This window comes from Pseudomonas sp. AIG (assembly GCF_977020205.1).
This window is the reverse complement of record NZ_CDROCK010000030.1, coordinates 1-56,691: the sequence shown is the minus strand read 5'-3', so window position 1 is coordinate 56,691 and position 56,691 is coordinate 1. Positions and strand designations below refer to the sequence as shown.

At 60.5% G+C, this 56,691-nt stretch carries 52 protein-coding genes (1 of these 52 only partly in view); 25 read left to right on the top strand and 27 right to left on the bottom strand.

Features of this window, described 5'->3' with window-relative positions; all coding sequences use genetic code 11:
• Window positions 1-176 carry the start of a cell division ATP-binding protein FtsE gene (ftsE, locus tag ACWR1S_RS17920; protein ID WP_008065082.1) on the bottom strand. 496 nt of this gene lie to the left of the window's left edge, so only the first 176 of its 672 coding nucleotides appear in the window; it begins with the start codon at window positions 174-176; its stop codon lies off the left edge, out of view.
• Window positions 173-1,693, bottom strand: coding sequence for a signal recognition particle-docking protein FtsY (gene ftsY, locus ACWR1S_RS17915; protein WP_454564425.1), 1,521 nt, complete (start codon window positions 1,691-1,693; stop codon window positions 173-175). Before ftsY ends, ftsE begins: the two co-directional genes overlap by 4 nt.
• Between ftsY and ACWR1S_RS17910 the strand changes: the two genes are divergently transcribed.
• From ACWR1S_RS17910 to ACWR1S_RS17885, 6 genes are all read left to right on the top strand, one after another.
• Window positions 1,692-1,886 carry a hypothetical protein gene (locus ACWR1S_RS17910; protein ID WP_454564424.1) on the top strand — a complete coding sequence of 65 codons (195 nt, stop codon included), beginning with the start codon at window positions 1,692-1,694 and terminating at the stop codon, window positions 1,884-1,886. The genes ftsY and ACWR1S_RS17910 overlap by 2 nt on opposite strands.
• Window positions 1,887-2,038: 152 nt before the next feature.
• Window positions 2,039-3,394, top strand: coding sequence for a M16 family metallopeptidase (locus ACWR1S_RS17905; protein ID WP_007913612.1), 1,356 nt, complete (start codon window positions 2,039-2,041; stop codon window positions 3,392-3,394).
• Complete coding sequence (locus tag ACWR1S_RS17900) at window positions 3,387-4,874, top strand: M16 family metallopeptidase (protein WP_454564423.1); 1,488 nt, start codon at window positions 3,387-3,389, stop codon at window positions 4,872-4,874. Before ACWR1S_RS17905 ends, ACWR1S_RS17900 begins: the two co-directional genes overlap by 8 nt.
• Window positions 4,874-5,488: a 16S rRNA (guanine(966)-N(2))-methyltransferase RsmD gene (rsmD, locus tag ACWR1S_RS17895; RefSeq protein ID WP_454564422.1), complete on the top strand. Its 615-nt coding sequence runs from the start codon at window positions 4,874-4,876 to the stop codon at window positions 5,486-5,488. Before ACWR1S_RS17900 ends, rsmD begins: the two co-directional genes overlap by 1 nt.
• Before the next feature lie 63 nt (window positions 5,489-5,551).
• Window positions 5,552-6,547, top strand: a complete 996-nt coding sequence (locus tag ACWR1S_RS17890) for a hydrolase (protein ID WP_454564421.1) — start codon at window positions 5,552-5,554, stop codon at window positions 6,545-6,547.
• Entirely contained in the window at window positions 6,544-7,374 is an 831-nt protein-coding gene (locus ACWR1S_RS17885) for an AraC family ligand binding domain-containing protein (protein WP_454564420.1), read from the top strand. The genes ACWR1S_RS17890 and ACWR1S_RS17885 overlap by 4 nt, the downstream gene beginning before the upstream one ends.
• A gap of 78 nt (window positions 7,375-7,452) precedes the next feature.
• Here ACWR1S_RS17885 and ACWR1S_RS17880 read toward each other — a convergent pair whose 3' ends face one another.
• On the bottom strand, window positions 7,453-8,307 hold the full coding sequence (locus ACWR1S_RS17880; protein ID WP_454564419.1) for a sulfurtransferase: 855 nt from the start codon (window positions 8,305-8,307) through the stop codon (window positions 7,453-7,455).
• Window positions 8,308-8,339: 32 nt separating this feature from the next.
• A complete protein-coding gene (locus ACWR1S_RS17875; protein ID WP_007913599.1) occupies window positions 8,340-9,011 on the bottom strand; it encodes a TetR/AcrR family transcriptional regulator in 672 nt (223 codons plus the stop codon).
• Between the two features lie 128 nt (window positions 9,012-9,139).
• On the opposite strand from ACWR1S_RS17875, the gene ACWR1S_RS17870 reads away from it, so the two are divergent.
• The 5 genes from ACWR1S_RS17870 to ACWR1S_RS17850 all read left to right on the top strand — a co-directional run bounded on the left by ACWR1S_RS17870 (window position 9,140) and on the right by ACWR1S_RS17850 (window position 13,847).
• Window positions 9,140-10,588, top strand: a complete 1,449-nt coding sequence (locus ACWR1S_RS17870) for a coniferyl aldehyde dehydrogenase (protein WP_454564438.1) — start codon at window positions 9,140-9,142, stop codon at window positions 10,586-10,588.
• A gap of 29 nt (window positions 10,589-10,617) precedes the next feature.
• Entirely contained in the window at window positions 10,618-11,163 is a 546-nt protein-coding gene (locus ACWR1S_RS17865) for a twin-arginine translocation pathway signal protein (protein WP_454564418.1), read from the top strand.
• A 90-nt stretch (window positions 11,164-11,253) separates the two neighbouring features.
• Window positions 11,254-12,849 carry a GMC family oxidoreductase N-terminal domain-containing protein gene (locus ACWR1S_RS17860; RefSeq protein WP_454564417.1) on the top strand — a complete coding sequence of 532 codons (1,596 nt, stop codon included), beginning with the start codon at window positions 11,254-11,256 and terminating at the stop codon, window positions 12,847-12,849.
• A gap of 115 nt (window positions 12,850-12,964) precedes the next feature.
• Entirely contained in the window at window positions 12,965-13,444 is a 480-nt protein-coding gene (gene coaD, locus ACWR1S_RS17855) for a pantetheine-phosphate adenylyltransferase (RefSeq protein WP_003229157.1), read from the top strand.
• A 151-nt stretch (window positions 13,445-13,595) separates the two neighbouring features.
• Entirely contained in the window at window positions 13,596-13,847 is a 252-nt protein-coding gene (locus ACWR1S_RS17850; RefSeq protein ID WP_038358877.1) for a YfhL family 4Fe-4S dicluster ferredoxin, read from the top strand.
• 133 nt (window positions 13,848-13,980) lie between these two features.
• On the opposite strand, the gene ACWR1S_RS17845 is transcribed toward ACWR1S_RS17850, so the two are convergent.
• The 3 genes from ACWR1S_RS17845 to ACWR1S_RS17835 all read right to left on the bottom strand — a co-directional run bounded on the left by ACWR1S_RS17845 (window position 13,981) and on the right by ACWR1S_RS17835 (window position 16,011).
• Window positions 13,981-14,304: a multidrug transporter gene (locus ACWR1S_RS17845; RefSeq protein WP_454564416.1), complete on the bottom strand. Its 324-nt coding sequence runs from the start codon at window positions 14,302-14,304 to the stop codon at window positions 13,981-13,983.
• Window positions 14,305-14,373: 69 nt separating this feature from the next.
• On the bottom strand, window positions 14,374-15,186 hold the full coding sequence (mutM, locus tag ACWR1S_RS17840; protein WP_007913582.1) for a bifunctional DNA-formamidopyrimidine glycosylase/DNA-(apurinic or apyrimidinic site) lyase: 813 nt from the start codon (window positions 15,184-15,186) through the stop codon (window positions 14,374-14,376).
• A 12-nt stretch (window positions 15,187-15,198) separates the two neighbouring features.
• Entirely contained in the window at window positions 15,199-16,011 is an 813-nt protein-coding gene (locus ACWR1S_RS17835) for an HDOD domain-containing protein (protein ID WP_177412531.1), read from the bottom strand.
• A gap of 228 nt (window positions 16,012-16,239) precedes the next feature.
• Here ACWR1S_RS17835 and ACWR1S_RS17830 point away from each other — a divergent pair, with 228 nt between their 5' ends.
• From ACWR1S_RS17830 to ilvD, 6 genes are all read left to right on the top strand, one after another.
• The gene (locus tag ACWR1S_RS17830) at window positions 16,240-16,779 is read left to right on the top strand and encodes a type 1 glutamine amidotransferase domain-containing protein (RefSeq protein WP_454564415.1); all 540 of its coding nucleotides are present in this window, start codon (window positions 16,240-16,242) and stop codon (window positions 16,777-16,779) included.
• Between the two features lie 161 nt (window positions 16,780-16,940).
• Window positions 16,941-18,137 (top strand): class I SAM-dependent rRNA methyltransferase, encoded by a 1,197-nt coding sequence (locus tag ACWR1S_RS17825; protein ID WP_454564414.1) that lies wholly within the window; start codon window positions 16,941-16,943, stop codon window positions 18,135-18,137.
• Window positions 18,138-18,574: 437 nt separating this feature from the next.
• Entirely contained in the window at window positions 18,575-19,648 is a 1,074-nt protein-coding gene (locus ACWR1S_RS17820; RefSeq protein WP_454564413.1) for a SagB family peptide dehydrogenase, read from the top strand.
• A complete protein-coding gene (locus tag ACWR1S_RS17815; RefSeq protein WP_454564412.1) occupies window positions 19,645-20,622 on the top strand; it encodes a diiron oxygenase in 978 nt (325 codons plus the stop codon). Before ACWR1S_RS17820 ends, ACWR1S_RS17815 begins: the two co-directional genes overlap by 4 nt.
• Window positions 20,615-21,847, top strand: coding sequence for an MFS transporter (locus tag ACWR1S_RS17810; protein WP_454564411.1), 1,233 nt, complete (start codon window positions 20,615-20,617; stop codon window positions 21,845-21,847). The genes ACWR1S_RS17815 and ACWR1S_RS17810 overlap by 8 nt, the downstream gene beginning before the upstream one ends.
• Before the next feature lie 268 nt (window positions 21,848-22,115).
• Entirely contained in the window at window positions 22,116-23,957 is a 1,842-nt protein-coding gene (gene ilvD / locus ACWR1S_RS17805) for a dihydroxy-acid dehydratase (RefSeq protein ID WP_454564410.1), read from the top strand.
• A 207-nt stretch (window positions 23,958-24,164) separates the two neighbouring features.
• On the opposite strand, the gene ACWR1S_RS17800 is transcribed toward ilvD, so the two are convergent.
• Window positions 24,165-25,226, bottom strand: coding sequence for a haloacid dehalogenase-like hydrolase (locus ACWR1S_RS17800; protein WP_454564409.1), 1,062 nt, complete (start codon window positions 25,224-25,226; stop codon window positions 24,165-24,167).
• A gap of 241 nt (window positions 25,227-25,467) precedes the next feature.
• Here ACWR1S_RS17800 and ACWR1S_RS17795 point away from each other — a divergent pair, with 241 nt between their 5' ends.
• Window positions 25,468-26,859 (top strand): L-cystine transporter, encoded by a 1,392-nt coding sequence (locus ACWR1S_RS17795; RefSeq protein WP_454564408.1) that lies wholly within the window; start codon window positions 25,468-25,470, stop codon window positions 26,857-26,859.
• 110 nt (window positions 26,860-26,969) lie between these two features.
• Here the strand turns inward: ACWR1S_RS17795 and ACWR1S_RS17790 are convergent, their stop codons facing one another.
• Window positions 26,970-27,482 carry a dihydrofolate reductase gene (locus tag ACWR1S_RS17790; protein ID WP_454564407.1) on the bottom strand — a complete coding sequence of 171 codons (513 nt, stop codon included), beginning with the start codon at window positions 27,480-27,482 and terminating at the stop codon, window positions 26,970-26,972.
• Between the two features lie 85 nt (window positions 27,483-27,567).
• Between ACWR1S_RS17790 and ACWR1S_RS17785 the strand changes: the two genes are divergently transcribed.
• Together ACWR1S_RS17785 and ACWR1S_RS17780 are read left to right on the top strand one after the other, a co-directional pair.
• Window positions 27,568-28,947: a DUF2868 domain-containing protein gene (locus ACWR1S_RS17785; RefSeq protein WP_454564406.1), complete on the top strand. Its 1,380-nt coding sequence runs from the start codon at window positions 27,568-27,570 to the stop codon at window positions 28,945-28,947.
• On the top strand, window positions 28,940-30,325 hold the full coding sequence (locus ACWR1S_RS17780; protein WP_454564405.1) for a GTPase/DUF3482 domain-containing protein: 1,386 nt from the start codon (window positions 28,940-28,942) through the stop codon (window positions 30,323-30,325). The genes ACWR1S_RS17785 and ACWR1S_RS17780 overlap by 8 nt, the downstream gene beginning before the upstream one ends.
• Window positions 30,326-30,484: 159 nt before the next feature.
• Here the strand turns inward: ACWR1S_RS17780 and ACWR1S_RS17775 are convergent, their stop codons facing one another.
• The 7 genes from ACWR1S_RS17775 to ACWR1S_RS17745 form a co-directional block, all read right to left on the bottom strand.
• Window positions 30,485-31,045 carry a phosphonate degradation HD-domain oxygenase gene (locus tag ACWR1S_RS17775; protein ID WP_454564404.1) on the bottom strand — a complete coding sequence of 187 codons (561 nt, stop codon included), beginning with the start codon at window positions 31,043-31,045 and terminating at the stop codon, window positions 30,485-30,487.
• Entirely contained in the window at window positions 31,045-32,178 is a 1,134-nt protein-coding gene (locus ACWR1S_RS17770) for a TIGR03364 family FAD-dependent oxidoreductase (RefSeq protein ID WP_454564403.1), read from the bottom strand. Before ACWR1S_RS17770 ends, ACWR1S_RS17775 begins: the two co-directional genes overlap by 1 nt.
• 117 nt (window positions 32,179-32,295) lie before the next feature.
• On the bottom strand, window positions 32,296-33,321 hold the full coding sequence (locus tag ACWR1S_RS17765; RefSeq protein WP_053124777.1) for a putative 2-aminoethylphosphonate ABC transporter substrate-binding protein: 1,026 nt from the start codon (window positions 33,319-33,321) through the stop codon (window positions 32,296-32,298).
• A 35-nt stretch (window positions 33,322-33,356) separates the two neighbouring features.
• On the bottom strand, window positions 33,357-35,081 hold the full coding sequence (locus tag ACWR1S_RS17760) for a putative 2-aminoethylphosphonate ABC transporter permease subunit (RefSeq protein ID WP_454564402.1): 1,725 nt from the start codon (window positions 35,079-35,081) through the stop codon (window positions 33,357-33,359).
• Window positions 35,081-36,157, bottom strand: a complete 1,077-nt coding sequence (locus tag ACWR1S_RS17755) for a putative 2-aminoethylphosphonate ABC transporter ATP-binding protein (protein ID WP_454564401.1) — start codon at window positions 36,155-36,157, stop codon at window positions 35,081-35,083. The genes ACWR1S_RS17760 and ACWR1S_RS17755 overlap by 1 nt, the downstream gene beginning before the upstream one ends.
• A 221-nt stretch (window positions 36,158-36,378) precedes the next feature.
• Window positions 36,379-37,242 (bottom strand): LysR family transcriptional regulator, encoded by an 864-nt coding sequence (locus ACWR1S_RS17750; protein WP_064388038.1) that lies wholly within the window; start codon window positions 37,240-37,242, stop codon window positions 36,379-36,381.
• Window positions 37,243-37,256: 14 nt separating this feature from the next.
• Window positions 37,257-39,566 carry a heavy metal translocating P-type ATPase gene (locus ACWR1S_RS17745; RefSeq protein WP_454564400.1) on the bottom strand — a complete coding sequence of 770 codons (2,310 nt, stop codon included), beginning with the start codon at window positions 39,564-39,566 and terminating at the stop codon, window positions 37,257-37,259.
• Between the two features lie 84 nt (window positions 39,567-39,650).
• On the opposite strand from ACWR1S_RS17745, the gene cadR reads away from it, so the two are divergent.
• Window positions 39,651-40,100: a Cd(II)/Pb(II)-responsive transcriptional regulator gene (gene cadR / locus ACWR1S_RS17740; protein WP_454564399.1), complete on the top strand. Its 450-nt coding sequence runs from the start codon at window positions 39,651-39,653 to the stop codon at window positions 40,098-40,100.
• Between the two features lie 118 nt (window positions 40,101-40,218).
• On the opposite strand, the gene ACWR1S_RS17735 is transcribed toward cadR, so the two are convergent.
• From ACWR1S_RS17735 to ACWR1S_RS17725, 3 genes are all read right to left on the bottom strand, one after another.
• Entirely contained in the window at window positions 40,219-41,190 is a 972-nt protein-coding gene (locus tag ACWR1S_RS17735; protein ID WP_400755319.1) for a thymidylate synthase, read from the bottom strand.
• Window positions 41,191-41,240: 50 nt separating this feature from the next.
• Window positions 41,241-42,056: a prolipoprotein diacylglyceryl transferase gene (gene lgt, locus ACWR1S_RS17730; protein WP_150706345.1), complete on the bottom strand. Its 816-nt coding sequence runs from the start codon at window positions 42,054-42,056 to the stop codon at window positions 41,241-41,243.
• 79 nt (window positions 42,057-42,135) lie between these two features.
• Window positions 42,136-42,918 (bottom strand): sulfite exporter TauE/SafE family protein, encoded by a 783-nt coding sequence (locus ACWR1S_RS17725; protein ID WP_160042245.1) that lies wholly within the window; start codon window positions 42,916-42,918, stop codon window positions 42,136-42,138.
• Between the two features lie 132 nt (window positions 42,919-43,050).
• Between ACWR1S_RS17725 and ACWR1S_RS17720 the strand changes: the two genes are divergently transcribed.
• Complete coding sequence (locus tag ACWR1S_RS17720; protein WP_454564398.1) at window positions 43,051-43,797, top strand: NRDE family protein; 747 nt, start codon at window positions 43,051-43,053, stop codon at window positions 43,795-43,797.
• A gap of 250 nt (window positions 43,798-44,047) precedes the next feature.
• Here ACWR1S_RS17720 and ptsP read toward each other — a convergent pair whose 3' ends face one another.
• Both ptsP and ACWR1S_RS17710 read right to left on the bottom strand, forming a co-directional pair.
• Complete coding sequence (gene ptsP / locus ACWR1S_RS17715) at window positions 44,048-46,327, bottom strand: phosphoenolpyruvate--protein phosphotransferase (protein ID WP_454564397.1); 2,280 nt, start codon at window positions 46,325-46,327, stop codon at window positions 44,048-44,050.
• 22 nt (window positions 46,328-46,349) lie between these two features.
• The gene (locus ACWR1S_RS17710; protein WP_003229203.1) at window positions 46,350-46,829 is read right to left on the bottom strand and encodes an RNA pyrophosphohydrolase; all 480 of its coding nucleotides are present in this window, start codon (window positions 46,827-46,829) and stop codon (window positions 46,350-46,352) included.
• A 143-nt stretch (window positions 46,830-46,972) separates the two neighbouring features.
• Between ACWR1S_RS17710 and ACWR1S_RS17705 the strand changes: the two genes are divergently transcribed.
• Window positions 46,973-47,629, top strand: a complete 657-nt coding sequence (locus ACWR1S_RS17705) for a histidinol-phosphatase (RefSeq protein ID WP_454564396.1) — start codon at window positions 46,973-46,975, stop codon at window positions 47,627-47,629.
• A 93-nt stretch (window positions 47,630-47,722) separates the two neighbouring features.
• Here the strand turns inward: ACWR1S_RS17705 and ACWR1S_RS17700 are convergent, their stop codons facing one another.
• Together ACWR1S_RS17700 and ilvA are read right to left on the bottom strand one after the other, a co-directional pair.
• A complete protein-coding gene (locus ACWR1S_RS17700; RefSeq protein ID WP_454564395.1) occupies window positions 47,723-48,136 on the bottom strand; it encodes a DUF2269 family protein in 414 nt (137 codons plus the stop codon).
• Between the two features lie 40 nt (window positions 48,137-48,176).
• On the bottom strand, window positions 48,177-49,691 hold the full coding sequence (gene ilvA / locus ACWR1S_RS17695; RefSeq protein WP_454564394.1) for a threonine ammonia-lyase, biosynthetic: 1,515 nt from the start codon (window positions 49,689-49,691) through the stop codon (window positions 48,177-48,179).
• Window positions 49,692-49,838: 147 nt separating this feature from the next.
• Between ilvA and rpiA the strand changes: the two genes are divergently transcribed.
• Window positions 49,839-50,513, top strand: a complete 675-nt coding sequence (gene rpiA, locus ACWR1S_RS17690; RefSeq protein ID WP_454564393.1) for a ribose-5-phosphate isomerase RpiA — start codon at window positions 49,839-49,841, stop codon at window positions 50,511-50,513.
• 147 nt (window positions 50,514-50,660) lie between these two features.
• On the opposite strand, the gene ACWR1S_RS17685 is transcribed toward rpiA, so the two are convergent.
• The 4 genes from ACWR1S_RS17685 to ACWR1S_RS17670 all read right to left on the bottom strand — a co-directional run bounded on the left by ACWR1S_RS17685 (window position 50,661) and on the right by ACWR1S_RS17670 (window position 55,093).
• Window positions 50,661-51,578, bottom strand: a complete 918-nt coding sequence (locus ACWR1S_RS17685; RefSeq protein ID WP_454564392.1) for an SdiA-regulated domain-containing protein — start codon at window positions 51,576-51,578, stop codon at window positions 50,661-50,663.
• Between the two features lie 231 nt (window positions 51,579-51,809).
• Window positions 51,810-52,733 carry an SdiA-regulated domain-containing protein gene (locus tag ACWR1S_RS17680; RefSeq protein WP_454564391.1) on the bottom strand — a complete coding sequence of 308 codons (924 nt, stop codon included), beginning with the start codon at window positions 52,731-52,733 and terminating at the stop codon, window positions 51,810-51,812.
• Between the two features lie 258 nt (window positions 52,734-52,991).
• Complete coding sequence (locus ACWR1S_RS17675; RefSeq protein ID WP_008085293.1) at window positions 52,992-53,657, bottom strand: fumarylacetoacetate hydrolase family protein; 666 nt, start codon at window positions 53,655-53,657, stop codon at window positions 52,992-52,994.
• A gap of 41 nt (window positions 53,658-53,698) precedes the next feature.
• A complete protein-coding gene (locus tag ACWR1S_RS17670) occupies window positions 53,699-55,093 on the bottom strand; it encodes an FAD-binding oxidoreductase (RefSeq protein ID WP_454564390.1) in 1,395 nt (464 codons plus the stop codon).
• Between the two features lie 206 nt (window positions 55,094-55,299).
• Here ACWR1S_RS17670 and serA point away from each other — a divergent pair, with 206 nt between their 5' ends.
• Window positions 55,300-56,529: a phosphoglycerate dehydrogenase gene (gene serA, locus ACWR1S_RS17665; protein ID WP_008085296.1), complete on the top strand. Its 1,230-nt coding sequence runs from the start codon at window positions 55,300-55,302 to the stop codon at window positions 56,527-56,529.
• The last annotated feature ends 162 nt before the right edge of the window (window positions 56,530-56,691 follow it).

Genomic DNA, 56,691 nt, shown 5'->3' with positions numbered 1-56,691 from the left:
AGTTTGCCGCTGGTTGGACGTTCCATCGCCAGCAACAGGCGTAACAAGGTGGATTTACCGGCACCGGAGTGGCCGGTGACAAACAAGAACTCGCCACGACGGACTCGAAAGCTCAGCTCATGCAAGCCGACGTGACCGTTCGGGTAGCGTTTACCGACCTGTTCGAAACGAATCATGAACGCTCCCGCTCGGCAAACAGTGCCTGGACAAAGGGTTCGGCTTCAAAGGTACGCAAATCGTCGATGCCTTCACCGACGCCGATGTAGCGGATCGGCAGGCCGAACTGCTTGGCCAGGGCGAAAATCACCCCGCCCTTGGCGGTACCGTCGAGTTTGGTCAGCGCCAGGCCGGTCAGTTCGACGGTCTGGTTGAATTGCTTGGCCTGGTTGATGGCGTTCTGGCCAGTACCGGCGTCGAGCACCAGCAGCACTTCGTGCGGTGCGTCGGCGTCGAGCTTGCCGATGACCCGGCGAACCTTTTTCAGTTCTTCCATCAGGTTGTCTTTGGTGTGCAGACGACCGGCGGTGTCAGCGATCAATACATCGATACCACGGGCCTTGGCGGCCTGCACGGCGTCGAAGATCACCGAAGCCGAGTCGGCGCCGGTGTGCTGAGCGATCACCGGGATCTTGTTGCGCTCGCCCCAGACCTGCAATTGCTCCACGGCAGCAGCGCGGAAGGTGTCACCGGCGGCGAGCATGACTTTCTTGCCTTCCAGTTGCAGCTTCTTCGCCAGTTTGCCGATGGTGGTGGTTTTGCCGGCGCCGTTGACGCCAACTACCAGAATCACGAATGGCTTGTTCTGCGAGGCGATTTTCAGCGGTTGTTCGACCGGTTTGAGCATCGCGGCCAGTTCGGCCTGCAGGGATTTGTACAGCGCGTCGGCATCGGCCAGCTCTTTGCGGGCGACCTTCTGGGTCAGGCGCTGAATGATCTGCGTGGTGGCTTCGACACCCACGTCGGCGGTGAGCAGACGGGTTTCGAGGTCATCGAGCAAATCGTCGTCGATGGTTTTACGGCCGAGGAACAGGCTGGCCATGCCCTCGCCGATGCTGGCGCTGGTTTTCGACAGGCCTTGCTTGAGGCGGGCGAAGAAGCCGGCTTTGGATTCTTCGGTGCGCGGGGCTTCGACTGGGGCTTCGGCTACCACTTCGACCGGCATCACCGGAGCAGCAATAACGGGTTCAGGTGCAGGCTCTGGCTGATGAATGACCGGCGCTACCGGAGCAACAACGACCGGGGCAACCGGTTCAGCGACAACAGTCTCGACGACAACCGGTGCAGGCTCGACAACCGGCTCAACCACAGGCGCCGGCACCACTTCAGGCACAAATGCAGGCGCAGGAATCACCGGAGTGATATGCGGCGCAGCCTCTTCAACCAATGCCACCGGCTCTTCCGCCACCGGCAAGGTCAGCCAAGGCTCAGCCGCCGGAGTCAGCGGCAGTTCAGCCGCCTCAGGCGCTTCTGGCTCAGGCTCTGGCTCAACCGGTTGCAGCACCGGCTCGGCAATCGGCAGAACAATCGGTGCCGGCTCTTCTTCTATGACTGGAGCTGGCGCAGGGGCTGGCTCAGGAATCACCGGCGGCTGTTCGACGACGGGTTCCTGCGGTTTCTTACGCAGCCATCCGAACAGGCTTTTCTTCTCGCCAGCCGCAGCTGGGGTCTTCTTGTCGTCGTTGGAACCAAACATGGAGGACGGCTATCTCACGGTAGCGACGCGCCATAAGGGCGCCCCGGCAAATAAATATTCGATGCAGAACAGACTGTGTTTCACCCAGCTTGTTCACGCGCAACATTTTGTCGAGGCGCCACAGGCACCTCAAAGGTCGATTAATACGAAGGACTGGAACGGCATCGTCGGCGAAAACGCAGAGTTTAGCTGACAAACTCAAAGCTTCTGCCGGGAACCCATACAACCTATCGACCGATCAGTGGCTTGATAGGCGTGGCCGCCAGTAAAACGGATCAGTATCCTAGCACCCTCTCGCCCGCCGACGCTAAGACCAAGCGGGCAGCCCAACAGGTTAAAAAACGAATGAATGCTCTAGCCCGCCGCGCCGCAGGCCTGCTGCTCAGCACAGTCTGCCTGCCCCTTTCGGCCTTGGCGGCCGACCCGCAACCGACCCACGAATTCACCCTCGACAACGGCCTCAAGGTCGTCGTGCGCGAAGACCATCGCGCGCCCGTGGTGGTCTCGCAGGTCTGGTACAAGGTCGGTTCCAGCTACGAAACCCCGGGCCAGACCGGTCTGTCCCACGCGCTTGAGCACATGATGTTCAAGGGCAGCGAGAAAGTCGGCCCCGGCGAAGCGTCGCTGATCCTTCGCGACTTGGGCGCCGAAGAGAACGCCTTCACCAGTGACGACTTCACCGCTTACTACCAAGTGCTGGCCCGCGACCGTCTGGGCGTTGCCTTTGAACTGGAAGCCGACCGCATGGCCAATCTGCGCCTGCCGGCCGACGAGTTCGCCAAGGAGATCGAAGTCATCAAGGAAGAGCGCCGCTTGCGCACCGATGACAAGCCGATGTCCAAGGCCTACGAGCGCTACAAGGCCATGGCCTACCCGGCCAGCGGCTACCACACACCGACCATCGGCTGGATGGCCGACCTCGACCGCATGAAGGTCGAAGAACTGCGCCACTGGTACCAGTCCTGGTATGTGCCAAACAACGCCACGCTGGTGGTAGTCGGTGACGTTACTCCGGACGAAGTGAAAACCCTCGCCCAACGCTATTTCGGCCCGATCGCCAAGCGCGACGTGCCACCGGCGAAAAAGCCGCTGGAACTGGCCGAACCCGGCGAACGCCAGATCACCCTGCATGTGCAAACGCAGCTGCCTAGCTTGATGCTCGGTTTCAACGTACCCAGCATTGCCACGGCTGAAGACAAGCGCTCGGTCAACGCCTTGCGCCTGATCTCGGCGTTGCTCGACGGCGGTTACAGCGGGCGCATCCCGACGCAACTGGAGCGCGGCGAAGAGCTGGTTTCCGGTGGTTCGTCGAGCTACGACGCTTACACGCGAGGCGACAGCCTGTTCACCCTGTCGGCAACCCCGAACACGCAGAAGAAAAAGACCATCGCGCAAGCCGAGGCCGGTCTGTGGAAGCTGTTGGAACAGCTGAAAACCACCGCGCCGTCCGCTGAAGAACTGGAGCGCGTGCGAGCACAAGTGATTGCCGGTCTGGTCTTCGAACGTGATTCGATCACCAGCCAGGCCACGGCGATTGGCCAACTGGAAACCGTCGGCCTGTCGTGGAAACTGATGGACACCGAACTCGCCGATCTGGAAAGCGTGACCCCGCAAGACATCCAGAACGCCGCCAAGCTGTATTTCACCCGCGAACGTCTCAGCGTCGCCCACGTCCTGCCACTGGAGACGACTCATGAGTAAGCGCAAATCCCCACGCCTGCTGCTCGGCCTGATCGCCGTGGCAGTGATCGGCTCTGCCGCGCTGTACCTGTCGCCAGGCGCTCACAGTAATGCCAGCGAAGCCTTGGACAACGCCAAGACCAGCCAGAAGCTGCAATCACTGACCGAACTCGACGGCAAGGCCCCGGCCAGCCGCACACTCGACGTGCAAACCTGGAACACCGCCGAAGGCGCCAAAGTATTGTTCGTCGAAGCCCACGAGCTGCCGATGTTCGATATGCGCCTGATCTTTGCCGCCGGCAGCAGCCAGGACGGCAACGCGTCGGGCCTGGCGGTGCTGACCAATGCGATGCTCAATGAAGGTGTCGCCGGCAAAGACGTCGGCGCCATCGCTCAGGGCTTTGAAGGCTTGGGTGCGGATTTCGGCAACGGTGCGTTCAAGGACATGGCGCTGGCCTCGCTGCGCAGCCTGAGTGCTGCCGACAAGCGCGAGCCTGCTTTGAAGCTGTTCTCGGAAGTCATCGGCAAACCGACCTTCCCGGCCGATTCCTTCGCGCGCATCAAGAACCAGATGCTCGCCGGTTTCGAATACCAGAAACAGAACCCCGGCAAACTCGCCAGCCTTGAGCTGATGAAGCGTCTGTATGGCGATCATCCGTACGCGCATTCGAGCGATGGCAACCCGCAAAGCGTGCCGAAGATTACCCTCGCGCAACTGCGTGAGTTCCACGCCAAGGCCTACGCCGCTGGCAACGTGGTGATCGCACTGGTCGGCGATTTGTCTCGCGCAGAAGCCGAGGCGATTGCCAATCAGGTCTCTTCTGCCCTGCCGAAAGGCCCGGCGCTGGCGAAGATCGCGCAACCGCAGGAACCGAAGGCCAGCACAGGCCATATCGAGTTCCCGTCGAAGCAGACCAATCTGATGATCGCGCAACTGGGTATCGACCGTGACGATCCGGATTACGCCGCGCTGTCGATGGGCAACCAGATCCTCGGTGGCGGCGGCTTCGGCACGCGCCTGATGAGCGAAGTGCGCGAGAAGCGTGGCCTGACCTACGGCGTGTACTCGGCGTTCAGCCCGATGCAGGCACGTGGCCCGTTCATGATCAACCTGCAGACCCGCGCAGAAATGAGCGAAGGCACCCTGAAACTGGTGCAGGACGTGCTCGCTGACTACCTGAAAACCGGGCCGACGCAGAAAGAACTCGACGACGCCAAACGCGAACTGGCCGGCAGCTTCCCGCTGTCCACCGCGAGCAATGCCGATATCGTCGGCCAACTCGGCGCGATGGGCTTCTATAATCTGCCGCTGAGCTACCTGGACGACTTCATGCGTCAGTCGCAGAGCCTGACCGTCGAGCAAGTCCGCGAGGCGCTGAACAAACACCTGAGCACGGACAAAATGGTCATCGTCACCGCTGGCCCGACCGTGCCGCAAAAGCCGTTACCGGCCCCATCTGATAAACCTGCCGAGCAACCGCTCGGGGTTCCGGAGCATTAATGGCGACTCGAGCACCCAAAAAACCTGCGCATAACGTCCACAACGGTGTGAATCAGTTGCGCATCATTGGCGGCCAATGGCGCAGCCGCAAGCTGAGCTTCCCCGACGCGCCGGGCCTGCGCCCGACGCCGGATCGCGTGCGTGAAACCTTGTTCAACTGGCTCGCGCCGTACGTTGAAGGGGCCAAGGTACTCGACCCGTTCGCCGGCAGCGGCGCGCTGTTTCTCGAAGCACTGTCGCGTGGCGCAGCCATGGGTCAGGCGCTGGATGCCAGCAACATTGCCGTCTCCAGCCTGAAGGAACACCTCGGCACCCTGCGCTGCACCAACGGCCAGGTGCAGACCGCCGATGCGCTGCGTTATCTGGAAACCCAGACCGCCAGTGCATTCGATCTGGTATTCCTCGACCCGCCGTTCAACCAGAACCTGCTGCCAGCCGTTTGCACCTTGCTCGAAGAGCGTCAGTGGCTGGCGCCCGACTCGTGGATCTACACTGAAAGCGAAACGGCGCCATCGACGCTGGGCCTGCCGGGCAACTGGCGCCTGCACCGCGAACAGAAATCCGGCCGGGTTTACTACGCGCTGTGGCAACGTACGGCAGAGATCGCCGGTTAACCGACCGGCCTGAATCAGCGGCGCCCCTTCCAACAGGGTCGCCGCTCTGCATCGAGAACCATCGTGTCCGCCTCTTCAGAACGCTTCAACCCCGCCTTCGGCCTCGGCAATCCGCACCTGCAAACCTTGTGGGGGCCGCTGTGGCGCAAAACTGTGCATATCGAGCGTGAACGCGAACGCCTGTGGCTTGAGGATGGCGACTTCCTCGATCTCGACTGGCATGGCCCGCACACAGCGGATGCGCCGTTGGTGCTGGTGCTGCACGGGCTGACCGGCTCCTCCAATTCGCCTTATGTGGCCGGCATCCAGAAGGCCTTGGCCGATCAAGGCTGGGCCAGTGTCGCGTTGAACTGGCGCGGCTGCTCGGGCGAGCCGAATCTGCTGCCGCGCAGCTATCACTCCGGCGCCAGCGAAGACCTCGCCGAAACCATCAGGCACCTGCGCGCCAAACGACCACTGGCACCGTTGTATGCCGTCGGCTACTCCCTCGGCGGTAACGTGCTGCTCAAACATCTTGGGGAAACCGGCAGCGCCAGTGGCGTACTCGGCGCGGTGGCAGTGTCGGTGCCGTTTCGCCTTGATCAATGCGCCGACCGCATCGGCCAGGGTTTTTCCAAGGTCTATCAAGCGCACTTCATGCGCGAGATGGTCGCCTATATCAAGAACAAGCAACGGCAGTTTCAGCATGACGGTCGCGAAGACGGATTCGCCGCGCTGGCAGCCCTTGGCTCGCTGGAAAACATGCGCACGTTCTGGGATTTTGATGGCCGGGTAACCGCGCCATTGCACGGTTTCAATGATGCCGAGGATTACTATCGCCGCGCGTCGAGCCGCTATTTCCTCGGCGAAATCCGCACGCCGACCCTGATCATTCAGGCGGCGGACGATCCGTTCGTGTTCCCGCACAGTTTGCCGCAGGCCAGCGAGCTGTCGGCCTCGACTGCATTTGAATTGCAGGCACGCGGCGGGCACGTCGGCTTTGTCGACGGCTCGCTACGTCAGCCTGGTTACTACCTGGAACGACGCATCCCGCAGTGGCTGGCCAGCGTGCCCGCATGAGCGATCAGGGCGAGTCGATCCGCTTCTGGCAAACCGCGCCGCTGGCCGGGGTCGAATTGCTGTCGGCACGCTACATCGAGCAGCGTTTCGCCCCGCATGTGCACGACGGCTTCGTGATCGGCATGATCATGGCCGGTGCCCAGCGTTATCGCTATCGCGGCGCCGAGCATCTGGCCGGCAGCGGCACGCTGGTGTTGATCAATCCGGACGAACTGCACACCGGACACAAGGGCACTGAGGACGGCTGGCTGTATCGGGCGTTTTATCCCGATACCGCGCAAATCGTTTCGCTGCTGGATGAGCTGGAGCTGTCCACTACAAGTCTGCCGGCGTTCGGCGCCACGCTGTATCGCGATGCGGATCTGGTCAACGGCTTTGCGCAGTTGCACCGCTTGCTCGAAAGCCCCGCCACCGCGCTGCAACAGCAAACGGTGTGGCGCGAGATGATGCTGTTGCTGTTGCAGCGTCACGCGGCGGTGCGAGAAGTCGGCAACCCCGGCAAAGAGCACCGCGCGGTGCTGATCGCCAAGGACCTGCTACATACGCACCTTGCGGCGCCGCCATCGCTGGAAGAACTCGCAGCGGCGGTCAATCTGTCGCCATTCCACTTCGCCCGCGTGTTCCGTCGCGCGACCGGCATGCCGCCACACACTTGGCTGATGCAGCAACGCATCGCCCAGGCGCGGGCACTTCTGCAACACGGCTGCTTGCCGCTGGAGGTTGCCACGCAACTAGGGTTTGCCGACCAGAGCCATTTGAGCCGGCAGTTCAAGCAGGCTTATGGCGTCGGGCCGGCCGCGTATCGCAGCGCCCGGATGGAAAGCTAAAAGATCGCAGCCTTCGGCAGCTCCTACAGCGAAATGCATTCCAATGCAGGAGCTGCCGAAGGCTGCGATCTTTTGATCTTATTCGCCGGTGGCGATACCGCGCGAAGGCTCGTTGATCCACTCGCTCCACGACCCGGCATACAACGAACCCAGCGGATAACCCGCCAGGCACAGCGCAAACAGGTTATGACACGCCGTCACCCCGGAGCCGCAATACGCCACCAGATCTGCCGGTGAGCGCTCGGCAAGTTTCTCCGCAAAACGCTGCTTGAGCTGATCGGCCGGCAGGAATCGCCCGTCACTGCGCAGATTGTCGGTGAACGCTGCGCATTGTGCGCCCGGAATATGCCCGGCCACCGGATCAATCGGTTCCACTTCACCCTTGAAGCGCGGCAACGCGCGGGCATCGATCAGCGTCAGCGCCGGCTGGCCGAGGCGCTGCTGCAATTGCTCGGCACTGAGCAGCAGGCTCATATCTGCCTGGCCATTGAAGTTGCCCGGGATAATCGTCGGCGCATCCAGACTCAGCGGCAGACCCGCCGCGTGCCAGGCCTTAAGCCCACCATCCAGAATAAACACCCCGTCGCGCTTGCCCAGCCACGCCAGCAACCACCACGCCCGCGCCGCGTAGGCACCGGAACCGTCGTCGTACAAAACCACGTCGCTGTCATTGTTGATGCCCCACGCCTGCAGACGCTCGATCAGCGCCGCCGGCTCGGGCAATGGATGACGACCGGTCACGCCTTTGACCACGGTGCCGCTGAGGTCACACACAAGGTCGGCGAAGCTCGCCCCGTCAATGTGCCCCTCGGCATAGCTGCGCTGACCGTAGTCCGGGTCTTCGAGGGCAAAACGACAATCGAGAATCACCAGCCCCGGCTGCGCCTTGCGGGCATCCAGTGCTTCGGGGCTGATCAGTTGCGCAATCGGCATAACGGGCTCCTGAGGGACTTCAACAGAACGGTTTATTTCACGTCTTCGAGGGCCTGGGCCAGCGGCACGTAGAACTCCTCGAACAACGCATTGACCTCGTCTCGCGCCTGCTCGGTGACAAACCCGGCTTCCAGCACCAGCACCTGATACACGCCACGTTTAATGGCTTGCTCACTGAGGTGGTTGGAGTTTTCGCGGGTGGTGCACAGGAAGCGCACCCACGACGTCAGGATGATCCAGGCATTGAGGGTCAGGGATTCGATCTGCACGCGATCCATGTCGAGGATCCCGGCAGCGACGAAACCTTCGTATATCGCCGCACCCTGAATCACGCAACGCTGGGAGAAGCGCCGATAGCGGGCGGCCAACTCCGGGTCGCTGTCGAGCAGATGCTCCAGATCGCGGTGCAGAAAGCGGTAGCGCCACATCGCCGAGAGCAATTCCTTGAGATAGAAACGCTTGTCCTCGACCGTCGCCGCACGCCCCTGCGGCGGGCGCAGAAAGCTATCCACAAGGCTTTCGTACTCACTGAACAACACGGCGATGATCGCCTGCTTGTTGGGGAAGTGGTAGTACAGGTTGCCCGGAGAAATCTCCATATGGGCGGCAATGTGATTGGTGCTGATGCTGCGCTCGCCTTGCTGATTGAACAGCTCAAGGCTGTTCAGCACGATACGCTCGCTGGTTTTTATTCGTGGGGCCATGGCTTGAGCTTTAATTCAGAGTGCGTTGGGGGGCATCTTACGACCTAACCGGAAATGGATAAAACAATGCTGTGCAAGGAAGTCATTTGACTTTCTAGAGCATAGACTCTAAAAAGTTCATCACTACAATAAATCCGGAGCAGACCATGACTGCCGACATTGCTTACCTGCAAACGCTGCAACAACCCCTGGCGGAGCTGGACCGGTTGTTCGAGGCGCGGCGGGCCGCGTATGCCGCCAATCCGATGCCGCCCGCCGCTCAACGCCAGCAATGGCTCAAAGCGCTGAGCGATTTGCTGAGCAATGAACGTCAGGCCTTGATCGAAGCGATCAGCGCCGATTTCAGCCATCGCAGCGCCGATGAAACCCTGCTCGCCGAGCTGATGCCAAGCCTGCACGGCATTCATTACGCCAGCCGTCATCTCAAAGGCTGGATGAAAGCCTCGCGGCGCAAGGTCGGCATGGCATTCCAGCCGGCGTCAGCGAAAGTCGTGTATCAGCCCTTGGGCGTGGTCGGCGTCATCGTGCCGTGGAATTACCCGTTGTATCTGGCCGTCGGGCCGCTGGTCGGCGCCTTGGCGGCGGGCAACCGGGTGATGCTCAAGCTCAGCGAATCGACCCCGGCCACCGGCTTGTTGATGAAAGAGTTACTGGCGCGAATTTTCCCCGAAGACCTGGTCTGCGTGGTGCTCGGTGAGGCCGACATCGGCGTGGCGTTTTCCCGCCTGCGCTTCGATCATTTGCTGTTCACCGGGGCCACCAGCATCGGCAAACACGTGATGCGCGCCGCCGCCGAAAACCTGACTCCGGTGACGCTGGAACTCGGCGGCAAGTCGCCGGCCATCGTCTCCCGCGACGTACCGCTCAAGGACGCCGCCGAACGCATCGCCTTCGGCAAAACCCTCAACGCCGGGCAGACCTGCGTCGCGCCGGATTACGTGCTGGTCCCGGAAGAGCGGGTTGGCGCTTTCGTCGAAGCCTATCGCCAGGCCGTGCAGGGTTTTTATCCGACACTCACCGACAATCCGGACTACACGGCGATCATCAACGAACGGCAATTGGCGCGGCTCAACGGCTACGTCAGCGACGCCACCAGCAAGGGCGCGCTGTTGATTCCGCTGTTCGAGCAGGGTCAGGGCCGGCGCATGCCGCACAGCGTGCTGCTGAATGTCAGCGACGAGATGACGGTGATGCAGGACGAAATCTTCGGCCCGCTGCTGCCGATCGTGCCGTATCAGGATCTGGAGCAGGCATTTGCTTACATCAATCAGCGGCCACGACCTCTGGCTCTTTACTACTTCGGCTACAACAAACGCGAACAGAGCCGTGTGCTGCACGAAACCCATTCCGGCGGCGTGTGCCTGAACGACACGTTGCTGCACGTGGCTCAGGACGATATGCCGTTCGGCGGTATCGGCGCTTCGGGCATGGGCCACTACCACGGTCACGAAGGCTTCCTGACCTTCAGCAAAGCCAAGGGCGTGCTGATTAAACAGCGCTTCAACGCAGCCCGACTGATTTACCCGCCCTACGGCACATCGATTCAGAAGCTGATCCAGAAGCTGTTCATTCGCTAAACCTTCGTCACCGCCGGGTAATAAAAATAATGCACCCAAGCCTGACCGAAACACCTGCACTGTCCCGCCGCGGCCTGCTGAAATTCAGCCTCGGCGCCACCGCGTTTCTCGCCACCGCCGGACTCGGCGCCAGCCTCAGCGGTTGTTCGTCGAGCGTCGCGGCCAACGGTTTTGTCTCGTTGCGTGACGGCGACCTGCTGTTTTTGCGCGCACTGATCCCGGTGATGCTCGACGGCGCCGTGGCGGCCGAGAAGATGCCGAGCGCAGTTGATGGCACGCTCAAATCACTGGACTACAGCCTCGATCACCTGTCGCCTGAGATGCTCAAACTGACCCGGCAACTGTTCGACGTCCTCGGTATGGCCGTGACGCGCGGGCCACTCACCGGGATCTGGGGCAGTTGGGAAAATGCCAGTGCCGAAGCGATGCGGCATTTTCTTGATCGCTGGGAAAACAGCTCGCTGAGCCTGCTGCGCATGGGGCATAGCTCGCTGCAGCAGATGGTGATGATGGCCTGGTACACCCGCGCGGAGTCGTGGGCGCATTGCGGTTATCCCGGCCCGCCTGCCGTTTGAGATCGGCGTCGCGACCTTCGCGAGCAGGCTCGCTCCCACAGGGGCCAGTCGCCATACCTTGCATCCAAAATAATAAAGAGAACCTGATCGATGCCCGTACCCGACCCGTTCCGCGAAGGCCTCGCCCGAGGCTGGAAAACCTACAACGGCGCACAACTGAGCGATGACCTGACCCTGGAAGCCGACGTAGCAATCATCGGCAGCGGCGCCGGTGGCGGCACCACGGCGGAAATTCTCAGCGCTGCCGGCTACAAAGTCCTGCTGATCGAAGAAGGCCCGCTGAAAACCAGCTCGGATTTCAAAATGCTTGAAGACCAGGCCTACAGCAGCCTCTATCAGGAAGGCATCGGCCGCATGAGCAAGGACGGCGCGATTACCATCCTCCAGGGTCGCGCGGTCGGCGGCACCACGCTGATCAACTGGACCTCGAGTTTTCGCACCCCGCAACCGACCCTGGAACACTGGGCCAAAGAACACAACGTCAAAGGCCACAGCCCCGCCGAGATGGCGCCGTGGTTCGAGAAAATGGAACAGCGCCTCGGCGTTGCGCCATGGATGGTCCCGCCCAACGCCAACAACGATGTGATCCGTAAAGGCTGCGAACAACTCGGTTACAGCTGGCATGTGATTCCGCGCAACGTGCGCGGCTGCTGGAACCTCGGCTATTGCGGCATGGGCTGCCCGACCAACGCCAAGCAATCGATGATGGTCACGACCATTCCCGCAACACTCGAAAAGGGTGGTGAGCTGCTTTATCTGGCCCGCGCGGAGAAACTGCTGATCAGCGGCGACAGCGTCACTGGCCTGCAATGCGTGGCGATGGATGAGCGCTGCGTCGAACCGACCGGGCGCAAGATCAACGTCAAGGCGAAGCACTACGTATTGGCCGGCGGCGGTATCAACAGCCCGGCGCTGTTGCTGCGCTCGGACGCTGCGGACCCGCATAAGAACCTGGGAAAACGCACCTTCCTGCACCCGGTGAACATGTCCGCCGCGCGCTTCGATGAAGTCATCAACCCGTTCTACGGAGCGCCGCAGTCAATCTATTCCGACCATTTCCAGTGGAAGGACGGCACCACCGGGCCGATGGCCTTCAAACTAGAAGTACCGCCGCTGCACCCGGCACTGGCGGCCACGCTGCTCGGCGGCTTTGGCGAGGAAAGCGCGCAACACATGGCTGACCTGCCACACACCCACGCCATGCTGGCCTTGCTGCGCGACGGTTTTCATCCTGACAGCACGGGCGGTGCAGTTGAATTGCGGGGCGATGGTTCGCCGGTGCTCGACTACCAGGTTTCAGCCTACGCCTGGGAAGGCCTGCGTCGGGCCTTTCATGTCATGGCCGAAATCCAGTTCGCCGGCGGCGCAAAATCGGTGATGCCGATGCACGCCGACGCCCGTTACGTGAACACCCTGGCCGAAGCGCGCACGCTGATCGATGGTTTGAGCCTCGAGTTGTATCGCACGCGACTCGGCAGCGCTCACGTCATGGGCGGTTGCGCGATGGGAGAAGACCCGAAAAGCGCAGTCACCGACAGTCTCGGCCGGCATCATCAACTGGCTAATCTGTCGATCCATGACGGCTCACTGTTCCCCACCAGCATTGGCGCCAACCCGCAGCTGTCGGTGTATGGCCTGACCGCGCAACTGGCGACATCCCTCGCCGATCGGCTGAGAAACCCGTGAAAAAACCGATTATTGCCGTCGTCTATAGTGCTTTCTTACCCAACAGGCGACTTGGCCGACCGAGGCGGCTGCGATACCATCCGACTCCCCAACGGACTCCCGCCAGGACGACGCGATGAACCGAGTGTTGTACCCAGGTACCTTCGACCCTATTACCAAGGGCCATGGCGATCTGGTCGAACGCGCCTCGCGCCTGTTCGATCACGTGATCATTGCGGTCGCTGCCAGCCCGAAAAAGAACCCGCTGTTCCCGCTGGAACAACGGGTCGAACTGGCTCGCGAGGTCACCAAACACCTGCCGAACGTGGAAGTGGTCGGTTTCTCGACGCTGCTCGCGCATTTCGCCAAAGAGCAGAACGCCAATGTGTTCCTGCGTGGTCTGCGCGCGGTGTCGGACTTCGAATACGAGTTTCAGCTGGCCAACATGAATCGACAATTGGCCCCGGATGTGGAGAGTCTGTTTCTCACCCCGTCCGAGCGTTATTCGTTCATTTCTTCGACTTTGGTGCGGGAAATTGCCGCGCTGGGCGGCGATATCAGCAAATTCGTCCACCCGGCCGTGGCTGACGCGCTGACCCTACGCTTTAAAAAGTAGGAGCTGCCGAAGGCTCGGGCTGCGATCTTTGTTTTTTGATCGCAGCTCTCAGTGCCCTTGATCGCACCCGCGTGCACTGCGCTCGCCAATGCGGCACAATTGCGCGCATTGATTTATAGCGCCCGGGCCTGCCGCCCCGGCTGGAGTTAGCATGTCCCTGATCATCACCGACGATTGCATCAACTGCGACGTCTGCGAACCCGAGTGCCCGAACGCCGCCATCTCCCAAGGCGAAGAGATCTACGTGATCGACCCGAACCTGTGCACCCAGTGCGTCGGCCACTACGACGAACCGCAATGCCAACAGGTTTGCCCGGTGGATTGCATTCCGCTGGACGAGGCTCATCCGGAGACTGAAGAGCAGTTGATGGAGAAGTACCGCATCATCACCGGCAAGGCCTGATCCGCCGGATTTGTAGCGCTTTCTCGGGCCTCTTCGCGAGCAGGCTCGCTCCCACATTGGAATGCATTTCAAATTGTGGGAGCGAGCCTGCTCGCGAAAGGGCAATCAGCAGCACCGCAAAACCCTGATCAGCTCACTCACGCTGCTCAAACCCCTCCCCGATACAACCCAGACACCGAACAAACGCCGCTTTCGCCGGATCCACCACCAACGCCTGCCCCGCATCGCCCACTCCGCCGCCCAGCGCGGTAAACGGCAACGACACGATAAACGCCCCCGCACCGATCACCGTCGCCACGACTAATAAAGGTCGGGCAATCAGCAAATCGCCGAGCATGGCGTAGGCCGGGGGATTCTGGATGGTGTAGCGCGGGTCACCGCTGCCGTTTTCCGTGGCCTGAACAGCCAGACTGGAACACAGCAGCAGCGTAACAAAGAGGACTTGCAAGGATTTCATGGCACGATCCTTCGGGCTTAACAGTGAGACACCTCACTATAGACCGTAGGACTTTTTCAGCTTTTTGCCTCAGCTCTGGCAGCGCGGGCAGAACACACTGGCACGCTGGCCAAGCTTCACTTCACGCAAACCGGTACCACAGACCTTGCAGTGTTCACCGCCACGGCCGTAGACAAACAGCTCCTGCTGGAAATACCCCGGCTGCCCGTCACCGCCAATGAAATCACGCAACGTCGTACCGCCACGCTCGATAGCGGCGGCCAGAATGCGTTTGATCTCGATCGCCAGTTTCAGATAGCGCCCCCGAGAAATCCCCCCGGCCTCACGGCGCGGATCAATCCCGGCAGCAAACAGCGCTTCGGTCGCATAAATATTGCCAACCCCGACCACCACTGCGTTGTCCATGATGAACGGTTTGACCGCCATCGAACGCCCGCGTGACAACTGGAACAGCCGCTCGCCATCGAACAGATCGGTCAGCGGCTCCGGGCCAAGGCGAATCAGCAGTTCATGATTGAGTGGATCATTGCTCCACAACATCGCGCCGAACCGTCGCGGATCGGTGTAGCGCAGCGCCAGCCCCGACTCCAGTTCGATATCGACGTGTTCATGCTTGAGCGCCGGCAGACCGACTTCGACCAGACGCAAATTGCCCGACATGCCCAAATGGCTGATCAACGTGCCGACCTCCGCGTTGATCAGCAGGTACTTGGCGCGGCGCTCGACCAGCACGATGCGCTGCCCCGACAGGCGCACATCGAGGTCTTCCGGAATCGGCCAGCGCAACCGCCGGTCACGCACGATCACCCGACTGACACGCTGGCCTTCCAGGTGCGGGGCAATCCCGCGACGAGTTGTTTCGACTTCCGGCAGTTCAGGCATGGCGTTCTCGAATCAATGCGCGCCGAGGTCGCGGATCGTTTGTTTGAGGGTTTCGAAGTCGTAGTCCGACAGCCCTACATAGTCGAGTACCAGCGGGCCGACGGCGTTCCATTCGAAATCTTCGGTCTGGTTGCCCAGCACGCGATACGAAGCGCAAATGTGTTCGGCCATTTTCAGGATCGCCAGCAGGTTTTTCATCTGGCTGTTGCGCGAAGACTCATCGCTGAAAATTGCCAGGGCGTTGTGGTGATTGGCGATCGCCGCACTGACGTGTTCCGGCAAGCGCCAGGACTTGGCGGTGTAGTAGCCGACCACGGCGTGGTTGGTGTTGAACTCGCTGTTCTCAGTGTCCACTACGCGACATTCGGCGCCGGCATTGGCGTAGGCCTTTTCCAGAACCGTCATGTAATTGGGGAACCGCTGCAACATCAACGGCACGCCGCAATCGTGGAACAGACCCAAGGCGTAAGCCTCGTCACCGGCTTGAGTACCGATACGTTTGGCCAGCGTCAGGCAGGTCATCGCCACGTCCTGGGCGGTGTCCCAGAAACGGTTGAGGGTGACGATGGTGTCGTCGTTCATCTCGCCCTTGATCGACTGCGCGTTGATCAGGTTGATGATCGATCGGCTGCCCAGCAGGTTCACTGCGCGCTGAATCGAGGTGATCTTGTTGCTCAGACCGTAATACGGCGAGTTGACGATTTTCAGCAGCGAGCCGGACAACCCTGGATCCTGGGCGATCAGTTTGGCGATCACCTCCAGGTCGGGGTCGGGCATGTACTGCTCCATTTGCAGATCCACCATGATCTGCGGTTGCGCAGGCACACTGATGCCTTGCAGCGATTGTTGAATCTGTTCGGTGGTCAGCTCTTGGGACATAAGTACACACTCTGGGACAGGCGGCGATTCTAACCTCTAAAAACCGCGAGACGACACACCAGTGGGCAATTGTCAGGAACTTTCATTCAGGCCACGGCTTCGGAATCTGTAATGCCCAACGGATCACTCCGATCCCTTGCGGCGGCAAACTCCCACAGACTCAGGAGCTTATCGATGGCCACTTCCCTCAACGGCAAACGCGTCGCCTTTTTGGTAACAGACGGTTTCGAGCAGGTCGAACTGACCGGTCCCAAGCAAGCGTTGGAGCAAGCCGGCGCCCAGGTCGACATCCTTTCCACCGAGGCCGGCAAGGTCAAAGGCTGGAATCACGACCAACCGGCGGACGACTTCAAGGTCGATCAGACCTTCCAGAGCGCCAGCAGCGAGCAGTACGACGCGATCGTCTTGCCGGGCGGCGTGCAGAACTCCGACACCATTCGCATCGATCAGGACGCCCAGCATCTGGTCAAGACTGGCGCGTCTGCCGGCAAACCGATTGCGGTGATCTGCCATGGCGGCTGGTTGCTGATCTCGGCGGGGCTGGTCAACGGCAAGACCATGACCAGTTACAAGACGCTCAAGGACGACCTGGTCAATGCCGGGGCCAATTGGGTCGATAAAGAAGTGGTCAAGGATGGTCACCTGATCAGCAGCCGTCAGCCGGATGATATTCCGGCGTTCAGTCGGGCGTTGATCGACGCACTGTCGGCGTAGCATTGGGGACCGCATTCGCGAGCAGGCTCGCTCACATTTGGAATACGTTCCCCTGTGGGAGCGAGCCTGCTCGCGAAGAGGCCATCAGCGTTTCATCGCTCATCAAACCCGGCACAAGTCGCAACACGCTATACTCCCGCTCTTTTTTCCGGAGCGACGTCATGTCCCTGCCTAGCTTGCGCCTCAAAGCCAACGCCGACCGTCGCCTGCGCGCCGGTCACCTGTGGGTCTACAGCAACGAAATCGATGTAGCCGCCACCCCGCTGCACGGCTTTAATGCCGGCGATCAAGCCATCCTCGAAGCCGCCGGCGGCAAGCCGCTGGGCATCGTGGCGATGAGCCCGAACAACCTGATCTGCGCCCGCCTGCTGTCGCGCGACATTAAAGTTGCGCTGGACAAATCGCTGCTGGTGCACCGCCTGAACGTGGCCCTGTCGCTGCGCGAGCGCCTGTTCGACAAACCGTTCTATCGTCTGGTCTACGGTGATTCCGACCTGCTGCCAGGCCTGGTCGTCGACCGTTTCGGCGACATCCTCGTCGTACAGATCGCTTCGGCGACCATGGAAGCGCATAAAGATGAGGTGATCGCGGCGCTGACCCAAGTGCTCAAACCAAGCGGCATCCTGTTCAAGAACGACTCCGCCGCCCGTGACGCCGAAGGCCTCAACCGCTACGTCGAAACCGTGTTCGGCCTGGTGCCGGAGTGGGTTGCGCTGGAAGAGAACGGCGTGAAGTTCGAAGCCCCGGTCATTCAGGGCCAGAAAACCGGCTGGTTCTACGACCACCGCATGAACCGCGCACGCCTGGCCCCTTACGCCAAAGGCAAACGCGTCCTCGACCTCTATAGCTACATTGGTGGCTGGGGCGTGCAGGCTGCCGCGTTCGGCGCCAGCGAAGTGTTCTGCGTCGACGCCTCGGCTTTCGCCCTCGACGGCGTTGAGCGCAATGCGGCGCTGAACGGTTTCGCCGACAAGATGACCTGCATCGAAGGCGACGTTTTCGAAGCTCTGAAAGAACTGAAAGCCAGCGAAGAACGCTTCGACGTGATCGTTGCCGACCCGCCGGCGTTCATCAAACGCAAGAAAGACATGAAAAACGGCGAAGGCGCCTACCGCCGCCTGAACGAACAAGCCATGCGCCTGCTCAACAAGGACGGCATCCTGGTCAGCGCGTCGTGCTCGATGCACCTGCCGGAAGACGATCTGCAGAACATCCTGCTGACCAGCGCCCGCCACCTGGATCGCAACATCCAACTGCTGGAGCGCGGCGGTCAGGGCCCGGATCACCCGGTACACCCGGCCATCGCCGAAACGCGCTACATCAAGAGCATCACCTGCCGCCTGCTGCCCAACAGCTGATTCATGCGGATAACGGGGAGCCAGCAGGCTCCCCTTTTTTTTGCGTGCTTCCCTTCCTCCTCGCTGTCTCCCAACACTTCCTACAATTATTTTCTCGCCGACGCGCAGGATATTTCCTTACATCTTTTAATTATTGAAACTTACCCTACAAGTTTATTTCCGGCTAAAGACTACTCCGACAAAATTACTGGAAATTTCCTACCTAATATCCTCTTGCCAATAATCCATTACAAACTATTATGAAGTTGTCACCACGAGGTGACTTCAACTATCAATGAACAAGGAGTTCACATCATGAAACGTATTTCTCTGGAAAGTAAAAAAATCGCAAACCTGGCTTTTCTGGTTGCCCCTAAAGCCCGCTAAGTAAGTCAGGACGCTGGGAAGTGCCGGCAATCCGGCGTCCTTTTGACTTTTTCCAGAGTGAATCGACAGACATGCACATCAACCCTTACTTATTTATATTGCCGCGCTCACCCGGGCAAATCGTGTGGAACTATAAAAACCACACACAACATGAACTTGATCTGAATGATGCCAATCGTCTTGCGCAACTAATACACAACCCGGAACTTTTCGACGCCCACAACATAATAGACACACAACTATTAAGCGCGGGCATTCTAACCGTTTCAAAAATAGACAGTCCGCAATGGGGTTGGGATGAGCTGTCGAAGATTTATCACATCGGCACGCAAAATATTCCCTGCGAACATACTCCACAGAATATTCACGAGTGGTCCAGACAATATCTGGCGCACTGCAACGAAGTACTGGCCACCCCACAGCCCGCTACAGACCGCCCGACGCCAGCACAAGAGCAGCGCATCGCCCTGCCTGCGCCGTGCGCTCTGAATGACGACCGTCTGGGAAATGTTCTGCTCCAGCGCAAAACGTGCCGATCCTATACAGGTGCAGCGATAACGCTGAAGGACGTCGGTACCCTGCTCTATCTTGCCCTCGGCTATCTCCAGGAACGTGACAATGACCGCGACGACAGCATCGCCCAAGGGCTCAGCGCACGTCGAAGCAGCCCTTCCGCGGGTGGTCTGAACGCTTGTGAAGGCTTTCTGCTGGTCCAGAACGTCGAGGGACTGGAGCCCGGCATCTACGCGTATCATCCCGCCGACCACACCTTGAGCCGGGTCAATCCGTTACCTCAACCTGCACTCGGCCAATTGCTCGGCGGTCAGCATTTCATCAACAACCTGCCGTTGGGGTTGTTCATCACCGCACGTTTTGACCGGCTCTGGTGGAAATACGAACACTCGCGGGCCTATCGCATGGCCTTCGTCGAGGCCGGTCACCTGTCGCAGACCTTTCAACTGGTCGCCACGGCACTGGGCCTCAATACCTGGCTGACCGGCGCGTTTGCCGACCAGCAGGTTGAAACGCTGCTCAACCTCGAAAGTAGCGCTGAACAGCCGTTGTTCTTCGTGGGTTGTGGGCAAAGCGATGGGCAAGTGATGTGCCAGGAAATGCGCGATCTGTTGCGTGAGGGGCACGCATGACCCTGTCGATTGCCACCCCGGATGAAGCGCCGGTGTCCTGGGCGCTCAAATTCACGCTGGGAGACTGGGACAGCCGTGCCTCCGTGCGCACCAGTACCCATGACTATCAATTGCCCGACGACGTGCCGCTGCAACTGCAAACCCGGCACTGGTTTCCACCGGCGTTTCTGCCTTATCTGGCACACCCGGCCATTCAGGCGGCGGGGCGTGATGTGTTGCACCGGCTGTCAGCCAGCCATCTGGTGCACTTTCTCGATTACACCACCCTGCTCGAACATCGCATCGTCAATCGTGCCGTGGAAGCCATCGTGCACCGCGAACTGCCCATTTACGTGCCTCTGCCGATGAAGCACGCGGCGCTGCAGCTCTACACCGACGAGGGTTATCACGCGCTGTTCTCCAATCGCCTCGCAGAACAGATCGCCGCTTTCTACGGGTTCACCGGACGCCCGGTGATTCCGAAGCGCATCTCCCGCATGAATGCTCTGATCGCCCGCACCCCGGAAAAAAACCGGGCACTGGCATGGTTTCTGCTCGGCTTCGTCTCGGAAACCGTCATTGCCCGGGAGCTGCTGGACGTCTGCCGCGACAGCCTGGTGTCCAGTGTCAACGACATGCTGCGTGACCATTTGGCGGACGAAGCCCGCCACAGTCGATACTTCGCCGAAGCGTTCCATTACTTCTGGCTGTCGATGAACAGCCGCCAGCGCACGTTTGCGAGCAGAACACTGCTGGAAATCATCGGGATTTTTTTCGAGGCGGACGAAGGCTGGCTGCAACAGAGCCTGCGAGGAGCCGGCATCGCCGACAGTGACGTGATGGACATCGTCGGCGGCATGGCCACGGTGCAGGCCAATCGTGCGCGTGCACGATCAGGTTCCATCGCTACGCTTGATGCACTGCGCAAGGCCGGTTTTTTCGCACTTCCTCATAACCAGAAACTTTTTGCCAAGGCAGGTCTGATCGATGGATAAAGGAAAATCCGAGGCAACCACCCGGCAGCGCCGCGCTGCTGTCAGCCTGTTGTTGGCCATGGTGCTGCTGGGCGTGTTTCCACTGGATGTTCTGCTGCCTTCATTTCCAGCACTCGCGGCGCATTTTCGCAGAACACCGGCAGACATCGCACTGTCCATCAGCCTGTTTGCTGTGGGGATCGCGTTTGCTCAGGTCATGATCGGCCCCCTCTCGGACGTGATCGGGCGCAAAGGCTTGTTACTCGCCGGCATGAGCGTATCGATGCTCGGTGCGCTCGGCTGCGTGATGACCGCCGATTACACGCTATTCCTCATATTCCGGGTGATGCAGGCCCTGGGCTGTGGATGTTTCGTGCTGTCCCAGGCGCTGGTACAGGATTTGTTCGAAGGTGAGGAACGCGACCGCTTGCGTATCCTGATGGTCACAGCCACCGGAATTTTCATCTCGGTATCGCCGCTGGCCGGCACCTTTCTCCAGACCACACTCGGTTGGCGCGGCAGCTTCTGGGTATTTACCGCGCTGTCCGCCATGGTGCTGATCAAGGCCTGGCTGTTTTTACCGAACAACCGCCCGGCCTACAGTGGCATACAGCTCGGTTTCATTCAGTCCTACCGCCGCGTGCTGGGGGATTTCGAATTTGTCGGCTACTGGCTGATTTCAGCGTTTGCTTTCGCCTGCCATTTCTCGTTCATCGTGATTTCGCCGTTGATTTTCATGGATCAACTGCAACTCGCACCTTATGATTTTTCACTGATCCTGCTGGTTTACGGTGCTGCCTATATCGTCGGTGGCATCCTCGCCGCCGTACTCAATCGACGCATCACGCCGGTTCAACAAATCTTCACCGGGCTGAGCCTGATACTGCTGTCGGGACTGGCAATGCTGTACCTGGCGGCCAATCATGCGCTGGCGCCGGCCACGGTGTTGATTCCGATGCTGATCTGCACGGCGGGCACCACCATTGCCCGCCCCGCCGCCACCTCCAGGGCCATGAGCCTGTTTCCTGAGAATGCCGGTACTTCGGCCTCGGCGGGCAGTACGATCATCTTTATTTGTGGTGGGCTTATCAGCGCGTTGATCAGCCTCAGCCCGGCCAATCTGCAATCGACACTGGGCTACAGCTTTGTGCTGCTGAGCGCGATAGCGCTGGTACTCAACAACCGACTCAGCCGTCGCGCGCGAAACCTGGAAGGCAATGTCATGGTGCAGACCGGCGGTGATTAAAACCCCCGGTCGTCATTCCATACACGCCGTCTGCACTGGAACAACGCTTTGCGCCATTCCCTCCAGACGCCAGCGGTGTAGAATCGGCTGATTCATCGCCATTCATCCCCCGGCGGGTTTATGAGCTCAGGCTGAGACCAGCGGCGATCCCGCAACGTCATCGGCAACTTCACGGACACACGGCCATTTCTGAGTGTTCCAGACGTCAATAGAAGCTCACTCCCCTTTTGCACCTGATTAGTAAGTGATTAGCCGCCCGGAGTGTTCCATGCCAGATTACCGTTCGAAAACATCCACCCACGGCCGCAACATGGCCGGCGCCCGCGCACTGTGGCGCGCCACCGGGATGAAAGATGACGACTTCAAAAAACCGATCATCGCCATTGCCAACTCGTTCACCCAGTTCGTACCGGGCCACGTGCATCTGAAGGATCTGGGCCAACTGGTCGCCCGTGAAATCGAACGCGCCGGCGGTGTAGCGAAAGAATTCAACACCATCGCCGTGGATGACGGCATCGCCATGGGTCACGACGGCATGCTGTATTCGCTGCCGAGCCGCGAGATCATCGCCGACTCCGTCGAATACATGGTCAACGCCCACTGCGCTGACGCTATCGTGTGCATTTCCAACTGCGACAAGATCACCCCGGGCATGTTGATGGCTGCCTTGCGCCTGAACATTCCGGTGATCTTCGTTTCCGGCGGCCCGATGGAAGCCGGCAAGACCAAACTCGCGTCCCACGGCCTCGACCTCGTCGATGCCATGGTAATCGCCGCCGACGAAAGCGCTTCTGACGAGAAAGTCGCTGAGTACGAGCGCAGCGCCTGCCCGACTTGCGGTTCGTGCTCAGGCATGTTCACCGCCAACTCGATGAACTGCCTGACCGAAGCACTGGGTCTGGCATTGCCGGGCAACGGTTCGACCCTCGCCACCCACAGCGACCGCGAGCAATTGTTCCTGCAGGCTGGCCGCACCATCGTCGAGCTGTGCAAGCGTTACTACGGCGAGAACGACGAATCGGTATTGCCGCGCAACATTGCCAACTTCAAGGCGTTCGAGAACGCGATGATGCTCGACATCGCCATGGGCGGTTCGACCAACACCATCCTGCACTTGCTCGCGGCCGCTCAGGAAGCCGAGATCGATTTCGACCTGCGCGACATCGACCGTCTTTCGCGCAGCGTTCCACAGCTGTGCAAGGTTGCGCCGAACATCCAGAAGTACCACATGGAAGACGTGCACCGCGCCGGCGGCATTTTCAGCATCCTCGGCTCGCTGGCCCGTGGCGGCCTGCTGCACACTGACCTGCCGACCGTGCACAGCCGCAGCATGGAAGAAGCCATCGCCAAGTGGGACATCACCCAGACTGACGATGAAGCCGTGCATCACTTCTTCAAGGCCGGTCCTGCCGGTATCCCGACGCAGACGGCGTTCAGCCAGTCGACCCGTTGGGAAACCCTGGATGACGACCGTGAAAACGGCTGCATCCGCAGTTTCGAACACGCCTATTCGCAAGAAGGTGGTTTGGCCGTGCTGTACGGCAACATAGCCATCGACGGTTGCGTGGTGAAAACCGCCGGTGTCGACGAATCGATCCACGTCTTCGAAGGCAACGCGAAGATCTTCGAAAGCCAGGACAGCGCCGTACGCGGCATCCTCGCTGACGAAGTGAAGGCTGGCGACATCGTCATCATTCGTTACGAAGGCCCGAAAGGCGGCCCGGGCATGCAGGAAATGCTCTACCCGACGTCGTACCTGAAATCCAAAGGCCTGGGCAAAGCCTGTGCGCTGCTCACCGACGGGCGTTTCTCCGGCGGTACGTCGGGCCTGTCCATCGGTCACGCTTCGCCTGAGGCAGCGGCCGGCGGTGCGATCGGTCTGGTGCAGGACGGCGACAAAGTGCTGATCGACATTCCGAACCGCTCGATCAACCTGTTGGTCAGCGATGAAGAACTGGCCGCACGCCGCGCCGAGCAGGACAAGAAGGGCTGGAAACCGGTCGAGATTCGTCCACGCAAAGTGACCACCGCGCTCAAGGCTTACGCCCTGCTGGCGACCAGTGCCGACAAAGGTGCTGTGCGTAACAAAGCGATGCTCGACGGGCTGTAAGCGTCAAATCGCCGAAACAAAAATGCCCCGTCAAAGTGCGGGGCTGATCGTTCCCACGCTCTGCGTGGGAATGTCTCAAGGGACGCTCCGCGTCCAGTGACGCGGAGCGTCACGGGCTGCATTCCCACGCAGAGCGTGGGAACGATCAACAGGTGAACGCATTCCAATTGTAGGAGTGAGCCTGCTCGCGATAGGAGCAACCCGGTTTTACTGAATCTCCTCCGGTTTGACGATCACCCAGTTCTTGTCCGCCGTCACCGGCAAACCTTCCTTGGCCTGCGCCGCCGCATGCTTGGCCATCATGCCGTTCAACTGCGTCATGTACTTGTCCTTGCGGTTGATCCACAAGTGAATCCCGCCCTTGGCCACGTCGACATCGTGGAACAGCATGTAGCCGTCGCTGGTCGGCGTATCGCCACCGACCAGTACCGGTTTTTTCCACTCGTCGATGTAAGTGAGGATCGCCGCGTGCTTGCCGGCCATCCACGTTGCCGGGGTCCACAGATACGGGGTCAGTTCGAGGCCAAGGTTGGCCTTCTCGTCATATTTGCCGGCGGTGATCTGCTTGCGTGCAGTGGTCAGTTCGTTGGTCTCGCGGTTCTTCAGCAGCGTGGTCACGCCGATGACGTTCTGCGGTTTGACGTTGTAGCCATACTTCGGATCCGCCGCGACCATGCGCACCAGCTCCTCAGAGGCCGCGGTCATCACGTAGACCTCGATGCCGTTCTCCATCAGCTTGTTGTACAGCTCTTGCTGGCCGGTGAAGATCTTCGGCGGATTGACGTCGAGTTTCTTCACCGCATCGCCTTCGTAATACGTCGCCGGCACGGGTTTGCCCGAAGCCATCAGCTCATCGACGTAGCCTTTGAGTTCTTTGAGGGTGAAGCCGGAGAACACCTGCGCCACCCACGGGTAGCAGACCATGTCGTCGACTTCACAGAGGCGATAGTAGTAACTGAACAGGCTTTCCTTGTGGTCGGCGGTGTCCTTGAACGGCATCAGTTTCAGGGAAGGATCGAGTTTGTCGCGGGTGATCAGGCCCTTGTTTTCCATGAACGGCAACAAGGACTCTTCGAGGTCGTATCGGTAACTGGTGTTGTCCATGTCGAACACCGCGTAGTTACCCTTGTTGGCATTGGCGGCGATCATCGCATCCAGCGCCTTGGCCTGATCGGCCGGCCAGTGTTTCAGGTCGGTGGCGAAGGCCTGAGTGGCCAGACCCATGCCCACAGCCAGTGCGACAGCCAGAAATTTCGGTGCGAACTTCATAAGCCTCTTCTCCCTGATTCAAAGAGATCGACGCTAACAAATAAGTGTGACAGTCCTCGTCTGTCAGCGACCGCCCCCGTCCCTATTGCGCCAGATGCATTGCCGAGAGCGACACAGGCTTATTCCAAAAACGACGGACGACCTGCCATTTCGGTATTAAATCATTGCAAATCAAACTGTTAGGCTTGCCGGTTCGCAGCAGCCCCGGAAGGCTGTTGGCAAAGTCTTTCCTGGAGTTCTCATGAACCTACCGTTGATTCTCAACCTGCTGGTGTTCCTCGCCCTGCTCTTCGGTCTGGCGCAAACCCGCCACACCACGTGGAGCCTGGCGAAAAAAGTTTTGCTCGCACTGGCGATGGGCGTGGCGTTCGGCGTGGCCCTGCACAGCGTTTACGGTGCCGGCAATCCTGTGCTGAAAGCCTCGATCGGCTGGTTCGATCTGGTCGGAAACGGTTACGTGCAGTTGCTGCAAATGATCGTCATCCCGCTGGTGTTCGCCTCGATCCTCAGCGCTGTGGCGCGTCTGCACAACGCCTCGTCGTTGGGCAAGATCAGCTTCCTGACTATCGGCACGCTGCTGTTCACCACCGCGATTGCGGCGCTGATCGGCATCGGCCTGACCAACCTGTTCGGCCTCACCGCTGAAGGTCTGGTCGCCGGCACCCAGGAAATGGCCCGTCTGCAAACCATTCAGACTGACTACGCCGGCAAGGTTGCCGACCTGAATGTGCCGCAACTGCTGCTGTCGTTCATCCCGCAGAACCCGTTTGCCGATCTGGCCCGGGCCAAGCCGACGTCGATCATCAGCGTGGTGATTTTCGCCGCATTCCTCGGGGTCGCGGCGCTGCAACTGCTCAAGGATGACGTCGAAAAAGGTCAGAAAGTGATCAACGCCATCGACACCCTGCAAGCCTGGGTGATGCGTCTGGTGCGTCTGGTGATGAAACTGACCCCGTACGGCGTGCTGGCGCTGATGACCAAAGTGGTCGCCGGTTCCAACCTGCAAGACATCATCAAACTCGGCAGTTTCGTCGTGGTGTCGTACCTCGGTCTGGGCCTGATGTTCGTCGTTCACGGTTTGCTGGTATCGGCGGCCGGGATCAACCCGCTGCGTTTCTTCCGCAAGATCTGGCCGGTGCTGACGTTCGCGTTCACCAGCCGTTCCAGCGCGGCAAGCATTCCGCTGAGCATTGAAGCGCAGACCCGTCGTCTGGGGATTCCGCAATCGGTGGCGAGTTTTGCTGCTTCGTTTGGTGCGACGATTGGCCAGAACGGCTGCGCCGGTCTGTACCCAGCGATGTTGGCGGTGATGGTTGCACCAACCGTGGGTATCAACCCGCTGGATCCGCTGTGGATCGCGACGTTGGTGGCGATTGTGACGCTGAGTTCGGCCGGTGTGGCCGGTGTCGGTGGCGGCGCGACGTTCGCGGCGCTGATCGTGCTGCCGGCGATGGGCTTGCCGGTGTCACTGGTGGCGTTGCTGATTTCGGTTGAACCGCTGATTGATATGGGCCGTACGGCGTTGAACGTGAGTGGTTCGATCACCGCTGGTGCGATTACCAGTCAGGTGATGCAGCAGACCGATAAAGAATTGCTGGATGCCGATGAGCATGCGGAGTTGGCTCAGGCTTAAGCCAAGGTGATCGTTCCCACGCTCCGCGTGGGAATGCAGCCCGTGACGCTCCGCGTCACCTGGACGCGGAGCGTCCGTTGAGGCATTCCCACGCAGAGCGTGGGAACGATCTATATGCGCTCCCAGACTTCGAAGCTGTACGCGGGTTTGTCGCCTTCAGCCGGATTCGGCACATTCGACACCAGCTTCCACTGGTTCAAATCAAACTCCGGAAACCACGCATCCCCTTCCGGGCTCAACGCCACGCGCGTCAGAAACAGACGATCCGCCTGCGCCAGCCCTTGCGCGTATAACTGCGCGCCGCCAATCAGCATCAGCTCATCAACGCCCTGCGCCTTCGCCCATTCCTCGGCGCGAACCACGGCAGCTTCCAGCGACGGATAAACTTCCGCACCTTCCAGCACCAGATCGGCCTGACGGCTGACCACGATATTGAGGCGGCCCGGCAACGGACGGCCAAGCGAATCCCAGGTCTTGCGACCCATGATGATCGGCTTGCCCAAGGTCGTGGCCTTGAAGTATTTGAAGTCCCCCGGCAGGTGCCAGGGCATGCTGTTGTCGACGCCGATCACACGGTTTTCACCGAGGGCTGCGATCAGGCTGAGGGGGAGTGATTTAGTCATGCCGGCGAGGATACCAGAGCCGCGCTTACCCCGATAAGCGCCACAGCGGTTATGCTCAGCGCTGGATTAAGCGACGGGATGCCGCGTGACTGAACTGACTCCACTGCAAAACCTCTGGCTCACCGAGACCGTGCGCCTGCGCGAAGAACACGCAGGCCCATTGGATGATCTGGAAGCCAATCGGCTGGCGCGCACCGCCGGCGGCGATCTGCCGAGCCGCATTCAGCGCCGGGCGCTCTGGCTGGCCGAACGTGACGGGCTGACGGCCGCTCTCAAACACTGGCTGCAAGGTGCTCGCCTGGCGCTGCTATTGATGGTGCTGCTGGCCTGCGTCACCGGCGCAGGCATGGCATTTTCTGCGCTCGGCGACGGTACGCGAGCGGTGAACATTTTCTGGGCGCTGGGCACGTTGCTCGGGGTCAATCTGATCCTGCTTCTGAGCTGGGCGCTCGGCCTGCTGTTCGCCGGCGAACACGCGGCAGCGCTTGGCAGGTTGTGGCTGTGGCTTAGCGAAAAATTTGCCCGGGACGCCAAAGCCGCGCAATTGCCCCCTGCATTACTGGTCTTGCTGCAACGCCACAAACTCAATCGCTGGGCGATTGGCACACTGGTCAATGGCCTGTGGCTGCTGATCATGCTCAGCGCGTTGAGCATGCTGATATTGATGATGGCCACTCGGCAATATGACTTCATCTGGGAAAGCACGCTGCTGGGCGCAGACTTCTTCGCGGCACTGACGGATGCGTTGACGGTCATTCCCCAAGCGCTGGGCTGGAGTGCGCCGAGCGTGGACATGATTCGCGTGACGCTGGACACCGATTACAACCGCGTGCTGGTTCGCCAGATGTGGGCGATATGGCTGGTCGGCGCGGTGCTGATCTATGGCGTGCTACCGCGTCTGCTGCTGATGCTGTTCTGCCGTTGGCGCTGGAAACGTGGCCGGGATCGCTTGCGTCTGGAGCTGAACCTGCCCGGCTACGCGCAACTGCGTGAACGCCTGATGCCAACCAGCGAGCGCCTCGGCGTCAACGACCCTGAGCCGGCGCAACTGCATCGCGTCGAAAGCAGCGTCGGCGAACTCGCCAGCGAAGGTGCGTTGCTGGTGGCCATCGAACTCGACGAACAACGTCCATGGCCGCCAGCGCTGCCGAAAAACGTCAGCAATGCCGGCATCCTCGACAGCCGCGAATCGCGCCACAAACTGCTCGAACAACTCAGTCGCTTTCCGCCGGCACGTCTGGCAATTGCCTGCGACCCACGGCGCTCGCCGGATCGCGGCAGCCTCGCGTTGATCGCAGAACTGGCGCGCAATGCCGGGGAAACCCGCGTCTGGCTGCTGCAAGCGCCACCCGGCGAAGCACTCGATGCCGAACGCCTCGGCGACTGGCACATCGCGCTGCAACAGCTGGAGCTGCCGTTCGCCGATTGCGCGCCGTTGAACTGGCTGGAGACTGGCCATGACTGATGCCTGGAAAGCGCCGCTGAAACTTGCAGTGGTCGGCCACACCAACGTCGGCAAAACCTCGCTGCTGCGCACGCTGACCCGCGATGTCGGCTTCGGCGAAGTCTCGCATCGCCCGAGCACCACGCGGCATGTCGAAGGCGCGCGGTTGTCGGTGGATGGCGAACCGTTGCTTGACCTTTACGACACGCCGGGGCTGGAAGACGCCATCGCCCTGCTCGACTTTCTCGAACGTCTTGAACGCCCCGGCGAACGCCTCGATGGCCCGGCGCGGCTGGCGCGGTTTCTGGACGGCAGCGAGGCACGCCAGCGCTTTGAGCAAGAAGCCAAAGTGTTGCGGCAATTGCTCGCTTCCGACGCCGGTTTGTATGTGATTGATGCCCGCGAACCGGTGTTGGCCAAATATCGTGATGAGCTGGAAGTGCTCGCCAGTTGTGGCAAACCGCTGCTGCCGGTGCTGAATTTTGTCAGCAGCGCCAACCATCGCGAGCCGGATTGGCGTGAGGCGCTGGCGCGGCTCGGGCTGCATGCGCTGGTGCGTTTCGACAGTGTGGCGCCGCCCGAGGATGGTGAGCGGCGACTGTATGAAAGTCTTGCGTTGCTACTGGAAAATGCTCGTCCGCAACTGGAGCGGTTGATTGCCGATCAACAGGCTCAGCGCCTCGCCCGTCAGCAAAGTGCGGCGCGTTTGATTGCTGAATTGTTGATCGATTGTGCGGCTTGTCGGCGCAGTGTGGTCAGTGAAGCCGAGCAGGAACAGCAAGCCATCAGCGAATTGCGCAAGGCTGTGCGCCAGCGTGAGCAAAAGTGTGTTGAGGCGCTGCTCAAGCTCTACGCGTTCCGGCCACAGGATGCGGCGGCGAGTGATTTGCCGTTGCTGGATGGGCGTTGGGGCGATGACTTGTTCAACCCGGAAACCTTGAAGCAACTCGGTGTACGCGTGGGCGGTGGCATTGCTGCCGGTGCGGCGGCGGGGGCTGGTGTGGATTTGCTGGTTGGCGGGATTACCCTCGGCGCGGCGGCATTGGCAGGTGCGATTGCTGGGGGCGCTCTGCAAACGGCGCGCAGTTATGGCAGTCGCTTGCTCGGCAAGATCAAAGGGCAGCGCGAGCTGACGGTGGATGACGGGGTGTTGCGGCTGTTGGCGTTGCGCCAGCGGCAGTTGGTGGTGGCGCTGGATCAGCGTGGGCATGCGGCGATGGATGCAGTTCAGGTGGCGACGCCACAGGACAAGACCTGGCGTGAGGGCAAGTTGCCCGAAGCGCTGAATAAGGCGCGGGCGCATCCGCAGTGGTCGTCGTTGAATCCCCATGCAAAGTTGAATCAGGGGGAAAGGCAGGAGCAGATTGAGGCGTTAGTGGGGAAGGTGCTTGAGCTGTAAACGCTGACCCTCACCCCAGCCCTCTCCCGGAGGGAGAGGGAGCTGACCGTGTTGTTCTTTGGTCATACATCGACCTGAGATATCCAGTCGAACTCAGGTTTGAAAGGCATGAAGATCGGCTCCCTCTCCCTCCGGGAGAGGGCTGGGTGAGGGCAGCAATCACTCAGCCGACAACAAAACCTCAGCCTTGCGCTTGAGAACCGCCAAATCAATCACCGGCACCGCCCTCTCCTTGGCCAACTCATCCCACTGCCGCATCCGCAAACTCACCGCACACAACGGATCCCGCTCAAACACATCCGCCTCAGCCTCCGTCATCACCCCGCCCTGATACGCCAGCGTCCGCCGACTCGCCTCACTCAACCGATCAAAATACCCCGGCTCACGCAACGTCAGATACCGCTTGGCCTGCACGTGATATTCCACCAGCCGCGCCATGCGCTCGCTGAAACCGGCCTCGCGCAAATAATCCGCGCCCAGCCGCTCATGGCTGACCACACCATAACCGCCCATGTTCTCCGCGCCCTCGGCACACAGATGACCGATGTCATGAAAGAACGCCGCCAGCACCACTTCGTCATCAAAGCCCTCGGCGATTGCCAGTTCAGCGGCCTGGGACATGTGCTCGATCTGCGACACTGGCTCGCCGATGTAATCGCTGGTGCCGAAGCGCTCATACAACCCGAACACCCGGGCGACGACTTGTTGGTGATCCGCCATCAGATTTCCTCCAGCAACTGCGCGATATTGCGCTCAGCCAACGCCGGGCCGACGCTCATGCCGACGCCGGTGTGCATCAGCGCCACACTCAAACCCACTGCCGGGCGCAGCAACGAAAACGGCCCCGGCCCCCGGGAACCATAGACGCCCTGCCAGCGCTCGACCACCTGCACCTTGCAGCCCAGCGTCTGCTCGGCCAGTTCAAGCATCCAGTTATCCACTTGCTCGGCGTTGAACGGTGAAGGGTCGCGGCCGTAATGGTGCGAGTCGCCGATGATCAGTTCGCCGTACGGCGTCGGGCTGATCAGCAGGTGGATACCGTTGTCGTGCAGATGCGGTTGTTCGCGCAGGATCTGCGCCTGCACCGCCGCCGCTTCCGGCAGATCGGCAAAGGCGCCGTAGTGCACGCAACTGAGGCCCGTGAGCAAGGCGTGTTGCAGATTCAGATCAATCTGCGGTTTGGCGCGGAGCATTTGCAGGCGGCAGATTTGCGGATCGAGCGCGGCGATCGGTTCGGCGAGCAAGGTCTGATAATCGTGGCCGGAGCAGACGATGATCTGCTTCGCGGTGAAACTGCCGGCGGTGCTGTGCAGACGCCCCGGCTCGACATCGCGCACCAGCGTGGAGAAGTGGAACTCGACACCGAGGTCGCGGCGCAGGTAATCGATCAATGCCGGAATCGCTTCGCGCGAGTACAGCTGTTGATCGTCGATGCCGTGGAGGGCGGCGCGGTGATGGCTGAACTGGCCGTTGTAGAGATCGCGTAATGCGGCACCGCGCAGCAGGTCGACGTTGTAGCCGTGTTCAATGGCGCGAGTGGCGCAGAAGGTGTCGAGCAGGTGTTCTTCGACTTCGGTTCTTGCGAAAAGATAAGAGCCGTTGCGCTTGATTTGCAGGCCGGCGAGTTGCGCCCAGTCACCCCATATCTCGCGGCTGGCCTTGGCCAGTTCGAGCATTGGGCCCGGCGGTTGGCCGGTGACCAGGGCCTGGCCGAAGTTGCGCACCGAGGCGCCCAGCGGCGTGGCGGTGCGTTCGAAGACGGCGACGTTGAGACCACGTTTGGCAGCGGCGTAGGCGTGGGACAGGCCGAGGATGCCGGCGCCGACGATGAGCAGGTCTTGGTGTTGTGTCATTTAGAAATGTCCTGCATGGGAGACCGCTATCGCGAGCAGGCTCACTCCTACAGTTGGAATGCGTTCCCCTGTAGGAGTGAGCCTGCTCGCGATGAGGCCCTGTCAGCTTGCGAAGATTTACTTGGCAGCCACTTTCTCGGACTTGCCGTCATAACGCTTGCGCCACTCGGTCAGGATCTCGTCACGATTCTTCGACGCCCAGGCAAAGTCGTTCTTGATCAGACGCTGCTCGTAGTCGGCTGGCAATTCAGTCTGCGGCTTGGCAATCCCCGGCTGAGCAAGGACAGCGAAGTTCTCCTTGTACAGATCCATCGCCTCGGCGCTGGCAGAGAAGTCAGCCAGTTTCTTCGCCGCTTCTTCATGCGGCGTGCCTTTGATCACCGCCGTCGCTTCGATCTCCCAGCCCAGACCTTCCTTTGGCAGGATGATGTCCAGCGGCGCGCCCTGACGTTTCAGCTGTACGGCTGGATACTCAAAGGAAATACCGATCGGAAACTCGCCCGCCGCCGCTAACTTGCAAGGCTTGGAACCGGAGTGAACGTATTGGCCGATGTTCTGGTGCAGACCGTCCATGTAGGCCCAGCCCTGCTTCTCGCCGAAGGTTTGCAGCCAGGCGCTGACGTCGAGGAAACCGGTGCCGGACGACGCCGGGTTCGGCATGACGATCTTGCCTTTGTACTCAGGCTTGGTCAGATCCTGCCAGCTTACTGGCTTGGTCAAACCCTGCTTCTCGGCCTCGACAGTGTTGAAACAAATGGTCGCGGCCCAGACGTCCATACCGACCCAGGCTGGCGGGTTGGCGGCGTCGCGGTAGTTCGCGCCGATCTTGCCGAGGTCCTTCGGCGCGTAGCTTTGCAGCATGCCTTGCTGATCGAGGATCGCCAGGCTCGAAGCGGCCAGGCCCCACACCGCGTCAGCCTGCGGACGGGCCTTTTCGGCGAGCAGTTTGGCGGTGATGATCCCGGTGGAATCACGCACCCATTTGATCTCGACGTCCGGGTTGGCCTTTTCGAAGGCTTCTTTGTAGGACTTCAGTTGCTCGGCTTCGAGGGCGGTGTACACCGTCAACTCGGTTTTTGCCGCGAAGGCATTCAGGCTGAAAGTAGCGAGCACAGCAGCGGCCAGGGCCAAAGGCTTGAACATGATCGGTATCCTGTCTTTTGAGTTGAGGGTGTGAATCAGTGACCGGGCGCGGTTTGCCGCCAGGCTTGAGAACGGCGCAGCAAGCCGCGCGAAGCCCACGCCAGCAGCAAGGACACGCCCGCCGAGGTGAACAGAATCAGGGTCGACATCGCCGCCGCGCCGCCGACGTTGCCGGCGTCATCCATGTTCAGCACCGCGACCGCCGCGAGGATGGTGTCGGGGCTGTAAAGAAAGATCGCCGCCGACACCGTGGTCATTGCCGAGACGAACAGGTAGCGCACGATGTCCAGCAGCGCCGGCAGGCAGATCGGCACGGTGACGCGCAGGTAGTGCCGATACAGCGGCGCCTTCAGCGACAGCGCGGCGGCTTCGAACTCGGCGTCGAGCTGGCGCAGCGCGGTGGTCGCGGTCATCTGCGCGGTGGTCAAATAATGCGCAATGGTGCAGACGATCAGCAGCGTCATCGTCCCGTACAGCACATGCAGCGGGTTGCCGGTGAGGTTGAAGAAGAAGACGTAACCGAGACCGAGCACCAGCCCCGGCACCGCCATCGGCACAAAGCTGAGCATGCGCAAGGCCAGGTTGAGGCCGCGCTGGCTGCGGGTTTTCTCCATCAGGTAAGCGCCGGTGAAGATCAGCACGCTGCCGATCAACGCCGTGCCCAGCGCCATCTTCAAACTGTTGCTGTAGGCCAGCCAGCCACCGCCAGCGGTTTCATTGAACTGGTAATGGTTGAGCGACAGCGACAGGTTGTACGGCCAGAACTTCACCAAGGAGGAGAACACCGCCATGCCGAACACCAGAATCAACGCCGCGCTGATCAGCAAAACAATCGCCAGATAACAGCCATCGCGCACTTTCGACGGTGCCGGTTTGAATACCTGCGCCCGCCCGCTCATGGAATCGCCATGGCGGCGACGCAGCCAGGCATCGACGCCGAAGCTGAACAGCGCCGGCAGCAACAGCACCATGCCGATCAACGCGCCGCGACCGAATTGTTGTTGGCCGACCACGGCTTTGTAGGCTTCCAGCGCCAGCACTTGATAGTCGCCACCGACCACCACCGGCACACCGAAATCGGTGATGGTCAGGGTGAACACCAGACAGAATGCGGCGAACACAGCCTGCCGAGTCGCCGGCCAAGTGATGCTACGGAACGCCTTGGCCGGACTGGCGCCCATGCTCGACGCAGCATCGAACAGCCGCGCATCGGCCAGCGACAATGCCGACAGCAAAATCATCAGCGCATGCGGGAAGGTGTAAATCACCTCGCCCAGCACAATCCCCCAGAACCCATAAATGTTGTCCGAGAGCAGCCCGCGCAACATGCCCTGGTTGCCAAACAGATAGACCAGCGCAATCCCCGGCAGCATCGACGGCGCCATCAGCGGCAACAACGAAATGCCGCGCCAGATGCCCTTCGCCGGAATCATTGTGCGTTGCAGCGCGTAGGCAAACAGGTAAGCCAGCGGTACGACGATGGCCGCAACGCTGAGGGACACTTTCAGACTGTTGCCGAGCAGCCAGTGGAAATTCTCGCTGGTGACCATCTCCTTCGCCGCGATCCAGCCACCGCCCTGCCCGGCCTCGCTGCTGAAACCACGCCAGAAGATCGCCAACAACGGCAGCAACACCGCGACGCCGAGCAACAGCAGCAAGAGAACTTTGCCACCGACGACAAAAATGCGGTCGCCGATCTCGGCTTTGGAGGACTGTCGCACCTGCTTGTGCGGTAGCGGCAGCGCGAGGTTGCTGTTCATCAGGCAAACACCTGCAGGCTGCGCGGCGGCAAGGCGACCATGATCTGCTGGGCGCCGAGGCGCGGCATGGCTTCCGGCGCCAGTTCAGCGAGCAAGGCGTGGCCCGGCAGTTGATCGAGTTCGAAACTCATGCGGCAGCGGTTGCCGAGGAAGGTGATCTCGCGGACTTTGGCCGGGAACAGGTTTTCTTCATGCACTGGTGGATTGACGTTGATCGCTTCCGGGCGGCAGAACAAACGGCCCGAAGCGCGCTGGATGCTGCCGTCGCTGAGGCGCAGGTTCATTCCGCCGACCTGCGCGTGAGTGTCGCTGCTGCGCTGGAACGGCAGCCAGTTGCCCTGACCAACGAACTCCGCCACGAACGGCGTGGCCGGGCGGTTGTAGATTTCCTGCGGGGTGGCGTACTGCTCGACCCGGCCGTTGTTCATCACGGCGATGCGGTCGGCCATGAGCATGGCTTCGTCCTGATTGTGCGTGACCATCAGGGTGGTGATGCCGAGGTTGCGTTGCAGTTGGCGCAGTTCGGTGCACAGATGCTCGCGGACGCGGGCGTCGAGAGCGGACATCGGTTCGTCGAGCAACAGCAGCGACGGCGCCGGCGCCAAGGCCCGAGCAAGAGCAACGCGTTGTTGTTGGCCGCCGGACAATTGGCCGGGGTGCTTTTTCTCGCTGCCGGTGAGGCCGACCAGTTCGAGCATCTGCCCGACGCGACGGCGCACTTCGTCGCGACCGCTGCCGGCGAGGCCGTAGGCAATGTTCGCTTCGACGGTCAGATTGGGAAACAACGCGTAGGACTGGAACAGAATCCCGTAGTCGCGGGCCTGCGGGGCAAGGTGCGAGACGTCGCGATCGCCGAGGTACAGTTCGCCGCTGTCCTGCTTCTCCAGCCCGGCGATGCAGCGCAGCAACGTGGTTTTGCCGCAGCCCGAGGGGCCGAGCAGGCACACCAGTTCACCGGCGGCGACGTCGAGGGAGACGTTATCCAGCGCAGTGAACGCGCCGAAGCGTTTCTGCACGCCGCGCACTTTCATCGGCGCACCGGGGTTGGTCAGGGCAGTTGCGATGGCAGGATTCATGGACAGACCTCATCAAGCAGATGAGGCCAATCCTAGAGTTGTAATGCGTCCGTCATGTGGCAACGAGGCAAAAACGGCCGATAGTGGTATTCGGGGATTTTGGTTCACCAGAGATCGTTCCCACGCTCTGCGTGGGAATGCTGCCCGGGACGCTCTGCGTCCCAAAAGCCGAACGCGGAGCGTCCGTAGAGGCATTCCCACGCGGAGCGTGGGAACGATCATTACGCGGGGGACATTTCCTGCGCCAACCCAAGAAACGCCGCCGGCAACCGCGCGCCTTTCCTCTCTTTCAGGCAATACAGATATTCAGGAATCTGCGGCGCATTCTCGATCGTCAACACGCGCAACTGCGGATCATGCGGCACTTCCTGCCGCGCAATAATGCTGATGCCGATATTGCGCAACACCGCCTCCCGAATCGACTCACGGCTACCAATCTCCAGCAACGGCCCGAAACTCACCCCCGCAGTCGCCAGCAACTCCTCCGTCAATCGCCGCGTGGTCGAGCCTGACTCGCGCATCAACAGCGTGTGCCCGGCCAGCGCACTCAACGCCACATGCTCCTGCGCCGCCAGCGGATGATTGCGATGCACCGCCAACACCAGTGGATCCGTGCCCAACACCCGGCGAATCAACCGCGCGTCATCGAGCAATTGCGATGACGCGGCGATGTCCACCCGGTAATCTTCCAGCGCTTCGAGCACCTGCTGCGAGTTGCCGATTTCCACCGACACTTCCACTTGCGGCAGACGCTCGCGAAAGGTCTTCACCAGATCGAGGATGTAATACGGCGCGGTCGCTGCGATGCGCAACGTGCCCTGCACCTGACCGCTGTTGCGCAGGAAAAATTCGATGTCGGCCTCCTGCTGCAACAGTGTTTTGACCATCGGCAGCAACCGCGCGCCTTCGTCGCTGACGCTCAGACGCCGGCCGCCACGGTAGAACAACTCCACCGAATACTGACTTTCCAGATTGCGGATCTGCGTGGTCACGGTCGGTTGGCTGAGGCCGAGTTTTTTCGCCGCCAGCGTGATGCTGCCCAGGCGGGCGACCATGTAAAACGCTTTCAGCTCGGCACTCAGCACAACCTTTCCTCACTCTATTTGCGCAGCAGGCGCAAACCGTTGAACACCACCAACAGGCTCACGCCCATGTCGGCGAACACCGCCATCCACATGGTGGCGAGCCCGGCGAAGGTTACCGCAAGAAAGATAGCTTTGATCACCAACGCCAGCGCGATGTTCTGTTTCAGGATGCTCGCGGTATTGCGCGACAGGCTGATGAACGCCGGGATCTTGCGCAGATCATCGTCCATCAGGGCGACATCGGCGGTTTCGATCGCCGTATCGGTGCCGGCGGCGGCCATGGCGAAACCAATCTCGGCGCGGGCCAGTGCCGGCGCGTCGTTGATGCCGTCGCCGACCATGCCGACTCGGCGACCCTGTGCATAAAGGTCTTCGATGGCTTGCAGTTTGTCGGTCGGCAGCAAGTCGCCCCGCGCTTCGTCGATGCCAACCTGCGCGGCAATCGCCTGGGCGGTGTGGACGTTGTCGCCAGTGAGCATCAGGGTTTTCACCCCGAGTTCATGCAACTGACGGATCGCTTCGCGGCTGGTTTCCTTGACGGTGTCGGCCACCGCGAACAGCGCCAGCGGGCCGGAACTGTCGAGCAGCAGCACCACGGATTTGCCCTGTTTCTCCAGCGCGAAGAGTTTTTCTTCCAGTGCCGGCGAGCACAGGCCCAGTTCTTCGACCAGACGATGGTTGCCCAAGTGATAAGTCTGGCCGTTGATTTCGCCTTTGACGCCACGGCCGCCCAACGCTTCGAAGTTATCCACAATCAGCGCGGCGAAGTTTTTATCCACAGCGGCGTTGGCGATGGCCAGCGACACCGGGTGATCGGAACGGCCGGCCAACGCCGCAGCGATTGCCGGGGCCGTGGCATCGGCGGTTGGATCGAGGGACAAGTAATCGGTCTGCACCGGCTTACCGTGGGTGATCGTGCCGGTTTTATCCAGCGCCAGGTAATCGAGCTTGAAACCGCCCTCCAGGTACACGCCACCCTTGACCAGAATGCCTTTGCGCGCCGCTGCGGCGAGGCCGCTGACGATAGTCACCGGCGTCGAAATCACCAGTGCACATGGGCACGCGACCACCAGCAACACCAGCGCGCGGTAGATCCAGTCGAACCACACGGCGCCCATGAACAGCGGCGGAATGATCGCCACGGCCAAGGCAAACACGAACACTACGGGCGTGTAGATTTTCGAGAACTGATCGACGAAGCGTTGAGTCGGTGCGCGCGCACCTTGAGCCTGTTCAACCGCATGGATGATGCGCGCCAGGGTCGAGTTGTTCGCCGCTGCGGTCACCGTGTATTCCAGCGACCCGGCCTGGTTGATGGTGCCGGCGAAGACTTTGTCGCCGATGGTTTTTTCCACCGGCAGGCTTTCGCCGGTGATCGGCGCCTGATCGATGGTTGAACTGCCACTGACGACTTCACCGTCCAGCGCAATGCGCTCGCCGGGTTTCACTCGCACGCGGGCGCCGAGTTCGACGCTTTTCACGTCCTGTTCAATCCAGCTGCCGTCAGCCTGCAACACCGTGGCTTGCTCCGGCGTCATCTGCATCAAACCGCTGATCGCATTTCGCGCACGGTCCAGCGAGCGCGCTTCGATCAGCTCGGCGACGGTGAACAGGAACATCACCATCGCCGCTTCCGGCCACTGGCCGATGAGGATCGCACCGGTGACGGCGATGCTCATCAGCGCGTTGATGTTGAGGTTGCGGTTCTTCAGGGCGATCCAGCCCTTTTTATAGGTGGTTAGGCCACCGCTGAGGATCGACACCAGCGCGATGATCGCCACCACCCAAGTGGGCGCGGCGTTGGTGAAGTGGATGACTTCGGCAGCGAGTGCGCCAACACCGGACAGCGCCAACGGCCACCAGTGTTTTTTCACTGGCACCGGGGCCGGAGAGTCGACGCCCGCCTCCAAGGGTTCGGCGTGCATGCCGAGGGATTTGATCGCTTCGGTGATCGGCTCGGTGCCCGGCAGGTTATGGGTCACGCCGAGTACGCGGTTGATCAGGTTGAATTCCAGTTGCTGCACACCGGCGAGTTTGCCGAGCTTGTTCTGGATCAGCGTCTGCTCGGTCGGACAGTCCATTGCCTCGATGCGGAAGCTGCTCAGCCGCGCATCGGCGCTGGTTTTCTCGCTCAACTGCACCAGCGCTGGCGCGGCGGTTTTCGACGAGCAGCAAGAATCTTCGTGCGCATGAACCGGTGCCGGTGCTGCGACTTTCGACCCGCAGCAGGAATCGCCGCCCTGTGAATGCTTATGCACAGGCTGCAATTTATGACTGTGGTCGTGTCCGTCGCCGGGCTTGTGGGTGTGCTGGGAATCGCTCACTGGTCGCGTCCATGAAGGTGCCTGTTGCCAAGTAAAGACCCTGTAGCCACTATAGGGTCAAGCACCCTTTTGGAGATTGTCGTCATGAAGATCGGAGAACTGGCCAAACTCACCGACTGCGCCGTGGAAACCATCCGCTACTACGAGCGCGAAAACCTCCTGCCAGAGCCGGCCCGCAGCGACGGCAACTACCGCGTCTACACCCAGGCCCACGCCGAACGCCTGACGTTCATCCGCAACTGCCGCACCCTCGACATGACCCTCGAAGAAATCCGCAGCCTGCTGGCCATGCGTGATAGCCCGCAGGATCAGTGTGAAAGCGTGAATACGCTGATCGACGAACACATTCAGCATGTGAAGGCGCGGATTGATGGGTTATTGGCGTTGCAGACGCAACTGCTCGACCTGCGCCAACGTTGTGGCGAAGGGCCGGTGGCGGATCAATGCGGGATTTTGCAGCGGCTGGAAGTGAGTGGCGGGGTTGTCGCGACGGAAGTGGAGCACTCCCATGTAGGCCGCAGCCACGGCCACTGACGTTGGCGCTCGTTCCCATGCTCCGCGTGGGAATGCCGCCATGGACGCTCCGCGTCCTAAGTGACGCGGAGCGTCACGGGATTCATTCCCACGCAGAGCGTGGGAACGATCCTGCTGACTAGACCGCCATTGGTGCGGTCATTGGCGCGTGGTGCTCATAGCCTTCCAGCGAGAAATCGCTCGGCTCGACCAGTTCCAGCCATTCCGGCTGGTACACGCCAGTCTTGGCAAACTCCGGCACACGATCGGAGATCTTCAGCTTAGGCATGGCAAACGGCTCGCGTTTGAGCTGTTCGTTGAGCATGTCCAGATGGTTCTCGTAGACGTGCGCATCACCGATGAAATAGGTGAACCAGCGCGGCGTGTAACCGGTCAGGCGACCGATCAGGCTCAGCAGCGCGGCGCCTTCGGTGAGGTTGAACGGTGTGCCCAGACCCAGATCGTTGGAGCGGATGTAGAGGGTCAGGGAAATTTCCTTGGTCTCGACATTCGGGTGGAACTGGTACAGCAGATGGCACGGCGGCAGGGCCATTTCATCCAGCTGAGCAACGTTCCAGCCGTGGAACAGAATACGGCGGCTGCCCGGATCGTTGATGATCGTGTCGACGCACTGGCGCACCTGATCGATGGCTTTGTACAACACCACGTAAGCCTGGCCGTCTTCTTCGCCCTGAGCGATCTGCTTGTAGCCGTTGCTCAAGGTTTGTTCGATGGCGGCGCTGTTGCTCAGCGGGATCTGCTTGTACGCCGGCCATTTGCGCCATTGCACGCCGTAGATTTCGCCGAGGTCGTCGTCGCCCTGACGGAACGGGTTGGCCAGCCACTGCGCGTTTTCGTTGGCGTTCTGGTCCCAGACCTTGCAGCCCAGCGCGCGGAATTCAGCGGCATTGTTGACGCCACGGAGAAAACCGCACATCTCGCCGATGGCCGATTTGAAGGCCATTTTGCGCGTGGTGATCGCCGGAAAACCTTCCTGCAGATCGAAACGCAGCATCGCACCCGGGAAGCTGATGGTGTTGATGCCGGTGCGGTTGGCCTGTTTGCTGCCGTTCTGAATGACGTGCGAGACCAGTTCGAGATATTGCTTCATGAGTTACCTGTGTCCTTTGAGCCCCGGCGTCGCGCGCCGGGGTTCGTAGTTTAAGCCGTCGGTGCGAGCGGTGCTGCCGGCGCGCGACGATAGGCCAGCCAGATCAGGAACAGCCCGCCGACGATCATCGGCACGCAGAGCACCTGGCCCATGGTCAGCCAGTTCCAGGCCAGATAGCCCAGTTGCGCATCCGGTACGCGAACGAATTCGACGATGAAACGGAAGATGCCGTAGAACAGCGCGAACATGCCGGAAACGGCCATGGTCGGACGCGGCTTGCGCGAGAAAATCCACAGGATCAGGAACAGCGCCACGCCTTCCAGCGCGAACTGATACAGCTGCGACGGGTGACGCGGCAGTTGCGCCGGATCGCTGAACGGCGGGAAGACCATGGCCCACGGCACGTCAGTGGCTTTGCCCCACAACTCGGCGTTGATGAAGTTACCGATACGCCCGGCGCCCAGACCGATCGGCACCATTGGCGCGACGAAGTCCATCAGCTGGAAAAACGACTTGCCGTTGCGCTTGCCGAACCACAACGCGGCCAACATCACCCCGATAAAGCCGCCGTGGAACGACATGCCGCCCTTCCACACTTCGAAAATCAGCGTCGGGTTGGCCAGATACGCGCTCAGATCGTAGAACAGCACATAGCCCAGACGTCCGCCGACGATCACGCCCATCGACAGCCAGAAGATCAGATCGGAGAGTTTCTCCTTGCTCCAGGTCGGGTCGAAACGGTTGAGCCGGCGCGACGCCAGCAGCCACGCACCGCCGATGCCGATCAGGTACATCAGACCGTACCAGTGGATTTTCAGCGGACCGATGGCCAGGGCCACCGGGTCGATCTGCGGGTAAGGCAGCATTGCGACTCCTCGTTAGAGTTGAAACCAAAATTCCCGGGCGACGCTGCCACCTCAGGATTAAGCCAGGATTGCGACGCGGTTAAAGCAGGAAGCTCAGACCCACGCTGAACAGCAAAGCGGCGAACAGCCGTTTCAGCAAGCGCGGCGACAACCTGTGCGCCAAGCGCGCGCCGATGCGGGCGAAAACCATGCTGGTCAGGGCGATGCCCAGCAGCGCCGGCAAATACACAAAACCGAGACTATGCGGTGGCAACAACGGATCGTGCCACCCCAGAATCATGAAACTTAATGCACTGACCAAGGCAATCGGCAGGCCGCAGGCTGAGGAAGTCGCCACGGCTTGCTGCATCGGCACGCTGCGCCAGGTCAGGAACGGCACGGTCAAAGAGCCCCCGCCGACGCCAAAAATCGCCGAAGCCCAACCGATGATGCTGCCGGCCACGGTCAGACCGAGTTTGCCCGGCACCGTTCGGCTGGCCTTGGGTTTGATGTCCAGCGCCAGTTGCACCGAGATGATCAAGGCAAACACGCCGATGATCTTTTGCAAGTGCGGGCCGGAGATCGCCTCAGCGGTCAGCGCGCCGAAACCTGCACCGAGCAGAATGCCAACGGCCATCCACATGAAGATCGGCCAGCGCACCGCGCCTCGTCGATGATGTTCACGCACGGCGTTGACCGAGGTGAAAATAATCGTCGCCAGCGACGTCCCGACCGCCAGATGGGTGAGGATCGACTGATCAAAGCCCTGCAGGGTGAAACTGAACACCAGCACCGGCACGATAATGATCCCGCCGCCGACGCCAAACAGCCCGGCCAGCACGCCCGCACAGGCGCCCAGCGCCAGATAGAGCAGAAATTCCATGACCGTCTCCCCAGACCGCATCCGCAAAACCGGAGCGGCATGGTAACGGATGCATAGCCTTCTGCTCCACTGGCGATGGATGCACGGACGCTGGATGCGTAGAGTGAGCAAAAAACACACAAGGACCACCTTATGTGCCTGATTGTTTTCGCCTGGCGCCCGGGCCATGCCCAGCCGCTGATCGTCGCGGCCAACCGCGACGAATTCTATGCCCGGCCGAGTCTGCCGCTGGCGCAGTGGCCGGAAGCGCCGCATGTGTATGCCGGGCGTGATCTTGAGGCCGGTGGGACCTGGCTGGGGATTGGCGCCAGCGGCCGCTTTGCTGCGTTGACCAATATCCGTGATCCGCATCAGCCGCCAGCGCGCAAGTCGCGAGGGGAGTTGGTGGCGCGGTTTCTCACCGGTGATGCGTCGATTGATGATTATTTGAGCGATGTGGTCGGGCGTTCGGCGGAATATGCCGGGTTTAATCTGTTGCTCGGCAACAGTCATGAGCTTTGGCACTTCAATGCGCGGATGTCGGAACCGGTGATGCTGGAGCCAGGTGTTTACGGACTGTCGAATGCCGGGCTGGATACGCCGTGGCCGAAGTTGCTCAAGGCCAAGGCTGCGTTGAGCGCGGTGCTGGAGGATCCGCAGCCTCAGCGGTTGCTGGCGCTGTTGAGTGATGCGCAGACCGCGCCGGATGTGGAATTGCCGGATACCGGGGTGGGTCTGGCGACGGAGTCATTGTTGTCGAGTGTGTTTATTGCCAGCCAGAGTTACGGGACGCGGGCGAGTACGGCGTTGATCGTTCAGGCGGATGGGTCGCGGCGGATGGTCGAGCGCAGTTTCGGGCCGTATGGCGGGCATTTGGGCGAAGTGGAGATAACAGCTTAAGAGCAGACCCTCACCCCAGCCCTCCCGAAACGTCGGACCGCCCGTAGGGAGAGGGGGCCGACCGAGGTGTCTTGAGCCATACATCGACCTGAGAAACCGCGTCGATTATGGATTCGGCACAGCACTATCAGGTCGGTGCGCTTCGATTATGGATTCAGCACAGCCCTTTCAGGTCGGCGTAAGTCTGCAGCATCCCCGGATCAGTCCCCTCTCCCTCTGGGAGAGGGTTAGGGTGAGGGGCTTTTGATCTTCAGAGGGCTTTGACGACCGCCGGCGGATTCATCTTCGACAACCCAAGGTTCTTCAGCGCCAATTGCAGCGAACTGTGGATCACTTGCGGGTTATCAATGGTCATCAGCTCCGCCAACAATTCCTTGGCCTTGCTCAGATTGACCTGACGCAACATCCACTTCACCTTCGGCAAGTTGGTGGCGTTCATCGACAGGCTGTCGAAACCCATCGCCATCAACAGCACTGCCGCCGCCGGATCACCGGCCATCTCGCCACAGATACTCACCGGTTTGCCTTCCGCATGCGCATCGCGTACCACGGTTTGCAGCGCTTGCAGCACCGCCGGGTGCAGATAATCGTAAAGGTCGGCTACCCGTGGGTTGTTGCGATCGACCGCCAGCAAATATTGGGTCAAGTCGTTGGAGCCGACGGACAGGAAGTCGACCATCCGCGCCAGTTCCTTGGTCTGATACACCGCCGCCGGAATTTCGATCATCACGCCAATGGGCGGCATCGGCACATCGGTGCCTTCGTCGCGCACTTCGCCCCAGGCGCGGTGGATCAGGTGCAAAGCTTCTTCGAGTTCGTGGGTGCCGGAGATCATCGGCAGCAGAATCCGCAGGTTGTTCAGGCCTTCGCTGGCCTTGAGCATCGCGCGGGTCTGCACCAGGAAGATTTCCGGATGGTCGAGGGTGACGCGAATGCCGCGCCAGCCGAGGAACGGGTTGTCTTCCTTGATCGGGAAGTACGACAGCGACTTGTCACCGCCGATGTCGAGGCTGCGCATGGTCACCGGTTGCGGGTGGAACGCGGCGAGCTGCTCGCGGTAGATCGCCAGTTGTTCCTTCTCGCTCGGGAAGCGCTGGTTGATCATGAACGGCACTTCGGTGCGGTACAGGCCGACACCTTCGGCGCCACGCTTCTGCGCCCGCGCCACATCGGCCAGCAGGCCGGTGTTGACCCACAGCGGCATGCGGTGGCCATCGAGGGTCACGCACGGCAGGTCGCGCAGGGTGTCGAGGCCCAGCGCCAGTTGTTTCTCTTCTTCGACGACTTCGGCGAACTGCTTGCGCAGCACTTCGCTCGGGTTGGTATAGACCTCGCCGCGTGTGCCGTCGACGATCATTTCGATGCCGTCGACCTTGGCGTACGGCAGGTCGACCAGACCCATCACCGTCGGAATACCCATCGCTCGGGCAAGGATCGCCACGTGGGAGTTGCCCGAACCGAGTACCGAGACCAGACCGACCAGCGTACCTTCCGGCACCTCGCCGAGCATCGCCGGCGTCAGTTCTTCGCTGACCAGAATGGTTTTTTCCGGGTAGACCAGATTCTGCTGACGCTCTTCCTGCAAGTAGGCGAGCAAACGGCGACCGAGGTCTTTGACGTCCGAGGCACGCTCCCGCAGGTAGGCGTCGTCCATCAGTTCGAAACGGTTGACGTGCTCGGTGACCACCTGACGCAGCGCGCCCTGGGCCCACTGGCCGGTCTTGATCACGGTGGTGATTTCGCTGCCCAGCGAGGCATCGTCAAGCATCATCAGGTAGACGTCGAACAGCGCGCGCTCTTCCGGGCGCAGCTGCGTCGCCAGCTTGGCGGACAACGCGCGCATGTCGGCGCGCACGCCTTCGATGGCGGTCTTGAACAGCGCCAGCTCAGCGTTGATGTCGGTGATGTTTTTGTCCGGCACCACGTCGAGATCGGCCGGCGGCAGCATGACCACCGCCGTACCGACCGCCGCACCCGGCGAACCCGGCACGCCGACGAACTTGGCTTCCTGAATACCTTTGCCCTGACGGCCCAGGCCGCGGATCGAACCGGTGGCCTCGGCGTGGGCGATAACCCCGGCGAGTTGCGCGCTCATGGTCACGAGGAAGGCTTCTTCACCTTCATCAAACTGGCGGCGTTCTTTTTGCTGGATGACCAACACGCCGACGACGCGGCGGTGGTGAATGATCGGTGCGCCGAGGAACGAGGCATATCGCTCTTCACCGGTTTCGGCGAAGTAACGGTAGCGCGGGTGATCCGCAGCGTTTTCGAGGTTCAGGGGTTCTTCACGCGTGCCGACCAGACCGACCAGACCTTCGTTGGGTGCCATGCTGACCTTGCCGATCGAGCGCTTGTTCAAGCCCTCGGTGGCCATCAGGACGAAGCGGTTGGTCTCGGGATCAAGCAGGTAGACCGAGCAGACCTGGCTGCCCATGGCCTCTTTGACGCGCAACACAATAATCCCCAACGCCGCCTTGAGATCCTTGGCGGAGTTAACTTCCTGGACGATCTTGCGCAGCGTATTGAGCATGGCTCGGGGTCGAACTCCGTCGTCAGTCGCGCGCTAAAAGGCGCGGGGCAAGCTCTTTGAGGGCGCGGCGATACACCTCGCGCTTGAATGTCACCACCTGGCCCAACGGATACCAATAGCTGACCCAGCGCCAGCCATCGAACTCCGGTTTACCGGTCAAATCCATCCGCACCCGCTGCTCGTTGGAGATCAGGCGCAGGAGAAACCATTTCTGTTTCTGGCCGATGCACAGCGGTTGGCTGTGCGTACGCACCAGACGTTGCGGCAAACGATAGCGCAACCAGCCCCGAGTACAGGCCAGTATTTCAACATCTTCACGTTCCAGGCCAACTTCTTCGTTCAGCTCGCGGTACAAGGCGTCTTCCGGCGTCTCTTCAGGGTTGATTCCCCCTTGCGGAAACTGCCAGGCATCTTGATTGATACGGCGAGCCCATAGCACCTGGCCGGCGTCATTCGTCAGAATGATCCCGACATTGGGGCGGAAACCATCGGGGTCGATCACGGCAACAACCTCGCAAACGCATGTCGCCGCATTGTTCCACAAAGGTTGATAAGGCGGCAACGAAGCTTCCTACCTTATGTGCACTCTTGTGAAAAGACCGTATTCTTGTCGCCTTTTTACAGACTTATCAGCGGGTAACTGCAATGCGCCTGGCACTCTTCGATTTGGACAACACCCTTCTGGGCGGCGACAGCGATCACGCCTGGGGCGACTATCTGTGTGAACGCGGCTTCCTCGACCCGATTGCGTACAAAGCACGCAACGACGAGTTCTATCAGGATTACCTGGCCGGCAAACTGGATAACGCCGCGTACCTGAACTTTTGCCTGGAGATCCTCGGCCGCACCGAAATGGCCGTGCTCGATCAATGGCACAACGATTACATGCGCGACTGCATCGAGCCAATCGTGCTGCCGCAGGCGCTGGAATTGCTGAAAAAGCACCGCGATGCCGGTGACAAACTGGTGATCATCACCGCGACCAACCGCTTCGTTACCGCGCCGATTGCTGTGCGTCTTGGCGTTGAGACGCTGATCGCTACCGAGTGCGAAATGGTCGATGGCCGTTACAGCGGGCGCAGTACTGATATTCCGTGCTTTCGCGAGGGCAAGGTGACGCGCCTGAACCGCTGGCTGGAAGAGACCGGGTACTCGCTGGACGACAGCTATTTCTATAGCGATTCGATGAATGACTTGCCGTTGCTGGAGCAGGTGGCGAATCCGGTGGCTGTCGATCCGGATCCGAATCTGCGTGCCGAGGCCGAGAAGCGTGGTTGGCCGGTCATTACTCTGCGCGACTGAAATCGCTATCGCGAGCAGGCTCACTCCTACAGGGGAACGCATTCCAATGTAGGAGTGAGCCTGCTCGCGATTGGGTCTACCCGGTCTCAAGCCCTAGACAGGCTTGGCCCCCATCAACCCGGCAATGGCGAGAAACCCGACGCCGCTGACAATCGCCAGGGCCAAATTGAATTTCCAGTTGCCAACCCCCGTTGTCCACAGCCGATTAAGCCGCACCAACAGCCACACTGCACTCAACGTGGCCACGGCATAGATCACACTGGACCCCAGAATCCACAACTGCCCCAATGGCCAGCCAATCAGGTGCACCAGCCACCAGCCGGTGAAAGGCATGCTGAGCATACCGATCAGCATCAAACACCAGACAAACAGCCAGGGACGCTGCATCGTACTGGCCGACCCTTCGCTGCGATTACGCCAGGTCAGAGCGGCAAGCCCCAGCCCGCTCGCGAGTATGACCACGGTCGCCGCGACGTGAAGGACTTTCAGGGTGGTCAGGGTTTCCATGAATTTCTCTTCCTTGGGCCATGCCCCTTAGCGTAGCCGCTCAGCCAAGAAACAGCTGATAGGCCGGGTTCTCGCTTTCATCCCAATACGGGTAACCGATTTCCGCAAGCGCCGCCGGTACCAGATGACGCTCATCGTGCGGCACCTGCAGGCCCGCGACCACGCGGCCATCGGCCGCGCCATGGTTACGGTAGTGGAACATCGAGATGTTCCAGCGCCCGCCCAGCTTATTAAGGAAGTTGAACAGCGCGCCCGGACGCTCCGGGAACTCGAAGCGGAATACCACTTCGTCAATCACGTGCGCCGCGTGGCCGCCGACCATGTGGCGGATGTGCAGTTTGGCCAGTTCGTTGTCGGTCAGGTCGAGCACCGGGAAGCCTTGTTCGGTGAGGCTCGCGAGCAGCGCACTGCGCGGGTCATTTTCCGGGTGAGTCTGCACGCCAACGAAGATGTGTGCTTCGCTGCCGGTGTTGTAGCGGTAGTTGAATTCGGTGATCTGGCGCTTGCCGATGGCTTCGCAGAACGCCTTGAAGCTGCCGGCCTTCTCGGGGATGGTCACGGCGATGATCGCTTCGCGACCCTCGCCCAGTTCGGCGCGCTCGGCAACGTGGCGCAAGCGGTCGAAGTTGACGTTGGCGCCAGAGTCGATGGCGACGAAGGTCTGGCCACTGACGCCGCGCAGTTCGACGTACTTCTTGATCCCGGCCACGCCCAACGCGCCGGCAGGTTCGGTGATCGAGCGGGTATCGTCGTAGATATCCTTAATTGCTGCACAGATCTCGTCAGTGCTGACGGTGATCACTTCATCGACGTAGTCTTTGCAGATGTCGAAGGTGTGCTGACCGATCTGCGCCACCGCCACGCCATCAGCAAAGATCCCCACGGTCGGCAGCACCACGCGCTCACCCGCAGCCATCGCCGCTTGCAGGCAGTTGGAGTCGTCCGGCTCGACGCCGATGACTTTGATGTCCGGACGCAGGTATTTCACGTACGCGGCGATACCGGCGATCAGACCGCCGCCACCGACCGGCACGAAGATCGCGTCCAGCGGCTGCGGGTGCTGGCGCAGAATTTCCATGGCCACGGTGCCCTGCCCGGCGATGGTGTGCGGATCGTCATACGGGTGGATGTAGACGTAGCCTTTTTCATCAACCAGTTTCAGCGAGTAGGCCAGGGCTTCCGGGAACGAATCACCGTGCAGCACCACTTTGCCGCCGCGCGAACGCACGCCTTCGACTTTGATCTCGGGGGTGGTCTTGGGCATGACGATGGTCGCTTTCACGCCCAGCACTTTCGCCGCCAGGGCCAAGCCCTGCGCATGGTTGCCCGCCGATGCGGTGACCACGCCACGGGCGCGCTCTTCATCGCTCAGTTGCGTCAGCTTGTTGTAGGCGCCGCGAATCTTGAACGAGAACACTGGCTGCAAGTCTTCGCGCTTGAGCCAAATGTCGTTGCCCAGCCGCTCGGAGAGCTGGCGAGCGTTCTGCAGCGGGGTTTCTACGGCAACGTCATAAACGCGCGAGGTGAGGATCTTTTTGACGTACTGTTCGAGCATCGGAAAGCATCACTGAGCGGTTGAGCGGGACCGAGGAGTCTAACCCGGCTTTTGCCCGCACGACCACACGAATCCAGAGGTTTTAGCCACGCTTGCGGCTATAATGCCGGCCTTTCCGTTCTCACCTTGCCCGCTTCCGGAGCCCGCATGACCCAGGAACAACTCAAACAAGCAGTGGCTCAGGCCGCCGTCGACTTCATCCTTCCGAAACTCGACGACAAGAGCATCGTCGGGGTCGGCACCGGCTCCACTGCCAACTGCTTCATCGACGCCCTGGCCCGGCACAAAGGCGCGTTCGATGGCGCGGTCGCCAGCTCCGAAGCCACCGCCGCACGCCTCAAGGGCCACGGGATTCCGGTGTATGAGCTGAACACCGTCAGCGACCTGGAGTTCTACGTCGATGGCGCCGACGAAAGCGACGCGCACCTGAACCTGATCAAGGGTGGCGGCGCGGCCCTGACCCGCGAGAAGATAGTCGCGGCCGTGGCCAAGACCTTCATCTGCATCGCCGACGCCAGCAAACTGGTGCCAGTGTTGGGCGAATTCCCGCTGCCAGTCGAAGTGATCCCGATGGCCCGCAGCCACGTCGCGCGTCAATTGGTGAAACTGGGCGGCGACCCGGTGTACCGCGAAGGCGTGCTGACCGATAACGGCAACATCATTCTGGATGTGTTCAACCTGCAGATCACCAACCCGGTGGAGCTGGAAGCGCAGATCAATGCGATCGTCGGCGTGGTCACCAACGGCTTGTTCGCGGCGCGTCCGGCGGACCTGTTATTGCTGGGCACTAGCGAAGGCGTGAAGACCCTGAAGGCTGAGTAAGCCCAGGCTGCCCGAAATTTATGGGCAGACAAATGAACCTGTAGGAGTGAGCCTGCTCGCGATAGCGGTGTGTCAGTTGATATTAATGTCGACTGACACACCGCTATCGCGAGCAGGCTCACTCCTACAATGGTTTTGTGGTGTTGGTTAGTTCGGCGTTGGTTTTTTGAAGACGTAGAACAGGTTCGGCTCACTCACCAGGTACAACGTCCCGTCATCATCCATGGCAATGCCTTCGGCCTGCGGCACGGTTTTCTTCAAACCTTGTCTGCCACCGCTGATGGACATGGTGCTCAACGGGCGCCCGTCGACATCCAGCTCCAGAATCAATCGCGACTCATCCGACAGCGCCAGCAAATGGCCGCTGCGCTCGTCGTATTGCAGGCTCGACAGATCGCGCACGAACATCCCGGCATCGCGCTTGGGATCGTTGATCACATGCACGGCGTAAGACTTCTCCGGATTGAAATGGGGAAAGCCGTGCACTTCGTAGATCAGCATCGGATTACGTTCTTTCGCGACAAACAGACGCTTGCCCACCGAGTCATACGCCAGGCCTTCAAAACCTTTGTTGCTGGCCATATGCACGCCGAGGGTCATCTGCTCGGCGTCCGCCGCGTCGAGGAATGTGGTGTCTGCTTCCAGGTGAATCTTGATCAACCGCTGCTGACGTTCGTCAGTGATCACGTAAGTGTCGGCGCTGATGTACTCGACCGCTTCCGGATCACCAAACCCAATCAGGGCGATGCGCCGCAGGATCTTGCCTTCGAGCGACAGTTCGATCAGTTCGGAATTCTTGTTGGTCACGGTGAACAGGCTTTTGCGCACCGGATCGAAGGTCAGCGCCGAGACATCATCGTCCAGACCCTCGATGACCCGCGCCTCGATCTCGACGCGATACTGATCCAGCCCAATCGACTCGCTACTCTGCGGTTGCCACAACGTGTGCAGATTGAACCAGGCGCGCTCGAACAGACGCATGTATTGGCCGATCGCAAGCAACGCGATCAGGGCAATCACCGACAGGATGATCATCAGGGGCTTGGGACGGGCAAGTCGACGCATTCGGGTGGGCTCTGGATCAAAACAGGCGGATGAAATATCACGCCTGTCTGAACTGAAGCTTAATGGCCACTTGCCTCAAACCACAAGACAACCCGTGTAGGAGCTGCCGCAGGCTGCGATCTGATCGTTCCCACGCTCTGCGTGGGAATGCAGCCGGGGACGCTCTGCGTCCCACAGTCAAAAGATCGTCCGAACGCGGCCCGAACCTTCGGCAGCTCCTTCACAGAGGCACTACCTCTGTTTTTCGAAGCGATAAAACAGGTTCGGCTCGCTGACCATATACAGCGTGCCCGCCTCGTCCATGGTCACGCCTTCGGCGCGGGGGATGGTGTTCTTCAAACCGTTGAAGCCGCCAAGCAGGGTCATGAAGCTGACTTGCTCGCCCTTCTCGTCCAGCTCCAGCAGCAGGTGCGAATCGGCGGACAGCACCAGTGTGTGACGCGTGCGCGGATCGATCGCCAAGGCCGAGAGGTTGCGAATATCCAGCTCATCACTGGCGAGTTTTTGCTTGTCGCCCTTGAGGGTCTGGCTGCCGTCGCTCTTCCAGGTGAACAGCGCCGGCGGACGCTCTTCACCGAGCAGCAGTTGCTGGTTGTGCGAGTCCCAGGTGATCGCTTCGAAGGCTTTGTTCTGGTCTTTCGACGGGCCGAGATCGTATTTGGGGAAGTCGGCGATGTTCAATTCGCGGGTATTGGCGTCGACCTTGACGATCGACAGCATGTGCTGGCGCTCATCGACAATCGCCATCAAGCCGTTTTCCATGACGGTCAGGCCTTCCGGGTTGCTCCAGCCCACCAGCGGCATTTTGCGCAGCACCTCGCCCTGTAAAGTCAGTTCGGCGAGGAACGGGTTTTTACCCATCACCGAAAACAGCGTTTTGGTCTGCGGGTTGTACGACAGATCCGAGGCCTCGTCCTTCTCCATGCCCGTCAGCGGCTTGGCATCGATCACCACCCGATAGTCCGGCAGCCAGATGCTTTCTTTCTGCTCGGCCTGGCTTTCGAAGCGTTCCTGCAGCCAAAGCACCCCGCGATCATCCCAATGCATGGCAAACGCCAAGGCGTAAGCGGCGGCAACCACCAGCAAGAGCCAGACATACCAGCGCAGGGCGAAACGTGAACGGCGGGTGGGTTTGAGCTGAGTTTGAGATGACATCGAGGGACGCGTTCCGAAAATTCAGGCTAAGGGTAATAGCACAAAGAGGCCGGCTCAGACGCCAGAATGAGAGGAATTATCCGTACAGGATGTGAAAAAAACGGCAAATGGCGGGATTGCCCTGCGCCATTGTGGGAGAGATCACAAAACCCTGTAGGAGTGAGCCTGCTCGCGATGGCGTCAGGTCAGTCGAAACAATCGTTGACTGACAGACCGCTATCGCGAGCAGGCTCACTCCTACAAGGGGACCGCGTTAAATCAGCGCACGCTGCTGGTGAAACTGCTTGCACCGACCAGTTCGAGAACGATGTCGTCACCAACGTTCAGTGGGCCAACGCCCACCGGCGTGCCAGTCAGGATCACGTCACCGGCCTGCAGCGAGAAGCAGCCGGCCATGTGCTGGATCATCGGCACGATCGGGTTGAGCATCGCGCTGCTGTTGCCGTCCTGACGGACTTCGCCGTTGATGGTCAGGCGAATGCCGATGTCGGTCAGGTCAGCAAAGGTGCTGCCGACCACAAACGGAGCGATCACCGCCGCGCCGTCGAACGACTTGGCGATTTCCCACGGCAGACCCTTGGCTTTCAGCTCGGCCTGTTTGTCGCGCAGGGTCAGATCCAGTGCCGGGGCAAAACCGGAGATGGCGTCGAGCACTTCTTCACGGCTCGGCTTGGTCGACAACGGTTTGCCGATCAACACGGCGATTTCCGCTTCGTAGTGCACCGAACCGCGCTCGGTCGGAATGGCGAAACCGCCTTCCAGCTCAACCACGCAACTGCCCGGCTTGATGAACAGCAACGGCTCGGTAGGCACCGGGTTGTCCAGTTCCTTGGCGTGTTCGGCGTAATTACGGCCAATGCACACGACTTTCCCGATCGGGAAGTGGATGCGCGTGCCGTCGACGTACTGGTGCTGATAGCTCATTTACCGACTCCTGCCTTCATTGATTCATCAAAGATTGCCGATCAAACCGCGAAAATCTTGCCCGGGTTCATGATGCCGTTCGGGTCGAACACCGCTTTCACTGCTTTCATGTACTCGATCTCAACCGGCGAACGGCTGTAGGTCAAGTAATCACGCTTGGTCATGCCGACGCCGTGCTCGGCAGAAATCGAACCGTTGTACTTCTCGACGGTTTCGAACACCCACTTGTTGACGGTCGCGCACTTGGCGAAGAACTCGTCCTTGCTCAGGTTATCCGGCTTGAGGATGTTCAAGTGCAGGTTGCCGTCGCCTATGTGGCCGAACCAGACAATTTCGAAGTCCGGATAATGTTCGCCGACGATCGCGTCGATTTCCTTCAGGAATGCCGGCACTTTCGACACGGTGACCGAGATGTCGTTCTTGTACGGCGTCCAGTGCGAGATGGTTTCGGAGATGTACTCGCGCAGTTTCCACAGATTCTGCAGCTGGGTTTCGCTCTGGCTCATCACGCCGTCCAGCACCCAGCCCTGCTCGACGCAGTGCTCGAAGGTTTCGAGTGCGCTGTTGGCCACTTCTTCGGTGGTCGCTTCGAATTCCAGCAACGCGTAGAACGGGCAATCGGTGTCGAACGGCGCCGGTACGTCGCCACGGCCCATGACTTTGGCCAGGGCCTTGTCGGAGAAGAATTCGAACGCGGTCAGGTCGAGCTTGCCCTGGAAGGCGTGCAGCACCGGCATGATCGAGTCGAAATCGGCGGTGCCGAGGACCATCGCGGTGAGGTTCTTCGGCGCACGATCGAGACGCATGGTCGCTTCGACAACGAAGCCAAGGGTGCCTTCAGCGCCGATGAACAGCTGACGCAGGTCGTAACCGGTGGCGTTCTTGATCAAGTCTTTGTTCAGTTCGAGCACGTCACCCTTGCCGGTGACGACTTTCATGCCGGCCACCCAGTTGCGGGTCATGCCGTAGCGAATCACCTTGATCCCGCCGGCATTGGTGCCGATATTGCCGCCAATCTGGCTGGAACCTGCCGAAGCGAAGTCGACCGGGTAATACAGGCCTTTCTCTTCGGCGACGTTCTGCAAATGCTCGGTGACCACGCCCGGCTGACAAACGGCGGTGCGATCGGTGAGGTTCACGTCGAGAATCTGATTCATGTAATCGAACGAGACGACCACTTCGCCATTCGCCGCCACCGCAGCAGCGGAAAGCCCGGTGCGCCCGCCCGATGGCACCAGCGCAACCTTGTGCGTGTTGGCCCAGCGGACCACGGCCTGCACCTGCTCGATGGTCTTGGGAAACACGATGGCGCTGGGCGCCGGGGCGAAGTGCTTAGTCCAATCCTTGCCGTACGCATTCAGGGAGTCGGCGTCGGTCAGGACCTTGCCAGGCTCGACCAGGGTCTTCAGTTCATCAATCAGGGCAGGATTGGTCATCGACAGAACTCTCGAACAATTCATGGTCATCCTGAGAACGCTTCACGTCGCAGGAATGAGTGTTTAGCGGGGAGGCTATGCTAGCATATCGACCCCGCAGGACAGTGCCCTAGGCCAGATCTGCGGTAACGGCTTTCCTGCCGTTTGGGTCAGCTCCAGGCTGCGCCCCTCCCTGCCATTTTTCTCCGGGATACAGGTTTACGCAGATGAGCAAGACTTCTCTCGATAAGAGCAAGATCAAGTTCCTTCTTCTCGAAGGCGTCCACCAATCGGCTGTCGACGTCCTCAAGGCGGCGGGCTACACCAGCATCGAATACCTGACAGGTTCCTTGCCGGAAGCCCAGCTCAAGGAAAAGATCGCTGACGCTCACTTCATCGGCATTCGTTCGCGCACCCAACTGACCGAAGAGATCTTCGATCACGCGAAGAAGCTGGTTGCGGTCGGCTGTTTCTGCATCGGCACCAACCAGGTTGACCTGAGTGCTGCCCGCGAGCGCGGTATCGCCGTGTTCAACGCGCCGTACTCCAACACCCGCTCCGTTGCCGAGCTGGTGCTGGCCGAAGCGATCCTGCTGCTGCGCGGCATCCCGGAGAAAAACGCTTCCTGCCACCGTGGCGGCTGGATCAAATCCGCAGCCAACTCCTTCGAGATCCGTGGCAAGAAACTCGGCATCGTCGGCTACGGCTCGATCGGTACGCAGCTGTCGGTGCTGGCTGAAGGTCTGGGCATGCAGGTGTATTTCTACGACACCGTGACCAAGCTGCCACTGGGCAACGCTACTCAGATCGGCAGCCTGACCGAACTGCTGGGCATGTCCGACATCGTCACCCTGCACGTTCCGGAAACCGCTGCGACCCAGTGGATGATCGGCGAGAAGGAAATCCGCGCCATCAAGAAGGGCGGCATCCTGATCAACGCGGCGCGCGGCACCGTGGTTGAACTGGACGCTCTGGCGGACGCGATCAAGGACAAGCACCTGATCGGCGCGGCCATCGACGTGTTCCCGGTGGAGCCACGCTCCAACGACGAAGAGTTCGAAAGCCCGCTGCGTGGCCTCGACAACGTGATCCTGACCCCGCACATCGGCGGTTCGACCGCTGAAGCGCAAGCCAACATCGGTCTGGAAGTGGCAGAGAAACTGGTCAAGTACAGCGACAACGGTACTTCGGTATCGTCGGTGAACTTCCCGGAAGTGGCCCTGCCGGCTCACCCTGGCAAGCACCGCCTGCTGCACATCCACGAGAACATCCCGGGTGTGATGAGCGAGATCAACAAGGTCTTCGCCGAAAACGGCATCAACATCTCCGGTCAGTTCCTGCAGACCAACGAGAAGGTGGGCTACGTGGTGATCGACGTCGACGCCGAGTACTCGGACCTGGCGCAAGAAAAGCTGCAGCACATCAACGGCACCATCCGTAGCCGCGTTCTTTTCTAAGAACAGCTACAAGCCTCAAGTTACAAGCGGCAAGTGATGTTCGCTTTTGCTTTGACTTGAGGCTTTCAGCTTGAAGCTTGCAGCTGTAAAAAAGGGAGCCCCGAAAGGGCTAATGCCAGTCAGTTAAGCTGACTGGCATTTTTATTTTTGATCGGATACTTG

What these genes read in the sequence shown, in the direction of transcription:
- ACWR1S_RS17910 (WP_454564424.1), top strand. Translation starts at nt 1,692, where the DNA reads ATGGAGGACGGCTATCTCACGGTAGCGACGCGCCATAAGGGCGCCCCG.
- ftsY (WP_454564425.1), bottom strand. Translation starts at nt 1,693, where the DNA reads ATGTTTGGTTCCAACGACGACAAGAAGACCCCAGCTGCGGCTGGCGAG.
- ACWR1S_RS17905 (WP_007913612.1), top strand. Translation starts at nt 2,039, where the DNA reads ATGAATGCTCTAGCCCGCCGCGCCGCAGGCCTGCTGCTCAGCACAGTC.
- ACWR1S_RS17900 (WP_454564423.1), top strand. Translation starts at nt 3,387, where the DNA reads ATGAGTAAGCGCAAATCCCCACGCCTGCTGCTCGGCCTGATCGCCGTG.
- rsmD (WP_454564422.1), top strand. Translation starts at nt 4,874, where the DNA reads ATGGCGACTCGAGCACCCAAAAAACCTGCGCATAACGTCCACAACGGT.
- ACWR1S_RS17885 (WP_454564420.1), top strand. Translation starts at nt 6,544, where the DNA reads ATGAGCGATCAGGGCGAGTCGATCCGCTTCTGGCAAACCGCGCCGCTG.
- ACWR1S_RS17880 (WP_454564419.1), bottom strand. Translation starts at nt 8,307, where the DNA reads ATGCCGATTGCGCAACTGATCAGCCCCGAAGCACTGGATGCCCGCAAG.
- ACWR1S_RS17875 (WP_007913599.1), bottom strand. Translation starts at nt 9,011, where the DNA reads ATGGCCCCACGAATAAAAACCAGCGAGCGTATCGTGCTGAACAGCCTT.
- ACWR1S_RS17865 (WP_454564418.1), top strand. Translation starts at nt 10,618, where the DNA reads ATGCACCCAAGCCTGACCGAAACACCTGCACTGTCCCGCCGCGGCCTG.
- ACWR1S_RS17860 (WP_454564417.1), top strand. Translation starts at nt 11,254, where the DNA reads ATGCCCGTACCCGACCCGTTCCGCGAAGGCCTCGCCCGAGGCTGGAAA.
- coaD (WP_003229157.1), top strand. Translation starts at nt 12,965, where the DNA reads ATGAACCGAGTGTTGTACCCAGGTACCTTCGACCCTATTACCAAGGGC.
- ACWR1S_RS17850 (WP_038358877.1), top strand. Translation starts at nt 13,596, where the DNA reads ATGTCCCTGATCATCACCGACGATTGCATCAACTGCGACGTCTGCGAA.
- ACWR1S_RS17845 (WP_454564416.1), bottom strand. Translation starts at nt 14,304, where the DNA reads ATGAAATCCTTGCAAGTCCTCTTTGTTACGCTGCTGCTGTGTTCCAGT.
- mutM (WP_007913582.1), bottom strand. Translation starts at nt 15,186, where the DNA reads ATGCCTGAACTGCCGGAAGTCGAAACAACTCGTCGCGGGATTGCCCCG.
- ACWR1S_RS17830 (WP_454564415.1), top strand. Translation starts at nt 16,240, where the DNA reads ATGGCCACTTCCCTCAACGGCAAACGCGTCGCCTTTTTGGTAACAGAC.
- ACWR1S_RS17825 (WP_454564414.1), top strand. Translation starts at nt 16,941, where the DNA reads ATGTCCCTGCCTAGCTTGCGCCTCAAAGCCAACGCCGACCGTCGCCTG.
- ACWR1S_RS17820 (WP_454564413.1), top strand. Translation starts at nt 18,575, where the DNA reads ATGCACATCAACCCTTACTTATTTATATTGCCGCGCTCACCCGGGCAA.
- ACWR1S_RS17815 (WP_454564412.1), top strand. Translation starts at nt 19,645, where the DNA reads ATGACCCTGTCGATTGCCACCCCGGATGAAGCGCCGGTGTCCTGGGCG.
- ACWR1S_RS17810 (WP_454564411.1), top strand. Translation starts at nt 20,615, where the DNA reads ATGGATAAAGGAAAATCCGAGGCAACCACCCGGCAGCGCCGCGCTGCT.
- ilvD (WP_454564410.1), top strand. Translation starts at nt 22,116, where the DNA reads ATGCCAGATTACCGTTCGAAAACATCCACCCACGGCCGCAACATGGCC.
- ACWR1S_RS17800 (WP_454564409.1), bottom strand. Translation starts at nt 25,226, where the DNA reads ATGAAGTTCGCACCGAAATTTCTGGCTGTCGCACTGGCTGTGGGCATG.
- ACWR1S_RS17795 (WP_454564408.1), top strand. Translation starts at nt 25,468, where the DNA reads ATGAACCTACCGTTGATTCTCAACCTGCTGGTGTTCCTCGCCCTGCTC.
- ACWR1S_RS17790 (WP_454564407.1), bottom strand. Translation starts at nt 27,482, where the DNA reads ATGACTAAATCACTCCCCCTCAGCCTGATCGCAGCCCTCGGTGAAAAC.
- ACWR1S_RS17780 (WP_454564405.1), top strand. Translation starts at nt 28,940, where the DNA reads ATGACTGATGCCTGGAAAGCGCCGCTGAAACTTGCAGTGGTCGGCCAC.
- ACWR1S_RS17775 (WP_454564404.1), bottom strand. Translation starts at nt 31,045, where the DNA reads ATGGCGGATCACCAACAAGTCGTCGCCCGGGTGTTCGGGTTGTATGAG.
- ACWR1S_RS17770 (WP_454564403.1), bottom strand. Translation starts at nt 32,178, where the DNA reads ATGACACAACACCAAGACCTGCTCATCGTCGGCGCCGGCATCCTCGGC.
- ACWR1S_RS17765 (WP_053124777.1), bottom strand. Translation starts at nt 33,321, where the DNA reads ATGTTCAAGCCTTTGGCCCTGGCCGCTGCTGTGCTCGCTACTTTCAGC.
- ACWR1S_RS17760 (WP_454564402.1), bottom strand. Translation starts at nt 35,081, where the DNA reads ATGAACAGCAACCTCGCGCTGCCGCTACCGCACAAGCAGGTGCGACAG.
- ACWR1S_RS17755 (WP_454564401.1), bottom strand. Translation starts at nt 36,157, where the DNA reads ATGAATCCTGCCATCGCAACTGCCCTGACCAACCCCGGTGCGCCGATG.
- cadR (WP_454564399.1), top strand. Translation starts at nt 39,651, where the DNA reads ATGAAGATCGGAGAACTGGCCAAACTCACCGACTGCGCCGTGGAAACC.
- ACWR1S_RS17735 (WP_400755319.1), bottom strand. Translation starts at nt 41,190, where the DNA reads ATGAAGCAATATCTCGAACTGGTCTCGCACGTCATTCAGAACGGCAGC.
- lgt (WP_150706345.1), bottom strand. Translation starts at nt 42,056, where the DNA reads ATGCTGCCTTACCCGCAGATCGACCCGGTGGCCCTGGCCATCGGTCCG.
- ACWR1S_RS17725 (WP_160042245.1), bottom strand. Translation starts at nt 42,918, where the DNA reads ATGGAATTTCTGCTCTATCTGGCGCTGGGCGCCTGTGCGGGCGTGCTG.
- ACWR1S_RS17720 (WP_454564398.1), top strand. Translation starts at nt 43,051, where the DNA reads ATGTGCCTGATTGTTTTCGCCTGGCGCCCGGGCCATGCCCAGCCGCTG.
- ptsP (WP_454564397.1), bottom strand. Translation starts at nt 46,327, where the DNA reads ATGCTCAATACGCTGCGCAAGATCGTCCAGGAAGTTAACTCCGCCAAG.
- ACWR1S_RS17705 (WP_454564396.1), top strand. Translation starts at nt 46,973, where the DNA reads ATGCGCCTGGCACTCTTCGATTTGGACAACACCCTTCTGGGCGGCGAC.
- ACWR1S_RS17700 (WP_454564395.1), bottom strand. Translation starts at nt 48,136, where the DNA reads ATGGAAACCCTGACCACCCTGAAAGTCCTTCACGTCGCGGCGACCGTG.
- ilvA (WP_454564394.1), bottom strand. Translation starts at nt 49,691, where the DNA reads ATGCTCGAACAGTACGTCAAAAAGATCCTCACCTCGCGCGTTTATGAC.
- rpiA (WP_454564393.1), top strand. Translation starts at nt 49,839, where the DNA reads ATGACCCAGGAACAACTCAAACAAGCAGTGGCTCAGGCCGCCGTCGAC.
- ACWR1S_RS17685 (WP_454564392.1), bottom strand. Translation starts at nt 51,578, where the DNA reads ATGCGTCGACTTGCCCGTCCCAAGCCCCTGATGATCATCCTGTCGGTG.
- ACWR1S_RS17680 (WP_454564391.1), bottom strand. Translation starts at nt 52,733, where the DNA reads ATGTCATCTCAAACTCAGCTCAAACCCACCCGCCGTTCACGTTTCGCC.
- ACWR1S_RS17675 (WP_008085293.1), bottom strand. Translation starts at nt 53,657, where the DNA reads ATGAGCTATCAGCACCAGTACGTCGACGGCACGCGCATCCACTTCCCG.
- ACWR1S_RS17670 (WP_454564390.1), bottom strand. Translation starts at nt 55,093, where the DNA reads ATGACCAATCCTGCCCTGATTGATGAACTGAAGACCCTGGTCGAGCCT.
- serA (WP_008085296.1), top strand. Translation starts at nt 55,300, where the DNA reads ATGAGCAAGACTTCTCTCGATAAGAGCAAGATCAAGTTCCTTCTTCTC.